At 63.8% G+C, this 57,671-nt stretch carries 50 protein-coding genes, 3 tRNA genes and 1 pseudogene (1 of these 54 running past the window's edge); 33 read left to right on the forward strand and 21 right to left on the reverse strand.

The annotated features are described in order from the left end of the window. The 9 genes from dnaA to F6B93_RS00045 all read left to right on the forward strand — a co-directional run bounded on the left by dnaA (nucleotide 1) and on the right by F6B93_RS00045 (nucleotide 11,240). A complete protein-coding gene (dnaA, locus tag F6B93_RS00005) occupies nucleotides 1–1,527 on the forward strand; it encodes a chromosomal replication initiator protein DnaA (protein WP_211697073.1) in 1,527 nt (508 codons plus the stop codon). 495 nt (nucleotides 1,528–2,022) lie between these two features. Continuing rightward, entirely contained in the window at nucleotides 2,023–3,234 is a 1,212-nt protein-coding gene (gene dnaN, locus F6B93_RS00010; RefSeq protein ID WP_211697074.1) for a DNA polymerase III subunit beta, read from the forward strand. A 27-nt stretch (nucleotides 3,235–3,261) separates the two neighbouring features. Next, nucleotides 3,262–4,419, forward strand: coding sequence for a DNA replication/repair protein RecF (gene recF / locus F6B93_RS00015; protein ID WP_211697075.1), 1,158 nt, complete (start codon nucleotides 3,262–3,264; stop codon nucleotides 4,417–4,419). After that, complete coding sequence (locus tag F6B93_RS00020; protein WP_211697076.1) at nucleotides 4,416–4,979, forward strand: DUF721 family protein; 564 nt, start codon at nucleotides 4,416–4,418, stop codon at nucleotides 4,977–4,979. Before recF ends, F6B93_RS00020 begins: the two co-directional genes overlap by 4 nt. A gap of 244 nt (nucleotides 4,980–5,223) precedes the next feature. Further along, nucleotides 5,224–7,251, forward strand: coding sequence for a DNA topoisomerase (ATP-hydrolyzing) subunit B (gene gyrB, locus F6B93_RS00025; protein WP_211697077.1), 2,028 nt, complete (start codon nucleotides 5,224–5,226; stop codon nucleotides 7,249–7,251). Nucleotides 7,252–7,303: 52 nt separating this feature from the next. Further along, nucleotides 7,304–9,823, forward strand: coding sequence for a DNA gyrase subunit A (gene gyrA, locus F6B93_RS00030; protein ID WP_211697078.1), 2,520 nt, complete (start codon nucleotides 7,304–7,306; stop codon nucleotides 9,821–9,823). Between the two features lie 200 nt (nucleotides 9,824–10,023). Then, on the forward strand, nucleotides 10,024–10,896 hold the full coding sequence (locus F6B93_RS00035; protein WP_211697079.1) for a DUF3566 domain-containing protein: 873 nt from the start codon (nucleotides 10,024–10,026) through the stop codon (nucleotides 10,894–10,896). Between the two features lie 58 nt (nucleotides 10,897–10,954). Then, a tRNA-Ile gene (locus F6B93_RS00040) sits at nucleotides 10,955–11,028 on the forward strand. Between the two features lie 139 nt (nucleotides 11,029–11,167). Beyond that, a tRNA-Ala gene (locus F6B93_RS00045) sits at nucleotides 11,168–11,240 on the forward strand. Between the two features lie 112 nt (nucleotides 11,241–11,352). On the opposite strand, the gene cwsA is transcribed toward F6B93_RS00045, so the two are convergent. Then, entirely contained in the window at nucleotides 11,353–11,784 is a 432-nt protein-coding gene (gene cwsA / locus F6B93_RS00050) for a cell wall synthesis protein CwsA (RefSeq protein ID WP_211697080.1), read from the reverse strand. Nucleotides 11,785–11,937: 153 nt separating this feature from the next. On the opposite strand from cwsA, the gene F6B93_RS00055 reads away from it, so the two are divergent. Continuing rightward, nucleotides 11,938–12,486 (forward strand): peptidylprolyl isomerase, encoded by a 549-nt coding sequence (locus F6B93_RS00055; RefSeq protein WP_211697081.1) that lies wholly within the window; start codon nucleotides 11,938–11,940, stop codon nucleotides 12,484–12,486. A 35-nt stretch (nucleotides 12,487–12,521) separates the two neighbouring features. Here the strand turns inward: F6B93_RS00055 and F6B93_RS00060 are convergent, their stop codons facing one another. Continuing rightward, a complete protein-coding gene (locus F6B93_RS00060; protein ID WP_211697082.1) occupies nucleotides 12,522–12,947 on the reverse strand; it encodes a PH domain-containing protein in 426 nt (141 codons plus the stop codon). A gap of 154 nt (nucleotides 12,948–13,101) precedes the next feature. Further along, nucleotides 13,102–13,383, reverse strand: a complete 282-nt coding sequence (gene crgA, locus F6B93_RS00065; RefSeq protein ID WP_211697083.1) for a cell division protein CrgA — start codon at nucleotides 13,381–13,383, stop codon at nucleotides 13,102–13,104. A 176-nt stretch (nucleotides 13,384–13,559) separates the two neighbouring features. Between crgA and F6B93_RS00070 the strand changes: the two genes are divergently transcribed. Both F6B93_RS00070 and F6B93_RS00075 read left to right on the forward strand, forming a co-directional pair. Continuing rightward, nucleotides 13,560–14,303 (forward strand): DUF881 domain-containing protein, encoded by a 744-nt coding sequence (locus F6B93_RS00070; protein ID WP_211697084.1) that lies wholly within the window; start codon nucleotides 13,560–13,562, stop codon nucleotides 14,301–14,303. 49 nt (nucleotides 14,304–14,352) lie between these two features. Next, the gene (locus F6B93_RS00075) at nucleotides 14,353–15,051 is read left to right on the forward strand and encodes an aminodeoxychorismate/anthranilate synthase component II (RefSeq protein ID WP_211697085.1); all 699 of its coding nucleotides are present in this window, start codon (nucleotides 14,353–14,355) and stop codon (nucleotides 15,049–15,051) included. Here F6B93_RS00075 and pknB read toward each other — a convergent pair. The 7 genes from pknB to F6B93_RS00110 form a co-directional block, all read right to left on the reverse strand. Further along, nucleotides 15,029–16,909, reverse strand: coding sequence for a Stk1 family PASTA domain-containing Ser/Thr kinase (pknB, locus tag F6B93_RS00080; protein WP_211697086.1), 1,881 nt, complete (start codon nucleotides 16,907–16,909; stop codon nucleotides 15,029–15,031). The two genes, F6B93_RS00075 and pknB, sit on opposite strands and share 23 nt — an antisense overlap. Next, complete coding sequence (locus F6B93_RS00085; RefSeq protein WP_246540926.1) at nucleotides 16,906–18,156, reverse strand: serine/threonine-protein kinase; 1,251 nt, start codon at nucleotides 18,154–18,156, stop codon at nucleotides 16,906–16,908. The genes pknB and F6B93_RS00085 overlap by 4 nt, the downstream gene beginning before the upstream one ends. Nucleotides 18,157–18,289: 133 nt before the next feature. Beyond that, entirely contained in the window at nucleotides 18,290–19,765 is a 1,476-nt protein-coding gene (pbpA, locus tag F6B93_RS00090) for a D,D-transpeptidase PbpA (RefSeq protein ID WP_211697087.1), read from the reverse strand. Continuing rightward, nucleotides 19,762–21,171, reverse strand: a complete 1,410-nt coding sequence (locus F6B93_RS00095; RefSeq protein ID WP_211697088.1) for an FtsW/RodA/SpoVE family cell cycle protein — start codon at nucleotides 21,169–21,171, stop codon at nucleotides 19,762–19,764. The genes pbpA and F6B93_RS00095 overlap by 4 nt, the downstream gene beginning before the upstream one ends. After that, on the reverse strand, nucleotides 21,168–22,772 hold the full coding sequence (locus F6B93_RS00100; RefSeq protein WP_211697089.1) for a PP2C family protein-serine/threonine phosphatase: 1,605 nt from the start codon (nucleotides 22,770–22,772) through the stop codon (nucleotides 21,168–21,170). Before F6B93_RS00100 ends, F6B93_RS00095 begins: the two co-directional genes overlap by 4 nt. 145 nt (nucleotides 22,773–22,917) lie before the next feature. Continuing rightward, the gene (locus tag F6B93_RS00105) at nucleotides 22,918–23,385 is read right to left on the reverse strand and encodes an FHA domain-containing protein FhaB/FipA (protein ID WP_211697090.1); all 468 of its coding nucleotides are present in this window, start codon (nucleotides 23,383–23,385) and stop codon (nucleotides 22,918–22,920) included. Between the two features lie 123 nt (nucleotides 23,386–23,508). Then, nucleotides 23,509–25,206, reverse strand: coding sequence for an FhaA domain-containing protein (locus F6B93_RS00110; protein ID WP_211697091.1), 1,698 nt, complete (start codon nucleotides 25,204–25,206; stop codon nucleotides 23,509–23,511). 284 nt (nucleotides 25,207–25,490) lie between these two features. Between F6B93_RS00110 and F6B93_RS00115 the strand changes: the two genes are divergently transcribed. The 9 genes from F6B93_RS00115 to F6B93_RS00145 all read left to right on the forward strand — a co-directional run bounded on the left by F6B93_RS00115 (nucleotide 25,491) and on the right by F6B93_RS00145 (nucleotide 36,303). After that, a tRNA-Leu gene (locus tag F6B93_RS00115) sits at nucleotides 25,491–25,573 on the forward strand. 525 nt (nucleotides 25,574–26,098) lie between these two features. Continuing rightward, complete coding sequence (locus tag F6B93_RS22575) at nucleotides 26,099–26,383, forward strand: hypothetical protein (RefSeq protein WP_246541182.1); 285 nt, start codon at nucleotides 26,099–26,101, stop codon at nucleotides 26,381–26,383. A gap of 92 nt (nucleotides 26,384–26,475) precedes the next feature. Continuing rightward, on the forward strand, nucleotides 26,476–27,933 hold the full coding sequence (locus tag F6B93_RS00125; RefSeq protein ID WP_211699181.1) for a type I restriction-modification system subunit M: 1,458 nt from the start codon (nucleotides 26,476–26,478) through the stop codon (nucleotides 27,931–27,933). After that, nucleotides 27,930–29,090, forward strand: coding sequence for a restriction endonuclease subunit S (locus F6B93_RS00130; protein ID WP_211697092.1), 1,161 nt, complete (start codon nucleotides 27,930–27,932; stop codon nucleotides 29,088–29,090). Before F6B93_RS00125 ends, F6B93_RS00130 begins: the two co-directional genes overlap by 4 nt. Before the next feature lie 9 nt (nucleotides 29,091–29,099). Then, entirely contained in the window at nucleotides 29,100–32,513 is a 3,414-nt protein-coding gene (locus tag F6B93_RS00135; protein ID WP_211697093.1) for a DEAD/DEAH box helicase family protein, read from the forward strand. Between the two features lie 198 nt (nucleotides 32,514–32,711). Next, nucleotides 32,712–32,981: a DUF3644 domain-containing protein gene (locus F6B93_RS23640; protein ID WP_425518485.1), complete on the forward strand. Its 270-nt coding sequence runs from the start codon at nucleotides 32,712–32,714 to the stop codon at nucleotides 32,979–32,981. A gap of 9 nt (nucleotides 32,982–32,990) precedes the next feature. Next, the gene (locus F6B93_RS00140; RefSeq protein ID WP_211697094.1) at nucleotides 32,991–33,272 is read left to right on the forward strand and encodes a hypothetical protein; all 282 of its coding nucleotides are present in this window, start codon (nucleotides 32,991–32,993) and stop codon (nucleotides 33,270–33,272) included. A gap of 486 nt (nucleotides 33,273–33,758) precedes the next feature. Next, the gene (locus tag F6B93_RS23325; RefSeq protein WP_281426117.1) at nucleotides 33,759–33,887 is read left to right on the forward strand and encodes a hypothetical protein; all 129 of its coding nucleotides are present in this window, start codon (nucleotides 33,759–33,761) and stop codon (nucleotides 33,885–33,887) included. A gap of 922 nt (nucleotides 33,888–34,809) precedes the next feature. Then, nucleotides 34,810–36,303, forward strand: a complete 1,494-nt coding sequence (locus tag F6B93_RS00145) for a WS/DGAT/MGAT family O-acyltransferase (RefSeq protein WP_211697095.1) — start codon at nucleotides 34,810–34,812, stop codon at nucleotides 36,301–36,303. A gap of 40 nt (nucleotides 36,304–36,343) precedes the next feature. Here F6B93_RS00145 and F6B93_RS00150 read toward each other — a convergent pair whose 3' ends face one another. Together F6B93_RS00150 and F6B93_RS00155 are read right to left on the reverse strand one after the other, a co-directional pair. Next, nucleotides 36,344–36,691: a GNAT family N-acetyltransferase gene (locus tag F6B93_RS00150; protein WP_211697096.1), complete on the reverse strand. Its 348-nt coding sequence runs from the start codon at nucleotides 36,689–36,691 to the stop codon at nucleotides 36,344–36,346. Nucleotides 36,692–36,831: 140 nt separating this feature from the next. Next, nucleotides 36,832–37,257: a WhiB family transcriptional regulator gene (locus tag F6B93_RS00155; protein WP_211697097.1), complete on the reverse strand. Its 426-nt coding sequence runs from the start codon at nucleotides 37,255–37,257 to the stop codon at nucleotides 36,832–36,834. 142 nt (nucleotides 37,258–37,399) lie between these two features. Between F6B93_RS00155 and F6B93_RS00160 the strand changes: the two genes are divergently transcribed. From F6B93_RS00160 to F6B93_RS00185, 6 genes are all read left to right on the forward strand, one after another. Then, nucleotides 37,400–38,197 carry a helix-turn-helix domain-containing protein gene (locus F6B93_RS00160; protein ID WP_211697098.1) on the forward strand — a complete coding sequence of 266 codons (798 nt, stop codon included), beginning with the start codon at nucleotides 37,400–37,402 and terminating at the stop codon, nucleotides 38,195–38,197. Beyond that, on the forward strand, nucleotides 38,194–39,030 hold the full coding sequence (locus tag F6B93_RS00165; protein WP_211697099.1) for a C40 family peptidase: 837 nt from the start codon (nucleotides 38,194–38,196) through the stop codon (nucleotides 39,028–39,030). Before F6B93_RS00160 ends, F6B93_RS00165 begins: the two co-directional genes overlap by 4 nt. A gap of 47 nt (nucleotides 39,031–39,077) precedes the next feature. Then, nucleotides 39,078–39,446: a DUF4226 domain-containing protein gene (locus F6B93_RS00170; RefSeq protein WP_211697100.1), complete on the forward strand. Its 369-nt coding sequence runs from the start codon at nucleotides 39,078–39,080 to the stop codon at nucleotides 39,444–39,446. A gap of 122 nt (nucleotides 39,447–39,568) precedes the next feature. Further along, nucleotides 39,569–40,861 carry a DUF4226 domain-containing protein gene (locus tag F6B93_RS00175; protein ID WP_246540928.1) on the forward strand — a complete coding sequence of 431 codons (1,293 nt, stop codon included), beginning with the start codon at nucleotides 39,569–39,571 and terminating at the stop codon, nucleotides 40,859–40,861. A gap of 41 nt (nucleotides 40,862–40,902) precedes the next feature. Then, entirely contained in the window at nucleotides 40,903–41,220 is a 318-nt protein-coding gene (locus F6B93_RS00180) for an ESX-1 secretion-associated protein (RefSeq protein ID WP_211697102.1), read from the forward strand. After that, complete coding sequence (locus F6B93_RS00185; RefSeq protein ID WP_211697103.1) at nucleotides 41,217–41,522, forward strand: DUF2694 family protein; 306 nt, start codon at nucleotides 41,217–41,219, stop codon at nucleotides 41,520–41,522. Before F6B93_RS00180 ends, F6B93_RS00185 begins: the two co-directional genes overlap by 4 nt. A 4-nt stretch (nucleotides 41,523–41,526) precedes the next feature. Here the strand turns inward: F6B93_RS00185 and F6B93_RS00190 are convergent, their stop codons facing one another. After that, nucleotides 41,527–41,670, reverse strand: coding sequence for a hypothetical protein (locus F6B93_RS00190; RefSeq protein ID WP_211697104.1), 144 nt, complete (start codon nucleotides 41,668–41,670; stop codon nucleotides 41,527–41,529). A 79-nt stretch (nucleotides 41,671–41,749) separates the two neighbouring features. Between F6B93_RS00190 and F6B93_RS00195 the strand changes: the two genes are divergently transcribed. The 4 genes from F6B93_RS00195 (at nucleotide 41,750) to F6B93_RS00210 (ending at nucleotide 46,595) form a co-directional block, all read left to right on the forward strand. After that, the gene (locus F6B93_RS00195; RefSeq protein WP_211697105.1) at nucleotides 41,750–42,919 is read left to right on the forward strand and encodes a DUF5631 domain-containing protein; all 1,170 of its coding nucleotides are present in this window, start codon (nucleotides 41,750–41,752) and stop codon (nucleotides 42,917–42,919) included. A 79-nt stretch (nucleotides 42,920–42,998) separates the two neighbouring features. Then, entirely contained in the window at nucleotides 42,999–43,355 is a 357-nt protein-coding gene (locus F6B93_RS00200; protein ID WP_425518575.1) for a DUF2710 family protein, read from the forward strand. An 880-nt stretch (nucleotides 43,356–44,235) separates the two neighbouring features. Beyond that, nucleotides 44,236–45,345, forward strand: a complete 1,110-nt coding sequence (locus tag F6B93_RS00205; RefSeq protein WP_425518576.1) for a PPE family protein — start codon at nucleotides 44,236–44,238, stop codon at nucleotides 45,343–45,345. Between the two features lie 80 nt (nucleotides 45,346–45,425). Then, on the forward strand, nucleotides 45,426–46,595 hold the full coding sequence (locus F6B93_RS00210) for a PPE family protein (protein WP_211697107.1): 1,170 nt from the start codon (nucleotides 45,426–45,428) through the stop codon (nucleotides 46,593–46,595). Nucleotides 46,596–46,628: 33 nt separating this feature from the next. On the opposite strand, the gene F6B93_RS00215 is transcribed toward F6B93_RS00210, so the two are convergent. Beyond that, on the reverse strand, nucleotides 46,629–47,402 hold the full coding sequence (locus F6B93_RS00215) for a TIGR03084 family metal-binding protein (RefSeq protein WP_211697108.1): 774 nt from the start codon (nucleotides 47,400–47,402) through the stop codon (nucleotides 46,629–46,631). Between the two features lie 44 nt (nucleotides 47,403–47,446). Continuing rightward, entirely contained in the window at nucleotides 47,447–48,772 is a 1,326-nt protein-coding gene (locus F6B93_RS00220) for an MFS transporter (protein ID WP_211697109.1), read from the reverse strand. Nucleotides 48,773–48,876: 104 nt separating this feature from the next. On the opposite strand from F6B93_RS00220, the gene F6B93_RS00225 reads away from it, so the two are divergent. Beyond that, entirely contained in the window at nucleotides 48,877–49,482 is a 606-nt protein-coding gene (locus tag F6B93_RS00225; RefSeq protein ID WP_211697110.1) for a YqgE/AlgH family protein, read from the forward strand. A gap of 80 nt (nucleotides 49,483–49,562) precedes the next feature. Here F6B93_RS00225 and F6B93_RS00230 read toward each other — a convergent pair. Continuing rightward, nucleotides 49,563–49,907: pseudogene (locus tag F6B93_RS00230) on the reverse strand (hypothetical protein); the annotation flags it as partial. 39 nt (nucleotides 49,908–49,946) lie between these two features. Beyond that, entirely contained in the window at nucleotides 49,947–50,981 is a 1,035-nt protein-coding gene (locus tag F6B93_RS00235; protein ID WP_211697111.1) for an LpqN/LpqT family lipoprotein, read from the reverse strand. 199 nt (nucleotides 50,982–51,180) lie between these two features. Here F6B93_RS00235 and leuS point away from each other — a divergent pair, with 199 nt between their 5' ends. Further along, nucleotides 51,181–54,096, forward strand: coding sequence for a leucine--tRNA ligase (gene leuS, locus F6B93_RS00240; protein WP_211697112.1), 2,916 nt, complete (start codon nucleotides 51,181–51,183; stop codon nucleotides 54,094–54,096). A gap of 104 nt (nucleotides 54,097–54,200) precedes the next feature. Here the strand turns inward: leuS and F6B93_RS00245 are convergent, their stop codons facing one another. The 4 genes from F6B93_RS00245 to F6B93_RS00260 all read right to left on the reverse strand — a co-directional run. Beyond that, on the reverse strand, nucleotides 54,201–54,704 hold the full coding sequence (locus F6B93_RS00245) for a MarR family winged helix-turn-helix transcriptional regulator (protein ID WP_211697113.1): 504 nt from the start codon (nucleotides 54,702–54,704) through the stop codon (nucleotides 54,201–54,203). Between the two features lie 62 nt (nucleotides 54,705–54,766). Further along, nucleotides 54,767–55,510 (reverse strand): amino acid ABC transporter ATP-binding protein, encoded by a 744-nt coding sequence (locus F6B93_RS00250; RefSeq protein ID WP_211697114.1) that lies wholly within the window; start codon nucleotides 55,508–55,510, stop codon nucleotides 54,767–54,769. Next, nucleotides 55,507–57,309, reverse strand: a complete 1,803-nt coding sequence (locus tag F6B93_RS00255) for an ABC transporter substrate-binding protein/permease (protein ID WP_211697115.1) — start codon at nucleotides 57,307–57,309, stop codon at nucleotides 55,507–55,509. Before F6B93_RS00255 ends, F6B93_RS00250 begins: the two co-directional genes overlap by 4 nt. A 36-nt stretch (nucleotides 57,310–57,345) precedes the next feature. Beyond that, nucleotides 57,346–57,671, reverse strand: partial view of a GntR family transcriptional regulator gene (locus tag F6B93_RS00260; RefSeq protein WP_211697116.1) — the 3' portion only. Its footprint extends 403 nt past the window's final position; 326 of the gene's 729 nt are visible here — the last part of the coding sequence; its start codon lies beyond the right edge, outside the window — the gene reads right to left on this strand; it ends in the stop codon at nucleotides 57,346–57,348.

Genomic DNA, 57,671 nt, shown 5'->3' on the forward strand with positions numbered 1-57,671 from the left:
TTGATCGATGACCCCGGTTCAGGTTTCACCACAGTGTGGCAGGCGGTCGTTTCCGAACTGAACGGCGAGCCGAACGGTGACGGCACGCCCGCCAACGGCACGACGCTCACCGCTCCGCTGACTCCCCAGCAACGGGCGTGGTTGAATCTCGTTCAACCGCTGACCATCGTCGAAGGTTTTGCCCTGCTGTCGGTGCCGAGCAGCTTCGTCCAGAACGAGATCGAGCGCCACCTGCGTACGCCGATTACCGACGCGCTCAGCCGTCGGCTCGGTCAGCAGATACAACTCGGTGTTCGCATCGCTCCCCCTAGCACTGAACATGTCGATGAGCCCGCGCACTCACCTTCTGACGATCCGAGCGCGTACCCATCCCTAGACGACTCAAGCGGCCCCGACGATGCCGACGAAACTGGCGATGCCTTCGGTCCTGCCCAGCAGACCTGGCCGAATTACTTCACTGAACGCCCACACAGTGCCGACTCAGCAAGTACTGGCGGAACCAGCCTCAACCGGCGTTACACCTTCGACACGTTCGTCATCGGCGCCTCCAACCGGTTCGCACATGCCGCGACGCTGGCGATCTCCGAAGCGCCCGCCCGCGCATACAACCCGCTCTTCATCTGGGGCGAATCCGGTCTTGGCAAAACTCACCTCTTGCACGCGGCCGGCAACTACGCCCAACGGCTGTTTCCCGGCATGCGCGTCAAGTACGTCTCCACCGAAGAATTCACCAACGACTTCATCAACTCGCTGCGCGACGATCGTAAAGTCGCCTTCAAGCGCAGCTACCGCGACGTCGATGTGCTTCTGGTCGATGACATCCAGTTCATTGAAGGCAAAGAGGGCATCCAGGAAGAGTTCTTTCACACCTTCAACACCTTGCACAACGCCAACAAACAGATCGTGATCTCATCCGATCGTCCACCCAAACAGCTCGCCACCCTTGAAGACCGTCTCCGCACCCGCTTCGAGTGGGGGCTGATCACCGACGTCCAACCCCCCGAGTTGGAGACCCGCATCGCGATCCTTCGCAAGAAGGCACAGATGGAACGTCTTGCGGTACCCGACGATGTCCTCGAACTCATCGCGGGCAGCATCGAGCGCAACATCCGAGAACTTGAAGGTGCCCTCATCCGGGTGACCGCTTTTGCGTCGCTAAACAAGACACCGATCGACAAAGCACTGGCCGAGATCGTGCTTCGCGATCTGATCGCCGACGCGAACACCATGCAAATCAGCGCGGCGACCATCATGGCGGCGACCGCTGAATACTTCGATACCACGGTCGAAGAACTCCGTGGACCGGGCAAGACCCGAGCACTCGCCCAGTCGCGACAAATCGCCATGTATCTCTGCCGCGAACTGACCGATCTGTCACTGCCCAAGATCGGCCAGGCGTTCGGGCGCGACCACACCACAGTCATGTACGCCCAGCGCAAGATCTTGTCCGAGATGGCCGAACGTCGTGAGGTCTTCGATCACGTCAAAGAGCTCACGACTCGCATCCGGCAGCGCTCCAAGCGCTGATAAGCGCCCTCCTCGGAAACTTTTTCGGAAAAAACTTCCTACCCGCGCGTCACACCCGTCACAGTGCTCGTTGTGCGCATCGCTGTGTAGAAACACCGCACACAACCCCGCAACAACCGCTAGTTCCCCACAGTGCCACGTCCGATCCCCAGTCCCTCGCCACCCACCAGATGGTTGTCAACGCAGCCATCCACAACCCAAAACCACGTTCAACAGCACCAAAGCTTGGTTATCCCCAATCTCCACATCCCTTAATACTGTTATTGAGATCTTTCCGATACTTCTTCGTTAAAACACAGCGTTGGGGATGGTCCCGCTTCCCGGGGTCTCACCCCCCGTGGCCCTGCCCGTCGTCGCCGTCGTGGACTAGCTTCCAAGTTGGCGCCAGAAGCTCTACGGTTGTTGTTCGACCACAGTGGTGGCCGTCACGGGGAGTGTCCGTGCTAGCGGGGTGCTCGTCACTGGTTTGAAACTCACGTTAGGTGAAGGGACGCAATGGACGCGGCTACGACACGAGCTGGTCTTACCGATTTGAAGTTCCGTTTGGTCCGGGAGTCTTTCGCCGATGCAGTGTCCTGGGTAGCCAAGAACCTCCCCACGCGGCCAACGGCGCCGGTGCTGTCCGGGGTCTTGTTGACCGGTTCGGACACGGGGCTGACGATCTCGGGATTCGACTACGAAGTCTCCGCAGAAGCACAGGTCGCTGCTGAAATCGCTTCTCCCGGAAGTGTTTTAGTGTCCGGAAGGCTGCTATCGGATATCACCCGAGCCTTGCCGAACAAGCCCGTCGACTTTTCAGTCGATGGCAGTCGGGTCGAATTGACCTGCGGAAATGCCAGATTCTCGCTTCCGACGATGGCCGTCGAGGATTACCCGACGTTGCCGACGCTCCCCGAAGAGACCGGAGTACTCTCCTCGGAGTTGTTCGCCGAGGCGATCGGTCAGGTCGCCATCGCGGCCGGCCGTGACGACACATTGCCCATGTTGACCGGCATCCGCGTCGAGATATCCGGTGACACAGTCGTTTTAGCTGCGACGGACAGATTTCGTTTGGCGGTTCGCGAGTTGACGTGGTCCGCGTCATCCCCCGATGTCGAGGCTGCGGTACTAGTACCGGCCAAGACTTTGGCCGAGGCGGCAAAAGCGGGCACTGATGGGTCCGATGTGCGGTTGTCGTTAGGCGCTGGTACGGGAGTTGGCAAAGATGGACTCCTTGGCATCAGCGGAAACGACAAATGCAGTACCACTCGCCTTCTGGATGCGGAGTTCCCCAAGTTTCGCCAGTTGTTGCCCACGGAGCACACGGCAGTGGCCACGATCGATGTAGCAGAGTTGACCGAAGCGATAAAACTGGTTGCGTTAGTGGCAGATCGAGGCGCGCAGGTGCGCATGGAATTTGCCGATGGGATGCTGCGGCTTTCAGCTGGAGCCGACGATGTCGGACGAGCAGAGGAAGATCTTGCCGTCGACTTCGTCGGCGAACCGTTGACGATTGCGTTCAACCCGACCTACTTGACCGACGGCCTGGGTTCGCTGCATTCCGAGCGGGTCTCGTTCGGTTTCACCACGCCGGGCAAGCCGGCATTGCTACGGCCCGCATCGTCCGATGACGAGGGGGCTCCTGGCGCGGTAGATCCTAAGGGCCCGTTCCCGGCGGTTCACACCGACTATGTGTACCTGTTGATGCCGGTTCGATTGCCCGGCTGATCGCATCCCTCGTAGGGGCTGGGGCAGGTGTACGTCCGGCAATTGGGGTTGCGTGACTTTCGGTCGTGGTCCAATGCGGATCTGGAGTTGTTTCCAGGACGAACGGTATTTGTCGGTCCAAATGGGTTTGGCAAGACGAATATAGTTGAGGCACTGTGGTATTCGACTACATTGAGTTCGCACCGGGTCGGTTCCGATCTGCCGTTGATTCGTTCGGGTGCCGATCGGGCTGTCGTTTCGACGATCGTGGTGAGTGAGGGCAGGGAATGCGCGGTTGATCTGGAGATTGCTGCGGGGCGAGCCAACAAGGCGCGGCTGAACCGGTCACCGGTCCGTAGCCCGCGCGAGGTGGTTGGAGTGTTGCGCGCGGTGTTGTTTGCGCCCGAGGACCTTGCGCTGGTCCGTGGCGACCCGGCAGATCGGCGCCGTTATCTCGATGAGCTGGCGACCGTGCGTAGGCCTGCGATGGCCGCGGTGCGCGCGGACTACGACAAAGTGCTGCGGCAACGCACGGCGCTGTTGAAATCGATGTCCGGTGGGCGGTATCGCACCGATCATGCTGGGCTGGACACCCTTGATGTCTGGGATAGCCGTTTGGCCGAACACGGCGCTGAATTGATGGCAGCGCGTATCAATCTGGTGAACCAGTTGGCACCGGAAGTGCAGAAGGCCTACCAGCTGTTGGCGCCGGAATCACGGTTGGCGTCGATCAACTACCGGACCAGTATGGATCGCACGGGTTCCGGCGAAAGCGTCGTCGCTGATCACCAGAATCTGGAGGCGGGCTTGCTGGCGGCACTCGCGGCACGCCGGGAATCCGAACTGGAGCGCGGTGTGTGTCTGGTCGGTCCACACCGTGATGACCTGGAGTTGCGACTCGGTGAGCAGCTGGCCAAAGGGTTTGTCAGCCATGGAGAATCGTGGTCGTTGGCGGTGGCGCTGCGATTGGCAGCCTACGAACTACTCCGCGCGGACGGGGGCGAGCCGGTGTTGTTGCTCGACGACGTCTTTGCGGAATTGGATGCAACGCGCCGGCGCGCGCTGGCGGCGGTGGCCGAATCCGCCGAGCAGGTCTTGGTGACTGCAGCTGTTTCGGATGACATCCCCGTCGACTGGGATGCTCGACGAGTCCATATCGATCTGCGTGAGAGCGACTCGGGACCCATGTCGGTGGTGCGACCGTGACGGACTCACAGGGGCGGTCTGGTCACGAAGGCGGCGAGCAAGCCAACGACGCACCCGCGATGGATCTGGTCCGGCGCACCCTCGAAGAGGCGCGGGCCGCGGCGCGGGCGCGTGGACACGACGCCGGACGCGGTCGCTCTGGGCCCGCCACGCCGCGCCGCGTAGCGGGGCGACGGCGCAGCTGGTCCGCGCCGGGGCCTGATGTTCGTGATCCCGAACTGTTGGGGAGCGCAGCACGAGACCTGGCGAAGAGACGCGGCTGGTCGGCACACGTCGCCGAGGGGACGGTACTGGGGCAATGGGGCTCAGTAGTGGGCCAGCACATCGCCGAGCATGCAACGCCCACCGCGCTGAATGAGGGGGTGCTCAGCGTCACCGCAGAATCGACGGCGTGGGCAACACAACTGCGGCTGCTGCAAGCACAACTTTTAGCGAAAATCGCCGCTGCTGTCGGTGACGGGGTGGTCCGATCTTTACGGATCACGGGTCCCGCGGCTCCGTCGTGGCGCAAAGGCCCACGGCACATCGCCGGTCGAGGACCCCGGGACACCTATGGATAAGGCACCGAACTGGCGGTATCCGGCTCCAGGGGGAGCGAGCCTGAGAGCCGCCAGGACGGAACGGACCTGCATCAGCAACGTCGGGACGTGGTGGGAATAAAGATATCGACCACACGGCGCAATCAGATAGGTAGAAACGCGGCCGGAGAATCGGTGCGGGGGGCCGATCACGGTAGAGTGGTGGGATGCGACCGCTGCGGTGACTGGACCGCTCGCATACAACCCCGAGGAGAGCATCCGGACTGTGGCTGCCCAGAAGAAGAAGACGCAGGATGAGTACGACGCCGCATCCATCACGATTTTGGAGGGGCTAGAAGCCGTCCGCAAACGTCCAGGTATGTATATCGGCTCCACCGGGGAGCGCGGTTTACACCACCTTGTCTGGGAGGTGGTCGACAACGCGGTCGACGAAGCGATGGCCGGATACGCGACCACGGTCAGCGTGACTTTGCTCGAAGACGGAGGCGTCGAGGTCGCCGACGACGGCCGTGGCATCCCGGTCGCCAAGCATGCCTCCGGGGTACCGACCGTCGATGTCGTGATGACTCAATTGCACGCCGGCGGAAAATTCGATTCCGACGCGTACGCGATCTCGGGTGGCCTCCACGGTGTCGGCGTTTCGGTTGTCAACGCGCTGTCCACCCGGCTCGAGGTTGAGATCAAGCGCGACGGCCACGAGTGGACGCAATGCTACAAGCAGTCGGAGCCGGTGGGTCTGCAGAAAGGCGGCACGACTCGCAAAACTGGCTCGACAGTGCGGTTTTGGGCAGATCCAGCGGTCTTCGAGACCACGGAGTACGACTTCGAAACGGTGGCGCGCCGGCTGCAGGAGATGGCTTTCCTCAACAAGGGGCTGACCATCAACCTCAACGACGAGCGTGTGACGGAGGATGAAGTCGTCGACGAAGTCGTCAGCGACGTTGCCGAAGCGCCAAAGTCGGCGAGCGAGCGAGCAGCAGAATCTGTTGCACCCCATAAAGTGAAGCGCCGCACGTTTCATTACCCGGGTGGCCTCGTCGATTACGTCAAGCACATCAACCGCACCAAGAACCCGATCCATGGCAGCGTCGTCGATTTCTCTGGCAAGGGTCACGGTCATGAGGTCGAGATCGCGATGCAATGGAACGCCGGCTATTCGGAGTCGGTGCACACCTTCGCCAACACCATCAACACCCACGAAGGCGGCACCCATGAGGAAGGCTTCCGCAGCGCGTTGACGTCGGTGGTCAACAAGTACGCCAAGGACCGCAAACTCCTGAAAGACAAGGACCCCAACCTCACTGGCGACGACATCCGGGAAGGCCTGGCCGCGGTCATTTCGGCGAAAGTCAGCGAACCGCAATTCGAAGGTCAGACTAAAACCAAGTTGGGTAACACCGAGGTGAAGTCCTTCGTGCAGAAAGTCTGCAACGAACAGCTCACACATTGGTTTGAAGCCAATCCTGCGGATGCGAAAGTCATTGTCAACAAAGCAGTCTCATCGGCGCAGGCACGAATTGCGGCACGCAAAGCGCGAGAGTTGGTGCGGCGCAAAAGTGCTACCGACCTCGGTGGTCTTCCGGGCAAGCTGGCCGACTGTCGCTCTACCGATCCGCGGAAGTCAGAACTGTATGTTGTCGAGGGCGATTCGGCCGGCGGCTCGGCCAAGAGCGGGCGCGATTCGATGTTCCAAGCGATCCTCCCGTTGCGCGGAAAGATCATCAACGTGGAAAAGGCCCGTATCGACCGGGTGCTCAAGAACACCGAGGTGCAGGCGATCATCACTGCCTTGGGTACCGGGATTCACGACGAGTTCGACATCACCAGACTGCGTTACCACAAAATCGTGCTGATGGCTGATGCTGATGTTGACGGCCAGCACATTTCCACACTGTTGTTGACGTTGCTCTTCCGGTTCATGCGACCGCTGATCGAGAACGGGCACGTGTTCCTGGCCCAGCCGCCGCTGTACAAGCTCAAGTGGCAGCGCAGCGATCCGGAGTTCGCCTATTCCGACCGCGAGCGCGACGGCCTACTCGAGGCGGGGCTCAAAGCGGGCAAGAAGATCAACAAGGACGACGGCATCCAGCGCTACAAAGGGCTCGGCGAAATGGACGCCAAGGAGCTGTGGGAAACCACGATGGACCCCACAGTGCGTGTGCTGCGCCAGGTAACTCTCGACGACGCCGCTTCCGCCGACGAACTGTTCTCGATCCTGATGGGCGAGGACGTCGACGCGCGCCGAAGCTTTATCACCCGCAACGCCAAAGACGTCCGCTTCTTGGACGTCTGATCCAGCACACGTGAACCCAACGCTGTCCACACTCAGTGCAAACGAGGAATAGATGACAGACACGACGCTGCCGCCTGGTGACGATTCCGCAGAGCGGGTCGAACCGGTCGACATTCAGCAGGAGATGCAGCGCAGCTACATCGACTACGCGATGAGCGTGATCGTCGGTCGCGCGTTGCCGGAAGTGCGCGATGGCCTCAAGCCGGTGCATCGTCGGGTTCTTTACGCCATGTTCGATTCCGGGTTCCGTCCTGACCGCAGTCATGCCAAGTCAGCTCGATCCGTGGCCGAAACCATGGGTAACTATCACCCGCACGGTGACGCGTCGATCTACGACACCCTGGTCCGGATGGCGCAGCCGTGGTCGTTGCGGTACCCGCTGGTCGATGGCCAAGGTAACTTTGGCTCCCCGGGCAACGACCCACCGGCCGCGATGCGCTACACGGAGGCGCGGCTCACGCCACTGGCGATGGAAATGCTACGCGAAATTGACGAGGAGACAGTCGATTTCGCGCCCAACTACGATGGTCGGGTACAAGAGCCGGCGGTGCTGCCCAGCCGGTTTCCCAATCTGCTGGCCAACGGCTCCGGCGGTATCGCGGTGGGTATGGCCACCAATATCCCGCCACACAATCTTCGCGAGCTCGCCGACGCGGTGTTCTGGGCGCTGGACAACTACGACGCCGACGAAGAGGCAACGCTGGCCGCGGTCACCAAGTGCGTCAAAGGACCCGACTTCCCCACCGCCGGGTTGATTGTCGGCTCCCAGGGCATCGGCGATGCGTACAAGACCGGCCGCGGCTCCATCCGGATGCGCGGTGTGGTTGCAGTAGAGGAAGATTCGCGCGGCCGGACCTCACTGGTCATCACCGAGTTGCCGTATCAGGTCAACCACGACAACTTCATCACCTCGATCGCCGAGCAGGTCCGCGACGGAAAGCTCACCGGGATCTCCAACATTGAAGACCAGAGCAGTGACCGGGTCGGCTTGCGGATCGTCATCGAGGTCAAGCGCGATGCGGTAGCAAAGGTGGTGCTCAACAACCTCTATAAGCACACCCAGCTGCAAACCAGCTTCGGTGCCAACATGCTGTCGATCGTCGACGGGGTGCCTCGCACGCTGCGGCTCGACCAGCTCATCCGCTACTACGTCGACCACCAACTCGACGTCATCGTTCGGCGCACCACCTACCGGCTGCGAAAAGCCAACGAACGGGCCCACATTCTGCGCGGCCTGGTCAAAGCGCTCGACGCGCTGGACGAAGTCATCGCGCTGATCCGGGCGTCGGAGACGGTCGACATCGCCCGCGCCGGGTTGATCGAGCTGCTCGACATCGACGAGATCCAAGCCCAGGCCATCCTCGACATGCAACTGCGGCGCCTGGCCGCACTGGAACGCCAACGCATTGTTGACGACTTGGCCAAGATCGAAGCCGAAATCGCGGACCTCGAAGACATTCTGGCCAAACCCGAGCGTCAGCGCGGCATCGTGCGCGACGAACTCGGCGAGATCGTCGAAAAGCACGGCGACGACCGTCGTACCCGGATCATCGCGGCCGACGGTGACGTCAACGACGAGGACTTGATTGCTCGAGAGGACGTTGTCGTCACCATCACCGAGACCGGCTACGCCAAGCGCACCAAAACCGATCTGTACCGCAGCCAAAAGCGTGGCGGGAAAGGCGTACAGGGCGCCGGGCTCAAGCAAGACGACATCGTCCGGCACTTTTTCGTGTGTTCGACCCACGACTGGATCCTGTTCTTCACCACCCAGGGCCGGGTGTACCGCGCCAAGGCGTACGAGTTGCCGGAGGCCTCCCGGACAGCGCGCGGTCAGCATGTCGCCAACCTGCTGGCCTTCCAGCCCGAGGAGCGCATCGCCCAGGTCATCCAGATCCGCAGCTATGAGGACGCCCCATATCTGGTGCTGGCCACCCAGAACGGTTTGGTCAAGAAGTCGAAGTTGACCGACTTCGACTCGAATCGCTCGGGTGGGATCGTGGCGATCAACCTGCGCAACTCCGACGAACTAGTCGGTGCCGTGCTGTGCTCATCCGATGACGACCTGCTGCTGGTGTCCGCCAACGGCCAGTCCATCAGGTTCTCGGCGACCGACGAAGCGCTGCGGCCCATGGGGCGGGCTACCTCGGGCGTGCAAGGAATGCGGTTCAATGCCGACGATCGGCTGCTGTCGCTGAACGTCGTGCGTGAAGGCACCTATTTGCTGATTGCCACCTCCGGTGGGTATGCGAAACGGACCGGAATCGAGGAGTACCCGGTCCAGGGCCGCGGCGGCAAGGGCGTGCTCACGGTGATGTACGACCGCCGGCGCGGCAGGTTGGTCGGGGCATTGATTGTCGACGTCGACAGCGAGCTGTACGCGATTACTTCCGGGGGCGGTGTCATCCGGACCGCGGCACGCCAGGTCCGCAAGGCGGGACGGCAGACGAAGGGCGTGCGGCTGATGAACCTGGGCGAGGGTGACACCCTGTTGGCCATCGCCCGCAACGCCGAGGAAAATGTCGACGACGCGGTCGCGGAAGTCGACGGCGCGAACGGGTCGAGCAAATAGCTGGCCCACGATAGGGGCACGGGGCGGTTCGCGTGAGCTGGGCAACTAGACTTAGCCCGACGACGATGCGGGTCGCCTAGCGACCCGAGGAGGAGTCGGGCAATTGAAGTGAGCCCGACGACGATGCGGGTCGCGTAGCGACCCGAGGAGGAGTCGGGCCGTCTGAACTAGCTGCCTGGAAACATAGGTAAGGAGCCGCGGTGACTTCACCACACGAACCGGGCGCCCCCAACACCGGCGACAACCCGAATGGGGATGGTTCGGTCGAGCGCGCTGGCGTGCACCGGGCACCGACCGGACCGGGTCGCCTCCCAGACGGTGGAGACTCGCCGCCGTGGCAGCGCGGCGCCGCCCGGGCCTCGCAGGCATCGTCGCGCCCAGCGCCCGAACCCAACGAGGGTCGGACATCGGTGCCCCCGCCCGACGCCGATGCCCGGCTTAACCGCTTCATTTCTGGTAGGACGGCGCCCCCGGCCAGCTCACCGCCACCCGGGAAGTCTCCAGCGCAGGAGCCCGAGGGCCCGGGCGCCGAGGCCTATCCGAGCGAATTGCCCGATCTTTCCGGCCCGGCCCCCAGAGCCACACAACGCAACCCCGCGCCGGAACGTCCGGCGGCCGGGGCCGCAGCGACGACCGGCTCCGGCTCAGGCCGTTCGACCAGCTCCGAAACCCGCGAAACCCATGTTCAGGTGGCGTCGCGACGGCCGCGCGGACCGGTCCGGGCCAGCATGCAGATCCGTCGGATCGATCCGTGGAGCACGTTAAAGGTGTCACTGTTGCTGTCGGTGGCCCTGTTCTTCGTCTGGATGATCGCGGTCGCGTTCCTGTACCTGGTGCTCGGCGGCATGGGTGTGTGGACCAAGCTCAACAGCAACGTGGGCGACTTGTTGAACAACACCAGCGGAAGCAGCGGTGAACTTGTCTCCAGCGGCACCATTTTTGGCGGCGCCATCCTCATCGGCTTGGTCAATATCGTCTTGCTGACCGCGTTGGCGACGATTGGGGCGTTCGTCTACAACTTGACCACCGACCTCATTGGCGGCATTGAGGTGACGCTGGCGGACCGCGACTAGCCTTTTGGGACTTGGGCGGCGGTTGCGGTAATCTCGTCGCTCGGCCGTACCGACGTACGGGCCTATAGCTCAGGCGGTTAGAGCGCTTCGCTGATAACGAAGAGGTCGGAGGTTCGAGTCCTCCTAGGCCCACAACCATGTGTCCGTCATCGCGTTGGGTGAGATGTGCGTTGCCGCTGGCAGCGATCGTTGTGATGGCACTGGTGGTGAGGTCGCGACGTGGCGTCGAGGTCTGGCACGTGGCGGCAGACGAAGCGCCTGGTGACGGCGAGGGGCCTTAGCTCAGTTGGTAGAGCACTGCCTTTGCAAGGCAGGTGTCAGGGGTTCGATTCCCCTAGGCTCCACAAGTTGGACAGTGGGATCGGGTAGAGCCTCGTCGAAATTGCCCAACACGGTCGTGGTTCGGGCGCCAAGCACAACCCTCACGGCAATGTGGGCGCAGTGTTCTAGCGACGCCTATGGACGCGGTTGGACGTCGACGCTCGGGGGACGCGGCGAGGGCTCGGGACGCATCGAGCGCCGGACAACGCTAAATGCGACCGCACCGCCGGCGAGGACCGTGACGGCCGCCCCCGCGATGATCCACGCCCGGCGCTTGTTGCTGTCACAGAGGGACGGCCGCGTGTCCTCAATGACTTGCGGCAGGTTGGCGACCGCTTCCTGGGCGGCGGCTAACTCGCCGGCGATCGTTTCCTGGGCCGCCGCGATTTCGCGGGCTAGCCTGCCTTCCCGGTAGCGCCGCCGCAGCGCCGATGCGGTCGAATGCGCTGAGCCGAATCCGAGCCCGAGAACGCCGCGGGTCACATCCACCGGTCCCACGGCAGAGTAGGTCAGGCCCCGAGTCAGTCGCTCCCGTGAGGTCAGCTTGGTTTCCACCTTTTCGCTCATGGGCCACCTTTCTTTGTCGCCGACACCTCTGGCGCCCAGAGGCTCTCCGGTACCTTCCACAGACTGCCACCAACTGCCCGTCAGCACGCCCATTGCTGACACGAAGCGCCGTGTAACGGTCGACGGCACCGGTTGCGGACAGGCGCGCGGCTAATGGCAGACTGTGCTGTCGTGACCAACAGCCCCATTCAGACCGCCATTGCCACGTTGCACACCAACCGCGGGAATATCAAGATCGCACTGTTCGGAAACCATGCACCCAAGACCGTTGCCAACTTCGTTGGTCTTGCGCAAGGCACCAAAGACTATTCGACGCAAAACGCGTCGGGGGGCCCGTCCGGCCCGTTCTACGACGGCGCCGTCTTTCACCGCGTGATTAAGGGCTTCATGATCCAGGGTGGCGACCCAACGGGGACCGGTCGCGGTGGCCCCGGCTACAAGTTTGCTGACGAGTTCCACCCCGAGCTGCAATTCGACAAGCCGTACCTGTTGGCGATGGCCAACGCGGGGCCGGGCACCAACGGCTCACAGTTCTTCATCACCGTCGGCAAGACCCCACACCTGAATCGGCGGCACACCATCTTCGGGGAAGTGACCGACCCCGATTCGCAGAGTGTCGTCGACACGATCGCGACGACGGCCACCGATGCCAGCGACCGACCCACCGAACCGGTCGTCATCGAGTCGATCACTATTTCGTAGCGGTTTTCTGGGCGCCTGCTTTCTGGGCGCGGGCGCTAGTTTGTGGGTCCGCCGGCGTAGCCGGCGGCGGTGAGGGCATCGAGCACCTCGAGTGGGTCGGTGCCGAGGTCCCAACGGGACAAGATCGTCAGTCCACCGTTGACGGTTTCGATCTCTAGTAAGCGGACTTTGCGGCCAAAGCGGCGGAACTCGGTGATCCGGATGATCTTGATGCTGTCGCGCTGCAATAGCTGCGTCCGGAACCAGCCTCGGATCGCTAAGCCGTCGGGCGTAATTGCCAGCTTTGGCCGGGCGCGCCAGGAGGCGCTCGCAAACAAGATGAGACCCAGCGCGGCAATGCCGGTCATGACACGCCCGGGCTGGTCTGTGACCAAGGTCACAGAGGCAATAGCCATCACAATGCCCCCGGCCCCACAACCAGCGATTCCCGCCGAACGCGGGGCCCATTCCGTTTGCTGCACGCGCTATCTAGACCCTCTCACCATTGTGGATTCAGTTATCCACAGACGCTATCAACAGTGGGGATGAATCACATGCGTGTGATTGCGGGCCGCAGGGTTGCTGGCCGAGTAAAGAACCAGGCACGGGATGAATTCATTACGTCCGCGTCAACAATCAGTGCCAGCGCATCGTGAGCAACAAACCGGTGATCATGAAAGCGAACGCGATCGCGTAGTTCCACGGGCCGAGCTCCGCCATCCAATTCAGCGCCGCGGGGGCTTGGCTGCCGACGGCGGCCAACTGAAACACCATCAACCAGACGAGGCCGATCAGCATCAGGCCAATGAACAACGAGACGAACCACACACTCGACGGTCCGACCTTGACTTTCACCGGGGTGCGGCTGACAGCGCTGACCGTGAAGTCGTTCTTCTTGCGGACCTTGGACTTGGGCATCACTTACCTCGGGATATCTCATAACTACTGCGATACGACGACGAGTGGGACAGGGTGCCACGGTAGTGATCGCAGCAGCAAGGCGTAGTTTGCTTGTGGGTTTGCTTGTGGCTTATCTAGGGGCTTGGCTACGAGACTAACCCACCTGCTGCCGTGACCAGGAAAACGGAGACACGATGACCAACACCCGACGCTCCCCGTGGCGTTTCGGTGTGCCGCTGGTGTGCCTGTTGGCGGGGCTGCTGCTGGCCGCCACGCACGGAGTCTCCGGCGGGGCCGAGATCCGCCGCAGTGATGCCCCGCGTCTCGTCGACCTGGTCCGTCAGACCCAATCGTCGGTGTCCCGTCTGGACGCCGAACATGAAGCCCTGACGAACCGGATCGACTCGGTACACGGACGGTCCGCCGATACTGCGTTGGCGGCCATGCTGCGGCGATCCGCCGAGCTCGCTGGCGAGGCAGACATGAACCCGGTTGCCGGGCCGGGCTTGGTGGTACGACTGCGCGACGCGCAACGTGACGCCGACGGGCGCTTCCCGCGCGACGCTACCCCCGACGACCTCGTCGTGCACCAGCAAGACATCGAGGCCGTCCTCAACGCGCTGTGGACTGCCGGCGCCGAGGCGATCCAGATACAAGACCAACGCATCATCGCAACCTCGGTGGCTCGCTGCGTGGGTAATACCTTGTTGCTCAACGGCCGCACCTATAGCCCGCCCTACACCATCACCGCCATCGGCGATCCAAGCGCTATGCAGGACGCCCTGGATGCAGCTCCGCTGGTGACCTTGTACAAGCAGTACGTGGTCCGATTCGGGCTCGGTTACGAGGAAGAAGTCAAGTCCAACGTGGAGATCGTCGGCCATACCGAACCGGTTCGGCTGCATTTTGCGGAACCGTTGGGGCCAGTCGGTTACTGAACGGTTGCCACGCGCGATCGGATGCGGGATCGGACGGTAGCCTGGCACGATGCGGATTCTGGTTGTCGACAACTACGACAGCTTCGTGTTCAACCTGGTGCAATACCTCGGTCAGCTGGGCGTTGCAGCGACGGTCTGGCGCAACGACGACCCACGGCTCTCCGATGAGGCCGCGATTGCCGCTGATTTCGACGGCGTCCTGCTCAGTCCTGGACCCGGCACCCCGGAACGGGCCGGCGCGTCGGTCAAGCTGGTCCGCGCATGCGCCGCGGTGGGCACCCCACTGCTCGGAGTCTGCCTGGGACACCAAGCGATTGGCACGGCGTTCGGCGCGACTGTCGACCGCGCGCCCGAATTGCGGCACGGTAAGACCAGCAGTGTGTTCCACACCAATGTGGGTGTGTTGCAAGGGCTTCCGGATCCGTTTACCGCGACCAGGTATCACTCACTGACGATCCTGCCGGAGTCGTTGCCGCCGGTGCTTGAGGTGACGGCGCACACCCGCAACGGGGTAATCATGGCCGTGCGGCACACGACGCTACCTATCCAAGGGGTGCAGTTTCACCCGGAGTCGATCCTGACCGAAGGCGGGCACCGGATGCTGGCGAACTGGCTTGCCTATTGCGGATGGACACGAGACGACACGCTCGTGCGCCGGCTCGAAAACGAGGTACTCACCGCTGTCCGGCCGCATGTTCCGAATGCAACCGAAGATACAGCCGAGGTTACTGGCCGAACTTCAGCGTGATGATGCCGTTGCGGTTGACGCCAGCACCGGCGGGCGGGTTCTGATACACGACCCGGTTGTGCTGGGAACCACCTGCGTCGACATCGGCCCCTTTGTCCAGTTTGCCCGTCCAGCCCAGCGCACGTAGCCGTGGCTCGGCGTCTGTCCAGAACATGCCGGACAGGTCGGGCATGACGAACTGGTTGCCCTTGGAGACACGCAGTTCGATGATCATGTCCTCGGGCACCGTGGTCCCCGCTGGCGGATCGGTGCCGATCACGTCGCCGGCCGGGCGGGGGCTGTCGACCGACGCCTGGCTGAATCTGCTAAATCCGTAAATGTTGAGATTCTTCAGCGCTTCATCGACGGTTTGGCCTGCCACATCGGGAATCTGCTTCGTCGCGGGTCCGGAACCGACGATGATGGTGATCACATTGGTGATTGCCGACGTCTGATTGGCCGGGGGGTTGGTCCCGATGACTTTGCCCATGAGGTCCGGGGTTGACGGCGATCTAGTCCGCCTGAACTTCCCGAATCCGGCTGCGGTCAGCTTCTTGACCGCTTCGGCATAGCTCAGCGAGGAAACGTCGGGCAATTCGCGTTGCTCGGGTCCGGTGGACACGTTGATGGTGATCTCATCCCCGGCACCCACTGACGAGTTGGCGGCGGGGTCGGTTCCGATGACATGGTCGGGCGGGATCGTCGAGTCCGGCTTTTGTAGCGTGCGGGTTTTGAAGCCGCGATTTTGTAGGGCAGCGATGGCATCGGCGGATACTTGACCGCGAACGTCAGGGACCCTCAGGTCGCGAGTGTTACCGCCGAAGGTGCTAATGGCGATGGTCACCACGATCGTCAGCACAGCCAGAATGGCCACCGCAGCGACCCACCGGCCCACCGAGGCGGGTGTCTGGTCGGTGTCGACATCTGCCACCGTCGTGCGCGGTAGCGGGTCGGTGTGTGGTCCGCCATGGCTGGCGGTGGCCGACGACAGCAGCGAAGTGCGCTCGGCCTCGGTGAGAACCTTGGGTGCCTCGGGCACCTCGCCGTTGTGTACCCGTACCAGGTCAGCACGCATCTCCGCCGCCGTCTGATACCGGTTCTCCGGGTTCTTGGCCAGCGCCTTGAGAACGACGGCGTCGAGGTCAGCGGAGATGCCTTCGTGTCGTGCGGACGGGGGAAGGGGATCTTCCCGGACGTGCTGATAGGCGACCGAGACTGGCGTGTCGCCCGTAAACGGCGGCTCACCAGTGAGGACTTCGTAGAGAACACAGCCCAATGAATAGACGTCGGATCGGGCGTCGACGGAATCGCCGCGCGCCTGTTCCGGCGAGAGGTATTGGGCCGTCCCGATCACCGCCGCGGTCTGGGTGACGCTGTGGCTGCTGTCGGCGATCGCGCGGGCGATGCCGAAGTCCATCACTTTGACCGCATTGGTGGTGCTGATCATGATGTTTGCCGGCTTGACGTCGCGATGGATGATGCCGTTTTGGTGACTGAAGTTCAGCGCTTGGCAGGCATCGGCAATGACCTCGATGGCGCGCTGAGGCGGCATCGGACCGTCGGTGTGCACGATGTCGCGAAGCGTGACACCGTCGACGTATTCCATGACGATGTAGGGCAACGGTCCAGCCGGCGTTTCGGCTTCGCCGGTGTCGTACACGGCGACGATCGCCGGGTGATTGAGGGCCGCGGCGTTTTGCGCCTCACGTCGGAAGCGCAGATAGAAGCTGGGGTCGCGGGCAAGATCGGCTCGCAGCACCTTGACCGCAACATCTCGATGCAACCGGAGGTCGCGGGCGAGGTGAACTTCCGACATACCTCCGAAACCGAGGATGTCGCCGAGTTCGTAGCGTTCGGACAGGTGCTGAGGGGTGGTCATTGCGGTATCTCGTCTGTTTCCCCGCGATCCGTCCAAGTGAGCATCGGGCCCCCTTGTCGAGCCCCCGCGCCGCTGGGGGTGTTAGTGGCCGGTGGGGTCCCGGTGTTCGTCATGGTAGGTGTTGTTGGGGTCTGCTGTTGCTCATTCTCCGTGCGGGAGTTTATGACGATGAGCACGGCGATGATAATTGCCAGCGCCCCAAGCACTCCGGCGGCCCACAGCAATGCGCGCTGGCCGGACGAGAACGTGCGGCGAACCGGTGGTGGCCGATTGCCGCCGGTGGTCGGGCGTGAACGCCGTGGGGGCGGGGTCCGAGTGGTGGAGTTGGCCGCGACCCTGGCCTGCGTGCCCGACGGAATCGCGGCCGGCGTGGCCCGCCCCGGCGGTGGCGTTTGGCTAGGCCGCGGTGGCCGGCGGCCGGCTCGTACCGCGGCGACCGCATCGGAGAACGGTCCCCCACTGCGATACCGCATACCGGGGTTCTTCACCAGTGTTATCTCGATGAGTTCGCGGACATTGGGGGGCAGTTCGGGCGGCAGCGGTGGCGGGGGTTCCTTGATGTGCTTCATCGCCACCGTCAGGGCGCCATCACCGATGAACGGTCGCTTTCCCGAAACTGCCTCGTAGCCGACGACTCCCAACGAGTAGACATCGCTGGCCGGGGTCGCATCGTGACCCAGGGCCTGCTCGGGCGCGATGTACTGCGCGGTGCCCATCACCATGCCGGTCTGGGTCACGGGCGCGGCGTCCACGGCCTTGGCGATGCCGAAGTCGGTGATTTTCACCTGTCCGGTGGGGGTGATCAAGATGTTTCCCGGCTTGACATCGCGGTGAACCAGGCCCGCGGCGTGCGCGACTTGCAGCGCGCGTCCGGTCTGCTCCAGCATGTCCAGCGCGTGCCGCAGCGATAGCCGGCCAGTGCGTTTGAGCACCGAATTCAAGGGTTCGCCGTTAACCAGCTCCATCACCAGGTAGGCGGTACGGCCCTCGCCGTTCATCTGGCTTTCCCCGTAGTCGTGCACGCCGGCGATGCCCGGGTGGTTGAGCATCGCGGTGGTGCGCGCCTCGGCCCGGAACCGTTCGATGAATTCCGGGTCCGACGAGAACTCGCTCTTGAGGACCTTGACCGCAACGCGTCGGCCGAGCCGGCTATCGACGGCCTCCCAGACCTGGCCCATCCCGCCAGTGGCGATCAAGCGCTGCAGGCGATACCTGCCAGACAGCGTCACACCAACGCGCGGGCTCATGCCTTGCCTCCCGCGCGCTCCGGTCCTCGCGCGTTCCGCGCTGCGATCCTCACGCGCGCTCGCCTGCGGGGGCTCATGCCGTGCCTCCCGCGCGCTCCGGTCCTCGCGCGTTCCGCGCTCGCCTGAGGGGGGCTCACGGTCCCCCCTGTAGCGCGACTTCGATCACAGCCCGCCCAATCGGCGCGGCGAGCGCACCACCGGTCGCAGACAGGCGGTCGCCACCGCCTTCGACCAGCACCGCGACAGCGACCTTTGGCGCCTGCGCAGGGGCGAAGGCGATATACCACGCGTGGGGCGGGGTGTGACGTGGGTCGGTGCCGTGCTCTGCGGTACCAGTCTTAGATGCGATCTGCACGCCGGGGATGGCCCCTTTCTGCTGTGTGACTTTCTCGGCGCCGACCATCAGCTCTGTAAGCTTAGCCGCGAGTTCAGCCGACACCGCGCGGTGCGGCTGGCCCGGTGCCGCGGTGCTGATGTTGGCCAGGTCTGGCCCGGTGAGGCTGTCGATCAGGTACGGCTGCATCGTGATACCACCATTCGCGATGGTCGCCGCTATCTCCGCGTTCTCGAGCGGTGTCACGGCGACATCCTTTTGCCCGATGCTGGTCATCCCCAGCGCCGCTGGGTCGGGGATTGGCCCAATAGTCGACTCGGCGACCTGCAGCGGGATGGGGTTGGGCTGGCTGTCAAGACCGAACGATCGCGCCGCGCTACGCAGGGCATCGGCACCGGTGTTGATGCCCAGCTGGACGAAGGCGGTATTGCAGGATTTGGCGAAAGCCTCTTTGAGCGACACGGTCGCTTGGTCGCCGCACGCCTCGCCGCCGTAATTCTCCAACGTGGCGGTGCTATCGGGCAGGGTGATCTGTGGCGCCGCGGTCAGTTGTTCAGTGTCGGTGGCCCCGGACTGCAACGCGGCCGCGGTGGTGATCACCTTGAACGTGGAACCGGGTGGGTACGTCTCGGCGATCGCACGGTTTGTCAGCGGAGCGCCCGGGCTGTCACGGAGTTGCCGCCACGTCTGCCCCTGCACCTCCGGGTCGTGGGATGCCAGCAGGTTGGGGTCATAGGACGGTGACGACACCAGCGCCAGAATCTTTCCTGTGGACGGTTCCAAGGCCACGACCGCCCCTTTGCACGGCCCGCCGCAGCCTTGCTGCATCGCGTCCCAGCCGGCCTGCTGGATGCGTGGGTTGATCGTGGTCTCGACATTGCCGCCGCGCGGGTCGCGGCCGGTAAAAAAGTCGGCCAGCCGCCGGCCGAACAGCCGCTGATCTGATCCATTCAGCACCGGGTCCTCAGCGCGTTCGAGTCCCGTACTGGAGTAGCGCAGGGAGTAGAAGCCGGTGACCGGTGCGTACACCTCGGGGTTGGGATAGACCCGCAGAAAACGGAATCGGCTGTCGGTGGCCACCGAGTAGGCCAGTAGTTGTCCTCCCGCGGTGATCTGGCCGCGTTGGCGGGAATACTCATCGAGCAGGACCCGCTGGTTGCGCGGGTCGGTTCGCAACCCGTCGGCGGTGAAGACCTGGGTCATCGTGGCGTTGAGCAAGAGCAGCACGATCAACGCCATCACGGTCACCGAGATCCGGCGCAGCGAGGCGTTCATACGCGCTCGATCACCTCAGTGCCGGCCGCCGCGATCGGCGACTTGTCTCGGGGACGGGTGCGCAACGGTCGGCGGGCACTGTGGGAGATACGGGCCAGGATGGCCAGCAGCATGTAGTTGGCCAGCAGTGATGATCCACCGTAGGACATCCACGGCGTGGTCAATCCGGTGAGTGGGATTAGCCTGGTCACCCCGCCGACAACGATGAACAGCTGAAGAGCCAACGTGGAGGCCAGTCCAGCGGCCAACAGCTTGCCGAAACTGTCGCGGGTGGCGATCGCCGTACGCAGCCCCCGGACGATGACGATCGTGTACAGCATCAAGATGCTGGAGAGTCCGACCAGCCCAAGCTCCTCGCCGAACGCGGCGATGATGAAGTCTGTCGATGCCTCGGGGACCGTGTCCGGTTGACCGTTGCCGAGCCCGGTACCGAAGATCCCCCCAGTGGCAAAGCTGAACAGGGACTGCACAATTTGGTAACCGGCGCCGTCGGGATCGGCAAACGGGTGTAGCCACGTCTGGACGCGGACTCGAACGTGGTCGAACATGAAGTACGCGGCCACGCTTCCCAGGGCAAACAGAATCAAGCCGATGATGACCCAGCTGAACCGCTGCGTGGCGAGATAAACCACCACCAGAAACGACGCGTACAGCAGCAGCGAAGTACCAAGGTCCTTCTCGAAGACCATCACTCCTACGGAAGCAACCCACGCCAGCAGCAGTGGCGCAAGGTCTCGCGGTCGGGGCAGGGTCATGCCCATCAAGTGCTTGCCGACGCTGGTGAACAGGCTGCGTTTGGCGACGAGCACCGCCGAAAAGAAGATCAACAGCAGGATTTTGGAGAATTCGGCGGGCTGAATCGAGAAGCCGGGCAGTCGAATCCAGATCTTGGCACCGTTCTGCTCGGATAATGATGCCGGCAGCAGCGCGGGGATCGCCAACACCACGAGACCGACGAGCCCGCAGGTATAGCCATAGCGGGCCAGCTGCCTGTGGTCTCGGAGGAACGTCACGACGAGCGCGAATGAGGCCACCGCGACCAGAGTCCACAGCATCTGCTGGTTAGCGCTGGGATGGGTGTGCCGGCCGATCTCGTTGTCGACGAGGTCGAGCCGGTGAATCATGACCAGCCCAAGACCGTTGAGCAGCGCCACCACGGGCAGCAATAGCGGGTCGGTGTAAGGCGCGAAGCGCCGGATGGCCAAATGCGCGAATCCGAACAACGTGAGAAAAGCCAACCCCTGACTCGTCAGTTCCCAGTGCAAGCCCCGCTCTCTGTTGGCCTCCACGATGAGCAGCGCCGCCACAGTGATACCGCCGGCGAACACCAATAGCAGCAGTTCGGCATTACGCCGAGTCGGCAACGGAGGCGTCACAGCCACCGCTGGCTGTAGCTGCGTTGTCATGCGGCCGCCCGGCAGTCGATGCCCGGCCGAGGTGGGGGTGGCGGAAGCGCGGTCACCGTTGCCGCGGGGGTGTCAGTCGGTTGCGCGGAAGTGTTGGCTGGCGAAGTCGCTGATGGCGAGGCGGGCGCTGCCGGAGAGGTGGCGGTGGGGGTGCCGGTGGGGGTGCCGGTGGGAGAGGTGCCGGCGGGAGGGGTGGCGACGGGTGATGTGGTGGTGGGTGTTGTGGCGGTGGGTGTTGTGGCGGCCGGTTTCGAGGTGGTCGGGTTCGGTTGGGGTGACTGGCTGGCGGTGGCGGGAGATGGTTGCGGCGGAGAGGTAGCTCGTGGAGATGGGCAGGGAGGCAGCAAGGACGTGGCTGCCAATTCGCGCAACTGCCCAATGGCATCGTCGAGGGTGCCCGCCGGAAGCCCCGCCTGAACCGCCGCGCGTTCGGGAGGGCGCAGATCCTCCACCTTCATCAACTGGCAGTCGAGACGATCCCCGGACTGGCGGTAACTGATCTGCGATAGCTCATCGCCGGCAGATAGGCAGCCCATCAGGTAGGGCTCGCTCAGCGCCATGCCCAACAGCGACCCCTGAATCCCCCTCATGATGGACACCGTGCCGTTGTACGCGGCGACATAGTAGTTATTGCGGATGACCGCGCGCCCAATGATCAGGCTCGCTATCGCCAGGACTACCACCAGCCCTACGCCGACAGCCATCCGCCGTCGCGACCACCGAGGTCGATTGAACGACTCAACTTGTGGTGGAACGCGTTTGACAACTTCCTTGCGCGGGTTGATCGCAGACGCACGTCCGGCCGCGGTATTGGGCAGGGTCACTTGGTCGTCGTCACCGTCGCCGGATACCGCACCCGCCAGAATCGGTTGGGTCTGGCCGTAGTCGTAGTCGACGACGTCGGCGACGACGACAGTGACGTTGTCGGGGCCGCCGCCTCGCAGTGCCAATTCGATGAGGCGGTAGGCGCTCTCGGCCACGTCGGGGATCTGCAGTGCTTCGTGGATGGTTTCGTCGCTCACGGGGTCAGAGAGCCCGTCGGAGCAGAGCAGGTAGCGATCACCGGCGCGCGCTTCTCGCATGGTCAGCGTGGGTTCGACCTCGTGACCGGTCAATGCCCGCATGATCAACGAGCGCTGCGGATGGCTGTGCGCCTCTTCCGCGGTGATCCGACCTTCATCGACCAGGGTTTGGACAAACGTGTCGTCTTTGGTGATCTGGGCTAGCTCGCCGTCACGTAGCAGGTAGCCGCGTGAGTCACCGATGTGCGCCAGCCCGAGTCGGTTTCCCGCGAACAGGATTGCGGTGAGCGTGGTGCCCATGCCCTCGAGTTCCGGCTCCACCTCGACCTGCGCGGCGATGGCCGAGTTGCCGGACCGTACCGCGGTATCGAGCTTGCCCAGCAGATCGCCTCCGGGCTCGTCATCGTCGAGATGGGCCAATGCGGCGATCACCAGCTGAGATGCGACCTCGCCGGCGGCATGGCCGCCCATGCCGTCGGCAAGTGCCAGCAGGCGGGCGCCGGCGTAGACCGAGTCTTCGTTGTTCGCGCGTACCAGGCCGCGATCGCTGCGGGCGGCATATCGCAGGACCAGGGTCACGAGCGCCACTCTCCCCCGCAAGCGGGCAGTACGTCCATGACCCGGGCTCGGATACCTGGCGAGCCGGCATGCTCGTCATCGGCGGTAAAGATTATTGCGCGCCGCTCCTCCTGATCGCGGCGCTCTGCATCGTCGCCGGTGCGGGTCACGGGCGCAGCTCGATTGCCGTCTTGCCGATCCGAACCGGCATTCCGATAGGAACTCGTACCGCAGTCGTCACCTTCGCCCTGTCAAGGTAAGTGCCGTTGGTCGATCCTAAGTCTTCGACGTACCATTCGGAGCCGCGCTGCGACAGCCGTGCATGCCGTGTCGAGGCGTAGTCGTCGGTCAGCACCAGGGTCGAGTCATCGGCGCGCCCGATCAGCACCGGTTGGGAGGTCAACGTGATCCGCGCCCCTTTCAGTGCTCCGTCGGTCACCACCAGATAGCGCGCAACGTGCCTGCGCTGGCGTGACGGCAGCAGGCTGCCGGGCAATGCCAGGCTGCGGCGCACCATGACCGCGCCGGTGGGCGCATAGATGTCGGTCTTCAGGATCCGCAGAACAGACCAGATGAACACCCACAGCAGCATCAAAAATCCGGCACGCGTCAGTTGCAGTACCAACCCCTGCATCTGGCGTCCTTTCCGTCCTGCGCTTGCTGTCCTCCGTCGGTGTTGCCGAGCCGATCAGCAAAGAAACGATACTTTGACGGTGGTCGGCGTCGGATCAAGCTCGGCAGCTTTGACCCCGTGTGTTCAGTGAATGCGAACGATGATCTCCGAATGCCCCAAGCGGATGACGTCGCCATCGGCCAACTGCCACTCCTGCACGGGTGCGTTGTTGACGGTGGTGCCGTTGGTGGAGTTCAGGTCCGCCAGCAGCGCGGCCTGTCCATCCCAGCGAATTTCCAAGTGACGGCGTGACACGCCCGTGTCGGGCAATCGGAACTGCGCGTCCTGGCCCCGACCGACGATGTTCGAACCCTCACGGAGCTGGTACGTTCGGCCGCTGCCGTCATCGAGCTGCAGGGTGACCGCAGCTGCGGCGGACCCGTAGCCGCCGTAGCTGCCGTAGCCGCCGCCCGAAGGCTGGCCGTACTCAGGTCCGCTGGGTTGGCCGTAGTCGGGTCCGCTGGGTTGGCCGTAGTCGGGTCCGCTGGGTTGGCCGTAGTCGGGTCCGCTGGGTTGGCCGTAGTCGGGTCCGCTGGGCTGGCCGTATTCAGGTGCGCTGGGCTGGCCGTAGTCGTACTCGCGGCCGGCGGGCTCGGCATAGCCGCCGGCAGGTGGTGGGTATCCGGTGCTCGGCGCTGCGTCGGCGTAGCGGGTGTAGTCCCCCTGGCCGTAATCTTGCCGGCCGTATCCCGGCGCGTCCTGCTGGTAGCCCTGGTCGTACCCGCCTTGTTCGGGGTAAGCCGGTCGCTGCTCGGGGGGACCTTGGGGTGGGTAGCCGCCGCCCTCATCCTGGCGAGTCGGACCACGAAATTGCTGACCCAGCTGTCCCGGCTCTCCGTAGCCGCCGTAGCCGGGCTGCCCGCCGCCAGGCGGCGGTCCGTAGCCGCCCTGCTGGTAGCCCTGCTCGTAGCCAGGAGCGCCATACCCCGGGGGAGGTCCAGCCGGAGCTGGCGGACGCTGCTCATACGACGGCGGAGGCTCATACGACGGCGGAGGATAGCCACCCTGGCCCGGGTCGGCATAGCCGCCCTGACCTGGATCTTGGTACCCCCGTGCGTCGGGATAGCCGCCTTGGCCTGGGTCTTGGTACCCGCGCGCGTCGGGGTACCCGGCCTGATCCGGGTGACGCGGCGGCGGGTAGCCGGGCGGGGGTGGGTAGCCGCCGGCCTCGGGCCGGTAGCCCCCACGGGGGTCGGGTCCGCTCTGGGGATCCGACCCAGCACGCGGATCCTGTTGCGGGGGCGCGTAGCGCTCCTCGTAATAGTCGTCGGGCCGCCCCTGCCCCTGACCGCCCTGGTAGCTCGAATTGTCACTCATCGGTGGTACTCCTGGTTCTGCGTCAAACGCATCTTCTGATTGTGGCTGGGCGGAATTGCTGACCGTCGGGTGGGGCTCGATGTCGGGGTTAACAGCCCCGCGGGCGCGGAACTGGCCAATGTGCAGGTTCGACGAAGGTTCGAACCGGACGACCACATCACCATACGTTTGCCACCCCTGTTCTTGGATATGGTCCGCCAAGTGCTGAGCAAAAGCGCTCGACGTGAACTCCGGGTCGGTGCCCAACTTCTCAGAGTCGCTCACACTGAGCGTAATGATGTATTCGTTGGGTGCCAAAAGGCGATCACCCTGCAGCGCCTTGACACCGTCGGCGGCTTCGCGACGCAGCGCGGCTTCGATTTCTTGCGGGACGATGGATCCGCCGAACACCCGGGCAAACGCGTCCCCGACGGTCGACTCCAGTTTGCGCTCAATGCGCCGGACGAGCCCCTTCTGGCTACTCATCTTGCTGCGCTCGCCTCACAGTTCTTCTACGTTTCTGCTAGGTCGTCTCTTCTAGGTCGTCGACGCAAGGCAAACGACTCGCCCGCGTGTGTTGGTCAACCAAGCATGGTATCGGGATACGGCGGCGGTACGGCACCGTGAGAATCGTGAGAATTGCATTGAGACTGTTCAGAGATCTTTACGAAGCAGAGTCCGCAAGCCCAGGACCCTGATTCGCCCGCCGGCGCCCGACGCGGAGGTTGGGACACATGGCTACTACAGTGATATGGTCCTCCGGTTGTTTCGGGCGAGTGGCGGAATGGCAGACGCGCTGGCTTCAGGTGCCAGTGTCCTTCGGGACGTGGGGGTTCAAGTCCCCCTTCGCCCACCGCGAGTGGTTCACCAACTGCGAGCACCTCTATGTTTGGTGGGGTTGTTGTGCCCTAGACGTCTGGTTGGCGGGTTTGGGGACTTCGGTCGTTACGTCCCCGCTCTGGGGCCCGCGGGGGATTCCGGCGCATCGACGAATCCTGGCGTCGGCGGACGCGGTCTACCTACACTCCACCGGTGTGAGCTAGAAGGCGGCGCAGCAGGACACCATAGCCTCGCGGCAGCTGCTCAAGCTCGCCCTCGACGGCGATATCAGCGATTGCAGGCGCTGCGATGGGATGAACATCTCGGGCGCCACTGCCTCCGCGCCGGGCCATGGCAGCTTGAGTTCACCGGTGGCACTGGTCGGGCAGAGCCTCTGAGAGAAGTACATGGAGAGCCAGATCCCGTTTATCGCCGGCAGTGGTGAGTTGATCGATGAGAGCATCAGGCGTGCGGGTCGTGAGGAGGCGGAGTTGTTCATCAGCAACGTGGTCTACTGCGGGCGTCCTATGAGCACGAGAACGTCAATTGCTCCCCGTTTCTGCACCGCGAACTCGAAACTGTCCGGCCCCGGTTGGTGATCACGCTGGGGCGTGACGCCGACCGCGTATTGGAGTTCTTCTATCCGCGGGCGGGGGTGTCGCCGAAGCCGTTCGAACCTCAGCGCGGTCGCCTCCCGCAGGGTGTCTCGTACATCCTCAATGCCACGCACCCCTCGTGTATAAAACGCCAGTATGAGCAGTTGCGCGAAGATGAATACGTGGCGGAGCTGGCCGCGGCCATTCGGTGGGGCTTCGGTCGTGTGCCCTCGAATGGAAGCGAGTAGCGGCCACAGTCGGCTGCATCCTCCGCACTTGTCGGCCCAGCCGGATATAAGGTTCCGTTCAGTTCAAGACCATGAGTCGAGGGGGCGTACCCGTGATCACCGGTGAGTTGAAGAGCGAGGTCGACCGGGTCTGGGACGCGTTCTGGTCCGGTGGCATCGCCAACCCTCTGGAGGTCATCGAGCAGATCACCTACTTGCTGTTCATCCGTCGCCTGGATGATCTGGAGACACTCGCTGAGAGGAAAGCACGGACGACTGGCAAGGCCGAGGGCATGCGGTTCAGCACCGATCAGCAGGATCTGCGGTGGTCGCGGTTCAAGAATGAGGAGCCGGCGGTCATGTTCGCGACGGTCGGGGAGAAGGTGTTCCCGTTCTTGCGGGCTCTGGGGGGTGACGGCTCGACCTACGCCGAGCACATGAAGGGTGCCCGGTTCACCATCCCGACCGCGCAGCTGTTGTCGCGGGTGGTTGATCTGCTGGATGAGATCCCAATGGCTGACCGCGATACCAACGGCGATCTTTACGAGTATATGTTGTCCAAGATCGCCAGCGCGGGCCAGAACGGTCAGTTCCGAACGCCGCGCCACATCATCAAACTGATAATCGAGATGACCGCGCCGCAGCCAGTCGATGAGATCTGCGACCCTGCCGCTGGCACCGCGGGCTTCTTGGTGGCAGCCTCCGAGTACATCCGCGAACGATACCCATCAGCGCTGTCTGATGCCGCGCAGCGGAAGCATTTCCATACCAGCATGTTCCACGGGTACGACTTCGATAACACCATGCTGAGGATTGCGAGCATGAACATGCTGATGCACGGAATCGAGGCCCCGGACATCCGCTATCGCGACTCGCTGTCGGAAGGCGCAAGCGAGGATACCGAGAAGTACACTTTGATCTTGGCCAACCCGCCTTTTGCCGGGTCGTTGGACTACGAGTCGACATCCAAGGATCTGCAGCGGGTCGTCAAGACCAAGAAGACCGAGCTGCTGTTCGTGGCCTTGTTCTTGAAGTTGTTAAAGCCTGGTGGGCGCGCGGCGGTGATCGTTCCCGATGGAGTGCTGTTCGGGTCGTCAAAGGCGCACAAGGATCTTCGCCGAATGTTGGTTGAAGGCCAGAAGCTCGACGGGGTTGTGAAACTGCCGTCCGGTGTGTTCAAGCCTTATGCGGGCGTGTCTACGGCGATCCTGCTTCTTACCAAGACAAACTCCGGTGGAACGGACAACGTTTGGTTCTACGACGTGACCGCAGACGGGTTCTCGCTGGACGACAAACGAAATCCCGTCGAGGCCAATGACCTTCCAGAAGTGTTGGAACGATGGGGAGAAAGAACCGGCTCAGAACTTGATCGCGCGCGCACCGAGCAGTCGTTCTGCGTATCGAAGGAAGACATCGTTGCGCAGGGATATGACCTTTCGTTGAACCGATATAGGGAGATCGTTTACGACGAAGCTGAGCATAGGCGGCCGTCGGAGATCATCGCTGAGATCGAGACGTTGGAGTCGGAAATCACCGCCGAGCTAGCCGAGTTGAAGGCAATGCTGTCGTGAGGACCGTTGAGCTGGGCCAACTCATCGAGCCAGCGGTTGTGCGCAAAGCAGGGAGCGGCGAGTTCCCAGTCTTGTCCATGACGATGCATTCGGGCTTAGTCGATCAATCGGTGAAGTTCAACAAGCGCGTTGCGAGCGCAGACACGACAGACTACAAGGTGATCGAGCGTGGGCAGTTGGTCGTGGGATTTCCCATCGATGAAGGCGTACTTGACTTTCAGAATTCCTACGACGAGGCAATCGTCAGTCCGGCCTATGGGGTGTGGCAGCTTCGGAGTTCGGAGAGTGCAGACAGTTCCTACTTAGCGAGGTTCCTTCGGTCGCCCCGCGCATTGTCGTATTACAAGGCAAAGCTTCGGGGCAGCACGGCACGCCGTAGATCGCTGCCCAAGGGGGTGTTCTTGGAACTCAAGGTTCCACTTCCAACAATAGAAGAGCAACGGCGCGTGGCCGTAATTCTCGATCACGTCGATGCTCTCCGCTTTAGACGCCGCCAGGTGATGACAAGGCTAAATGACCTTAAGCAATCGATCTTCATCAACGCATTCGGTGACCCGGCTCGAAATCCAAGAGGTCTGCCCATGGGTACGGTGGGTGACCTTGTCGCATCCGCGGATTACGGCACAAGTGAAAAGAGTTCCCTTACTGGTGATATTGCCGTTTTGAGGATGAACAACATCACTTATGGCGGGGATGTCGATCTCAGAGATCTGAAGTACATGACGCTACCGAGGGGCAAGTTCGACAGGTACACTGTCCGGTCAGGTGACGTACTGTTCAATCGGACGAACAGTGCCGAGCTAGTCGGAAAGACGGCGGTCTATCGTGATTCAGATCCGATTGCATATGCCGGGTATCTCGTGCGGCTGCGCGTCGATGAGCATCACCAACCGGACTATCTGTCCGGAGTGCTCAACTCAGGTTATGGCAAGGCGACTTTGCGGGGAATGTGTAAGCGCATCGTCGGCATGGCAAATATAAACGCCAGAGAGGTTCAAACCATTCGGGTGCCAATTCCGAGCTCTGCCGATCAAGAGGCATATGCACACCACTTAGCTGCTGTTCGTCGCCAGCTGGCCGATCAAGCGAATGGGCTGTTGAAGCTCGAAGAACTGTTCGCCTCCCTCCAGTCCCGCGCGTTCTCCGGTCAGCTGTGAGGTAGCGCCATGTCCAACTTCGCCTTCCTGCACGCAATCGGTTGGCTGGAGATGCACACCGATTGTGCTCGGGCGGAAAGCTATGCCACCAGCGACCCACGCTCGGCGTGCTTCTATAGCCGCCGGACCGTCGAGCTGCTGGTCGACTATCTGTACGACGTTCTGGCGCTGCCGATTCCGTACAAGAACAATCTGGCCGCCAAGATCAACGATCCGAAGGTCAAGTCGAAGGTCGGTGTCGGGATCGCGACCAAGCTGAACCTGATCCGCAAGCTGGGCAATACTGCTGTCCACGGTGTGCACCCCATCCCGCCGCGGGCCGCTTTGGATACGTTGCGTGAGCTGCACCACGTGATGCTGTGGGCCGCCTTCCGGTATTCGACCAAGCCGCAAGCGGTTCCGATGAAGGCCGCCTTCGATCCGAAGATCGCGGCCCAGGCGGCACCGCTAACCCGGCAGGAGGTCGCTCAACTGGCGGCGAAGTTCGCCGCCCAGGACGAAGCTCACGCCAAGGCCCTGGCCGAGAAGGACGAGCTGGCAGCGCAGAAGGACGCCGAGATCGCGGAACTGCGGGAGGCGGTCAAGAAAGCCCAAGCCGCCAACCAGCAGAACGACGACCGCGACTACAACGAGGCCGACACTCGGGATCGGTTCATCGACGTGATGCTGGCCGAAGCCGGCTGGCCCCTCGCCGAGACTAAGGACCGCGAGTATCCGATCACTGGCATGCCCAGCCCGGACGGCAAGGGCTTCGTCGACTACGTGTTGTGGGGCCAGGACGGCCTGCCGCTGGCTATTGTGGAGGCCAAGCGAACCACCAGGAGCCCGCAGGTCGGTCAGCAGCAGGCCAAACTGTATGCCGACTGCCTCGAGCAGATGACGGGCCGCCGCCCGGTCATCTTCTATACCAATGGGTTTGAGCACTGGATTTGGGATGACGCCGGCGGCTACCCGCCGCGGGAGGTTCGGGGTTTCTACAGTCGCGACGAGCTGGAGCTGTTGGTCCAGCGCCGCGACACCCGCAAACCGCTGACCGATATGCCGATCGACTCGGCCATTGTGGAGCGCCACTATCAGCACCGCGCCATCCGCGCGATCGACGACGCCTTCACCGGCAAGCAACGTGAAGCCCTGCTGGTGATGGCCACCGGGTCGGGCAAGACCCGCACGGTCATCGCGCTGGTGAAGCAGCTGATGGAGGCCAACTGGGTCAAACGGGTCCTGTTCCTGGCTGACCGCACCGCCCTGGTCACCCAGGCCGCGAACGCGTTCAAGGCGCATCTGCCCGATGCCACCACCGTGAACCTGGTGACTGAGAAGATCACCGACGGCCGGGTGTACGTGTGTACCTACCCGACGATGATGAACCTCATCGACGACACCGACTCCGGCACTAGGAGATTCGGGCCCGGCTACTTCGACCTCGTCGTCATCGACGAAGCCCACCGCTCCGTCTACCAAAAGTACCGGGCCATCTTCGACTGGTACGACTCACTGCTCGTCGGGCTAACCGCCACCCCCAAAGACGAAGTCGACCACAACACCTACCGACTGTTCCACCTTGAAGACGGAGTGCCCACCGACGCCTACAGCCTCGACGACGCCGTCAAGGAAGGCTTCCTGGTTCCCGCGGTCGGGATCTCCGTCGGCACCAAGTTCCTCCGGCAAGGCATCCGCTACGCCGACCTGTCCGAAGAGGAGAAAGACGACTGGGACGCCCTCGATTGGGGTGAGGGTGATCCGCCCGATGAGGTGAGTTCCGAGGAGATCAACCGGTTCCTGTTCAACGAGGACACCGTCGACAAGGTGCTCGCCGAACTGCTTAGCAAGGGCCACCGGGTCGCTGAAGGGGACCGGCTGGGCAAGACCATCATCTTCGCCAAGAACAAGGATCACGCCGAGTTCATTGCGCGGCGTTTCGACATCCAATACCCGCAGTACGCAGGCCAGTTCGCCCGGGTCATCACCCACGGATTGAGCTACGCGCAATCGCTGATCGACGACTTTTCCGTCACCGAGAAGGCCCCGCACATCGCGATCTCGGTTGACATGCTCGACACCGGTATCGATGTCCCTGACGTCGTCAACCTCGTTTTCTTCAAACTGGTGCGCTCCAAGACGAAGTTCTGGCAGATGATCGGCCGCGGCACCCGCCTGCGCCCTGACCTGTTCGGTCCCGGCCTGGACAAGGCGAACTTCTACGTCTTCGACTTCTGCGGCAACCTCGAATACTTCAGCCAAGACCTCCCCGGCTCCGAAGGCTCCTTGCAGAAATCGCTGAACCAGCGGCTGTTCGAAACCCGGCTCGGGCTGATCACCGCCATCGACTCCGCCTGGCCGGCGAAGAACCCCGAGCCATCCGAGGGGCAGGGCACCGAAACCGAACGCGGACTCCGGGTCGACATCGCGTGGTCACTGCACCAAACCGTCGCCGGGATGAACCTCGAGAATTTCCTCGTCCGCCCGCACCGCAAGTTGGTTGAGCAGTATGCGGAATGGCCGGTCTGGAGTGCGCTGACCCCGGAGGCCGCCGGTGATGTGGGCGAGCAGTTGGCCGGGCTGCCCTCGGCGTTCAAAGACGAGGACGAGGACGCCAAACGCTTCGACATGCTAATCCTGCGCCGCCAGCTCGCCCAGCTGGAGGGCGATGACGTCGCCGCGGAACGCCTGCGGAAGCAGGTCCAGAACATTGCCACCCTACTGTTGAGCCAGACGGCGATCCCTTCCGTTGCTGCACAACAGGTCCTGCTTGACGAAGTTGGTAGCGACGAGTGGTGGGTCGATGTCACGCTACCCATGCTCGAATCGGTCCGGCGCAAGCTGCGCGGCCTGCTGCGATTCCTGGAGAAAGCCAAGAAGGTGGTTGTCTACGCCGACTTCGCCGACGAACTCAGCGGAGCCACCCTCGTCGACCTGCCCGGCATTACCCCTGGGACGAACTGGGAGCGGTTCCATGCCAAGGCAAGGGCCTGCCTCAAGCAGCAACAGGATCATGTGGCCCTTCAGCGGTTACGCCGAAACAAGCCGCTGACGTCGGACGACCTCGATGCGTTGGAGCGCATGCTCATTGACAACGGAGTTGGGGAACAAGCCGATATTGACTTTGTTCGAGAGCAGTCGCGCGGGCTGGGGCTGTTCGTGCGCTCGCTGGTCGGTTTGGACCGCGAAGCTGCCGCCGAAGCGTTCGGGACCTACCTCGACGGGACTCGGTTCAACGCTGACCAGATCCGGTTCGTCAACCTCATCGTTACCGAACTCACCGCCAACGGGGTAGTGGAACCGGCGCGACTGTACGAGTCGCCCTACATCGACCACGCACCGACCGGGCCGGACGATGTGTTCTGCGAGAGCGACGTAGACAGCATCATTTCGATACTTAACACTGTGCGAGACAACGCGGCTCCGGAGGGCGGGGCCGCGTGAAGCGCACCGCGGCTGCGGCGATATCGTTCCGACGAAGCCGCGTTCAGGGCTCGCCGAGTATCGCCTGACGGCGGGGCACGGCCCAGCTCCCGAATCGCACCGCCGTCACTTGGAACCGCGGTCTGGCCCCCGAGTGTTGCGCCGAGTTGGCCTGAAACCGTGCGATCATTCAGCGACACGGGGAAGGGATGACGCGCGATGGCGCGACCTCAGCGGTGGGAACTGCTCCTACGAGCGTCGCAGCAGGAGGCACTGCTGGCGGTCAGCCTGTTCAACGATCCTGGCCGGGAACGGGCGCTTGAGGGCTTCGTCGTCCACATGCACATCGCTTGGATGTACGCGTTTCACTCGGAGTGGCTGCGGGCGGGAAGAACTATCATGTGCCGCTCAGCGAGCAGACGGGCAGCCGGTTCTAGTGCTCGTTCGCGTTGCGTTCGCGTCGGAACGGATCTGTTCCCGGCAGTCTGAGGTCAGATCATGTCGCTGTCGGGCTATGCCGTCCGGGAGGACGGGCGGATGATCAGGGCCGCGCGTACGACCACTGCCTCCGAGGCATCGGCCCGCAGCGAGCGGCTGCACAAGCTGCTGGCGGCCCGTGGCGCGCACCCGGCTGTTGTTCGCCACAGTCGGTCTGAGCTCCTACGGAAGGATTGCTACGAGGCCGTGTTCGAAGCGGTCAAGGGCCTCGGTAGCCAGACCGGCATCCATCTGGGAACTGCATTATTGAGATCGCTTCTTTCGCTTGGCTCGACGGGATAGGCAGCGTCGAACCTTTGCCAAGTGGCGCTTGCGGCGCATAGCAGCAAAAGTCCAGTCTGATCCGCGGCTGCGTGGCCCTAGCGGAAAACGGACGCGAGCTGCTCGTACACCTCGGGCAGGGGTTGTACGCCACCGGCGGCCCGCGTTGTCCACAACAAACGCCTCGACGTCAACACACTCGATGTCACCAACTTGCATGAGTAGCGCCTCAGGCGTAGGTGGTTCCAGGTAACCGCGGATTGGAATTAGACCGCGCTGGACCGAGTCATCGGGCGGTACGACACGGATGTGAGGCTCGGTGAAGGTCCATTGCGACTTGAATACCGTCGGATGGACGCCGGAATACCGTGGGGGAGGATCATCCGCGGAGTCGGCTTCTTGCTCGTTGGTATCGGTGTAGGCGGGCTGAAACGGCTCTTGCCAGGTGCAAGCGATCCTGTAGTTGATTCGCGCGACATAGATTGGTGCGTGGCTGGCGTTGCGTGCGTGCCAACGGACTACGATTTCTTCGCGCCCGCCAAGATCTTCCTCCTCGATCGTGGGCCAGAGACCGAGTTGATCAATTTGGCTTCGTTCGCGATCCATGCGGTCGCGAAGGAAGATCCGGAACGCTAACAACAGCGATCCAGCGCCAAGCCATGCGGGAACGCTCCCCCAATCAACCTCCGGCATCAGGCGAGATTACTGGCAGATCGCCACGCGGGTCGACCCGCCAAAGGCTGCCGACTCGCGACGAAAACCCAACGAGTGCGTGCCAACAGGGTTCTGCGAGAGTGCCTATGCGACGGAGGTTCAGGGCCTCGCTCGGTGAGCGGCGTCCCTGTTAGGGTGTCTGCGTCAACCAGCCAGGCGTCCTGTTCACCGTGGCCTCACCTTGTCCACAATGCGTCCGCAGAGCTTCAATGGCTGCCTTACTTTGCCTACCACACAATGGCGTTGGCTTGTGATTTTCGTTGTTTCACGGCGCTTGCCCGGTGCGAACGCCAGAGCCGACTCGTTCGCATCGAGTGGCTCAAAGGTTCGAATCCCCTTAGCTACGCGAGTCTAGAACTGACGGACACCACTGGTAGTCGGGGTCTTCGAGCACTCGTACTCCCGCAGGGTCTCGGTGAGCCGGCGTTTGATAGGCACCCACGCGTGTTCAGGGGCGGTGGCGACATCGTGAGCCCAGCGGCACCCGTCTTGTTCGTACCTTTCGACTTGATCGGCGGTCACCAGGACTGCTCTGGCTCGCCTAGCTGGCGGTAGGACGTGGTTGCGGGATGGATGTCGACCGCAACCCTCTGACGGGCCGGCCAGGGTGTGACGTCACGCCCGATACGCTAGTTGCCTCGCCAAGGTGGTGCTGGATTAGCGCTGCGGCGACTAGAAGGCCAGCCCCATGTGCAGATGCCGAAAAGCAATCCGTGCCGCCGACAGTACCCGCTTGGGTTACGGTCTCTTTGGAAAGGCTGCTCGTCATCGCCGGCTGGCTTGCACGACGCGACGGCTGCTGGCCCTACCACGCTTGACGACGTCGTCACCGAAGGAGTAGCCAGTGAGCAAGACCGCCAGGCGGCTCGGCCCGCAAGACATGTTCTTCCTCTACTCGGAATCGTCCAGCACGATGATGCACGTGGGTGCGCTGATGCCGTTCACTCCACCCCAGGGTGCGCCACCGGATTTCCTGCGCCAACTCGTCGATGACAGCAAGGCCAACGAGGTGGTGGACCCGTGGAATCTCAAGCTCAGCCACCCGGGCATGCTCTATGACCCGACACAGTCCTGGGTGTTCGACGACAACTTCGATCTGGATTACCACGTGCGCCGCTCGGCGTTGGCCAGTCCCGGCGACGAACGCGAACTCGGAGTTCTGGTTTCCCGGCTGCATAGTCACGCATTGGACCTCAGCCGCCCACCGTGGGAGATGCATTTCATCGAGGGCCTCGAAGGTGGCCGTTTCGCTATCTACATCAAGATGCACCACTCGCTGATCGACGGCTTCACCGCCCAGAAAATGCTGGCCCGCAGCCTGTCGACCGACCCGGACGACACCACACACCCATTGTTCTTCAACGTTCCCGCGCCAGGTCGAAAGCCCGACGAGGCCGAAGAATCCGCCGGCGGCGGCGGCCTGATGGGTGGTGCCAGTAGCGTGCTCAGTGGCCTAGGCGACGTTGTGAAAGGCTTGGGCGGCGTGGTCAGCGGGGTGGGCAGCGTCATCGGTTCGGTGGCCGGCGCGGGACGGTCTACGGTTGACCTCACCAAGGCGCTGGTGAACACCCAGTTGCGCAGCGACAACGAGTACCGCAACCTGATTGGCTCGGTACAGGCCCCGCACTCCGTCCTCAACACCCGCATCAGCCGCAATCGCCGATTCGCCACCCAGCAATATTCCCTCGAACGGCTCAAAAGTATTGGCGCCCAATATGATGCGACGATCAATGACGTGGTGTTGGCAATCGTCGGGGGCGGTTTGCGGCGATTCTTGGACGAGCTGGGTGAGCTACCCGACAAGTCGCTGATCGTAGTGTTGCCGGTCAACGTACGGCCCAAGGACGATGAGGGCGGCGGCAACGCGGTCGCGACGACGCTGGCGACCCTGGGCACTGACATCGCCGATCCGGTGGAGCGGCTGCAGGTCATCACCGCGTCAACCAGCCTGGCAAAGGCCCAGCTCAGGACTATGGATAAAGAGGCGATCCTGGCTTACAGCGGCGCGCTGATGGCGCCCTACGGAGTGCAGGTGGCCAGCGCGCTCACCGGGGTGAAGCCGCCGTGGCCGTACACCTTCAACCTGTGTGTCAGCAACGTGCCCGGGCCCAAGGATGTGCTGTACCTGCGGGGTAGCCGGATGGAAGCGTCCTATCCAGTGTCCCTTGTGGCGCACAGCCAGGCCCTCAACGTCACCGTGCAGAGTTACGCCGAGACGCTGAACTTCGGCTTCATCGGCTGTCGTGACACGCTGCCGCACCTGCAGCGGCTCGCCGTCTATACCGGGGAAGCGCTCGATGAGTTGGACGAGCGGAGCGATTCCGCCGCCGTGAACTGACTACCACCACCCGACACCGGTATTGACCGGCCAACCACCCTCACGTACCAGGCTGGGTCTTCGTTTTCGCCCACGCATCCACCTCGGCGGTGACGGGGTCGGTGATGTCGTCGAATTCGGGATGGCGCTTGAGCACCGTGCTGACCATGGAGCACACCGGGACGATGCGCTTGCCGTCGTCGCGGGCACCCTCCAGCGCCTTTTTGACCAGGATGCTGGCCAACCCGCGCCCGCGAAATTCGGGATCGACCACAGTGCGGTAGAAGACCCGTTGATCTCCACGGTCGGCGAATTCAGCGAATCCGGCGGCCTTGCCCGCGACGGCGATGGTGTACTTCTGCTCTTCTGCATGAACCGTGGGTTGCGGTCCGGTCGGGTCACTAGTCATGATGGCGCCCTTTCTTCAGGAGCCTTCGCGGACCTGGCAGCTGGTTGATGCGTGGCTAACACCGCCACCCTACTGCCGCTGGCGTGCCGGGCGGTCCTGTCGCCGGCGTCGACCTACCGAGCCGCAAGCTCGACCAGCGGTCAGGCGGCGTTGCGCGGGCCGGCCCGGCCCACCCGTGAAGTCGGTAGATGCAGCACGACCGCGGTCACCGAGACGACGTCGTGTTCGCTGCGTTCCAGCAGAGCTGCGTTTTCTGGAAGTTGCCGGGAATTGATCTCCCCGGCCGCGATGAGTCCTAAGACCTCGTGGGTGCGCGCGAGCTGCTCGCGCTTGCGGTACTGGCCGCCGGGAAGCTTGACGCCCGCCCATACGCCGTATTCCTCCCGATGTTGGATCGCGTGTTGGGCGCAGCGACGCTGCTGTGCGAGTGGACACCGGCGCAGGCACTGAATCCGTGCCTCCGTCGCCGACCGCTCATAGGCGCGGGCCTTCGCGGCGCCGTCGCCTCCGTCGTCATCCGGGTAGCCGAACCAAAGTTCTGGGTTGGTAGCGCATGGGTGTGCCATGTGTGGGTCTCCTCCTCCGGCTAAACGTAGACGAAAGCGTATACGTTTGAAGCCGAAGGGCGCAAGGGAAAGGCGACAAAAACGCATATAAACTAAGAAGCTGCACGTCGTGTGTAATATCCGGCTATGGCGCGAGGGTGCGATGAGCCGTGAATCGGCTGGCGCGGCCATCCGCGCGTTGCGCGAATCGCGGGACTGGTCACTCGCCGACCTCGCGACCGCGACCGGCGTCAGCATCATGGGTCTGAGCTATTTGGAGCGTGGCGCCAGGAAACCACACAAAAGTACAGTTCAAAAGGTCGAGAACGGGTTGGGGCTGCCGCCGGGTACGTACTCACGACTGCTGGTCGCCGGCGATCCCGACGCCGAGCTGGCCCGGTTGATCGCGGTGCAGCCACCGCCGGCGGCAGCAGCGCGGCGCGCCGATTCGGTGGTAGTGGATCGCCACAGCGACACCGATGTGCTGGAAGGTTACGCCGAAGCGCAGCTTGACGCGATCAAATCGGTTATCGAGCGACTGCCGGCGACGACATCAAACGAATATGAGACGTATATTCTGTCTGTGATCGCGCAGTGCGTGAAGGCGGAGATGCTGGCCGCCAGCTCATGGCGGCTGGCGGTCACCGCCGGTGCTGACTCCACTGGACGCCTCATGGATCATCTGCGCGCGCTCGAGGCGACCCGCGGCGCCCTGCTGAAGCGAATGCCGACCAGCCTCGGGGCACGGTTCGATCGAGCTTGCGCGCGCTCGCCGCTGCCGGAGGCGGTCATCGCCGCGCTCATCGGTGTCGGCGGCGACGAGATGTGGGATATCCGCAATCGGGGTGTCATCCCACCAGGAGCACTCCCCCGAGTTCGCGCTTTCGCTGAGGCGGTGGAGGCCAGCGAGTCAGCCGATCGGGGCTGCTCAGATACGGACGGTGGGACGGAGGACCGGTGAGCCAGAGCGAAATCGAAGTATTGAGTCGTGCCCATCGAATGTTCGCGGGCAGCGGTCGGCACCCCGCGCTGGACACTGACACTTCGCACTACGGAAGTCTGCTGCAGCGCACCGGCGAGCTGAATACGCTGGCAAGCCTGCCTCGATATCAACATGCCGCGCGCCGCGGCCAGACCGCGCTGCGCGCGGCGGCACACACCGATGCCGAGGCCGCGGCAGTCATTGTGTGTGCCCAGCGGGATCGGGCCGAAGCGCACGAGCTGACGAGGAGGGTTCTCGACGCGGCTCGTGCCGATGTCGTTGCCACTCCCCTTGCGCCGCTGGCGTGGCGGGAAGCCATGCGGCGGCGGGCGGCAAGGCTGCGGGCTCAACGCGCACATGTCCTCGCGGCGCGGCGGCGGGCGCGGCGCCGATTGGTGGCGTTACGTGCATTGCATTACCGGATGCCACACCATCGTCGCCATCGTCTGCTTGGCCTGCGGCTACCGGCGGCAGACAGCCGAGCCACAGCGGCCGTGCGCGCGGCGTTGTCGCGACTGGGTCGCCCCTATGTCTGGGGCGCGACCGGGCCCAACCAGTTCGACTGTTCCGGGCTGGTCCAATGGTCCTACGCGCAGGCGGGAGTCCACGTGGATCGCACCACCTATCAGCAGATCCATGACGGGATTCCGGTGCCACTGTCCCAAGTCCGGCCGGGCGATCTCGTCTTTCCGCATCCCGGACATGTGCAGCTGGCGATCGGCAACAATCTGGTCGTCGAGGCACCGTATTCGGGTGCATCAGTGCGGATCAGCCGGCTAGGTAGCAACGTCGCAATTCGTCGCCCCATGTAAGCAATCGAAGCGCCCACCCGGGTTGGGCGAGATGAGAAGGTGGACCCATGTCCGAACAAGCCGGACCGTCGATAGCTGCCATTCAGGCGCGGCAGGCCAAGCTGGCCGGACAACACAACACGATGGCCGACGCCGACAGGGTGCTGGCGGAGGCGCTTGGCAGCGCGCATGCCGCGATGCGCGACAGCGTCCGACGGCTCGACGCGATTGCCGCCCAAATCGATAGTGCGGTGCCGGAGCAGCATGGGCGGGCCGTCGATACACCACTGGGGGCGCGTGAGTTCCAGAAGTTTCTGGTTGCCAAGCAACGGGAGATCGCGGCTATCGTTGCCGAGGCACAGGAGCTCGATCGAGCGAAAAGCGCTGTGCTGGAAGGCCTACGGGTACACTATGCGCGCCCGGGAGGCCAAGAATGAGCTTGAGCCCACCGTGTGATGCGGCAACGGATGTTCGTGAACGTTTATCGAGCCCGCGTCACTTAGGCGCCGGCAATGAGGTGAATTGTGAGCCTCAACACCCCTGGGTACTGTCCCTCGGCATGGCGGAGTCGGGGCAGCATCCGAAGCGCGGCGAGGTGCCTTCGGACGCGACTGCGACGCCAGCGGAGAGCAGCCGAACGGGTTCCGCCGAAGCTATCGCGGATGCGGAACTGGCTCTAGCACACCAGAATTCAGCAAGTGCTCAGCTTGACCTGCTGGTGATTTCGGCGATTCTGAACGCGCATCTCAAAGCTGTCGAGGGTCGGGAGGCGCTCAATCAGCTGCAGCAAGACACCGAGGCCGCGGTACGAACGCGGTCGGATCTGGACACCCCAGCGGGCGCTCGCGACTTCCAGCGGTTCCTGATCGGAAAGCTCCGCGACATTCGTGGAGTCGTGGCCAACGCCAGCCTCGACGATACGTCGAAATCAGCGCTGATGGCTGCCTGGACGTCGCTCTACAACGCGTCGCAGGTGGGATCGGGTACACCACGTGATCCTGAGGCGGCGACAACTACCGTCGATCCTGGACCTGCCGGCAGCGCGGCCGGGCTCGCGGCTTCCCCAGACGCTGCCTGGGATCCAGCCCTCGATGCGCTGCTGCTGGACGATCCTGCCCTGGTGCCTGAGGATTTGGTACCGCAACCACCCGCCGCACCGGTGATGCCGACCCTGCCCTCAATGCCAGCCATTCCCAGCCTTGGTGGCGAAGCCAGACCAGGTGTGGCAACCTCTCCGAGCTCCGCTCCCGGTTGGACCGGGCCGGGGGACCTGCCGTTTTCGGGGCTGCTGAGGGGCGGTGGGTTGGAGCCAATCGGCCTCGACGACGGAGCGTTCGAATCATCAGACCCGGACCCAAGGGATTACGAACCTGCCGACGAACCCGAAGAACATGCCGGCGACGAGCACGAGGACGCGTCATCGGAGCAGCCAGGATCCCCACTGCCCGGGGGACCGACCACAGTTGCGCTGCCCAACGGTGAAACAGTCACCGCCGCAAGCCCCGAGCTCGCCGCTGCGATCAAGGCCGCAGCAGGCGGAGCACCGATCGCGGCGGCATTCCAGCAGCAGGGCATAGCCATACCCGCGCCCGGGACGGCCGTGACCGACCCGATCGATCCTGCCCACGTGATACCGGGCGACATCGGTATATTCACCGACCGTCATGCACTTGCTCTCGGCCGTAGCGAAGCGCTGCTCGACGGCCAGATTCAGCACATCTCCACCGTGACGGGGCCAAGCTTTCTAGGCTGGGAGCACCCGCCGACGCCTCCACCTGCGACTGCGCCGGCCAACACAGCGGCCCCGACACCTACCCGGCCGGCAGGTTCGTCGACCACCTCGCCATTGTGAGGCTGCCGGCGCACCGCCGGCCCAGTTAGAGGAGACAGCAGATGGCAGATCGAATCCACGTGGTGCCAGCACACCTGCGCCAGGCCGCTGTTCATCACGAGCAGACCTCCGACTACCTGCGGACCGTCCCATCGTCACACGCGGCCATCCAGGAGAGTTTGGACTCACTCGGGCCGATATTCGGTGAGCTACGTGACGCCGGGCGGGAACTGCTCGAGTTGAGGCGGCGGTACTACGAGCAACAGGCCGACGACCACTTCGATCTAGCCGACAATCTGAAGACGTCGGCAACCATGTGGGAAGAGCACGAGCAGGAGGCGGCACGTAACCTCGGCAGCATCATTGACGACGGTCGATGACCAACGCCAATCCCGCATTCGACACCGTTCACCCCAGCGGCCATATCCTGGTCCGCTCGTGCCGCGGCGGGTATATGCACAGCGTCGCGCTGGACGAGGCGGCCATGGAAACTGACGCAGAGACGCTGGCACAGGGGATCCGGCTGACCGCGGACGTGTCGTGTCTCAAGGCGCTGCTGGAAGTGCGCGAGGAGATCATCGCCGCGGGGCACACCCCATCCGCGGAGGTTCCGACCCCCCACGACCTTGACGTGGCGATTGAAAAACTGTTGGCGCACCGACTGCGTCGTAGTGACCGCTGAGGGCTTAGAGGGTCCAAGTCTTAGCGATATCGGGGTCGGGCACGATGTCTTTCGGTGGCTCGATCGGATTGGCACCGAACAACTCTCGCGCGCGGGACAGTAAGGCCCGCACTTCGTCGAGTTGCTGCTGTAGCGCAGAATCGGCCATGTCGCCACGCTACCGTGGTCGAGACGACCGTACAATTCATCGTCTGCACGGGCTACGCGAGTGCCGGTAGGCTTGGCGAGTGGCGATCTTCGGCCGAAGGACGGCGCGCCAACGCCTCCGAAGAGCGACGCGGGAATCTCTGGCGATTTCCCCATTCAGCTCTCCCATCGACTGCGCCCCGCGGGTAACGGCGGGGCTTTGGCCCGCCGAGCTATCGACTCCTACCGCCGAAAACAGCTTGCTCGCAACCGATCTCAAGGTTGACCTGGAAAAGATCACGAGTACGGCCAACGACAAGCTCAGGAGCATCAGGCACGCCGGAATGGCCGATTCGGCCCGGCAGGCATCCGAAGCCAGGGTGATCGACGAAGCCCGTGCGCTGGCTGTGCGGCGCGTCGAGGCGACGATCCGCCAGCTCAACCAGATGACATCGGATGTGACCACCGAAGAACCGTGCTCAGATATCAACCCAGATCGTGGCGGGTCGGACACGGACGAGACACGAGTTCAACCCGCCGTCAGCGCATTGCCGCAATCGGAGGAACCAGAATCGTCGGCGGCTGCGTCCTCCGATCCGGACCTCGAACGCTCCCCCGACGCGCCACCTGCTGGACCTGAAACGGAATTCGGCGACAGCCGGTTGCAGCGGCTGCTGACGTTCGTGGCCCGGCAGGAACCACGGTTGAGCTGGGCGGTCGCGGCCAACCCCGATAGCACTCCGGTGTTGGTTACCGATCTGGCCCACGGGTGGATACCCCCGGACATCGCGGTTCCCGAAGGTGTGCGGCTCCTGGAGCCCGAGCGGCGTGCCGGCAAGGTGTCCGCGCTCATCGGTGGCGCCGCGCCTTCGGTGACCTACCGTCCGGGTGATTCCTTGGGCTGGTTTGCGGATCGGGTTGCCCCGACAGCCTCGGTACGACCGCGCTCGTTGCCAATGGTCGAAGATCTTGGACGCGAACTTCAAGAAGCCACCCGCGCGCGCGAGGGCTTGCCACGGGCGGTGCACACGCTGGCGACGGCAGCCGCTGGCGGAACCCGCGTCATCGATGACGAAATCGACTTACTGCGGGTGTATCTCGATACCGCGCGGCACCAGGTCCTCGTGCAATATCCCGCGGTTGATCTGTCGCTGTTGCTTAACTGCATGCTGCTGGCAGCCACCCATGGCAGCGTCACCGGAGATTCGGTATCGGCTAATTATCATTTCGCTTGGTTCCAGAAACTCAATCCGTCGCCGGCCGGAAAGTGAGCTCCAGAATCTCCTGGCAGCGGCACGTTTTGCTGGCTGTGCATGAATTGACGCTGGTCGGAGGCGTGGACATACTGTCATAGTGTCGGGGTCGGGCAGTCGCGCGGAACTGAGCGACAGGGACGAACTGACCGACAGAAACCAACTGACCGACAAAGACCTCGTGGAATCGGTGCTGCGCGATCTGACCGAGGCAGCCGAGAAATGGGAAGAACTCGTCAACGAAGCCGAGGCCGTCACGTTCAGCGTGGACATGGGCGATATTCACGCAGTCGCAAATTCTGATGGTCGGTTACTCAGCTTGACGCTGCACCCGGGCGTGATGACCGGATATGCACCTGGGGAGCTGGCGGACAGATTGAACCTTGCGATTGCCGCGCTGCGCGAAGCGGCGGAGGCCGAGAACGAAGCGCGTTACGGCGGTCGCCTGCGCTGACATTGGCGCCGCGAACGTCGGGTATCCGTGCGCATGAAACAGGACCGTGTCGCGCCGGCAGCGCACCGGCGGCCCTCGTTGGTAACGGGCCGCGGTGTGGCGTGTATGAATGGGTTGGTTTCGAACCAGGTCGGTGTGCACTGTGATCGCCGCGCGCAAGGTAAGAGTGGGCTGACTGATCCCCATGGATTGAACCACAAGAAATGAGGGTCTTTCAGCCGCGTGGGGGCGCTCGGAGCGCAGTGGACCGTCGGCAGGTAGCCCGCGATGGAGCGGTCGCAGCGGTGGCCATTGTCGCGCGCTTTCGACGCATCGGCGCCTACACGGTCATGGGCCGCTGACCCGGGAACCGACGTCCAGACACTCGGCTCGGACGCACTAGAAAGCTACCTTGAGCAGCAAGAACATGGTTCTGAGGTTGCGCTCGGCGGTCTAGCTACTGGCCGACTTCGCAGCATCGCCGGGATCGATCGCCACGCATCTGCGTCGCGGGCGACGTCGACGTCGAGCTCCTTACGGCTTCGGTGATCTGCAGCACCATAGCAGGCCGCGTTGATCGCCACCCAACCTTGGGTTCACCTTGCGGGTTGCTGTGAGTCGATCTCAGCACGCGCGTTGGGGTCCCCCTTATCTTACGGTGACGTTGCTGTCAGATAAGCGCAACGTCCTCCCGTAACTACTCCACCGAAAGTGATTGGTGGAAAGTGGCTTTCCCAGGTCACTGCACTAGTCCCATTAGCGCGGCGTCGACGCCGGTGTCGAGCCACCAGCCCACCACTAGGCGGTATCGATGCCCCACGATGTCCCTGTCGACCAGGAGCCGGTCGTGTCGGAGATCGCTGCGTCGGTACAGGCTGGGCTCAACCTCGCGCCGCGTCTCATGCCGAATTTCGGGGCTTTGCCTCCCGAAATCAATTCGGGTCGCATGTACAGCGGCCCCGGAGCCGGGCCGATGATCGCCGCCGCCTCGGCGTGGGACAGCACCGCTGCAGAATTGTTCGCCGCAGCATCTGGTTACAGTTCGGTGATCTCGGAGCTCACCACCATGCGGTGGTCCGGGCCTTCGTCGGATGCGATGATCGCCGCGGTCGCGCCCTTCATCAGCTGGTTGAGCACCACCGCGGCGCTCGCCGATCAGGCAGGGATACAGGCAAAGGCGGCGGTGGCGGCCTACGAGGCGGCCTTTTCGATGACGGTGCCCCCACCGGTGGTCGCGGCCAACCGGAGTTTGTTGCTACTCCTCGTCTCGACGAACTGGCTGGGGCAAAACACCCCCGCGATCGCCGCAACCGAGTTCGAATACGCCGAGATGTGGGCTCAAGACACCACCGCGATGTTCGGCTACGCCAGCGCATCGGAGCACGCGGCGCTCTTGCCCCCGTTTGCAGCAGCGCCGAACACCGTCAACCCAGCCGGCCTCGCCTTACAGGCGAGCGGCGCTGCCACCGGAGCACACACCGGCGCTGGGTTAGCTGGGCTGGTCGGGCAACCCAGTCCTGCTATGGCGCTTCCGGGAATTTCATTGCTTGGGCAGCAACCCTGGGGCTGGTACTACGGCGTCGTTGACAACGTCGAGGGTCTGGTCTACGACGGGGCCGGCTACACGCTCAACGGTCTTCAGATCGCCGGTCGAACGGTGTGGAGAACTACGGGTTCTGACGCCGCTGCAGCGGGGTCAGCTGCCGGCGCGGCCCAAGCAGAGGTGTTGTCGGAGCTTCCATTGGAGGCCCCCGTACCAGTCGCGGCTGCGGCGACGGCCGCCAAGATCGGGCCCCTGTCGGTGCCGCCCCGTTGGTCTGCGGCGCCCTTCGTATCCCCAAGCGGGACGGCGGGAATGTCGGTTCACGAAGTTCGCGCCACCGAGGCGGGCGGGCTGTCGGGCGTACTGCAAGGCGCGCCGGCCAAAGGCAGGTCCCGCCTGGCCAGCCATGCCGGACGCCGATACGGATTACAACTCAAAGTAATGATGCGCCAGCCCTGTGGCGGGTAGCAAAAGGACACCGTGCGCAACGAAGCGCCAATGACGACCGAATACGAGAGCGGTCGCGACGAGATATGGAGTTAACCACGATGGATTTTGGGGTGCTGCCACCGGAGATCAACTCTGGACGGATGTACTGTGGCCCAGGCTCGGCGCCTATGGTCGCAGCCGCGTCCGGCTGGAACGGGCTTGCGGCAGAGCTCAACACCACCGCCGCCGGCTACGAGCGGGTAGTTACCGAGCTGCATTCCGAGCAATGGACGGGCGGGGCATCGACGTTGATGGTTGACGCGGTCGCACCCTATGTGGCTTGGATGAAAGTCACTGCGGCACAAGCCGAGCTCGCTTCCAGCCAGGCGAGAGCCGCGGTGGCCGCGTACGAGGCTGCAATCGCCGCCACGGTGCCCCCTCCGCTGATCGCCGCGAATCGCGCCGAGCTGGCGTTGTTGAACGCGCAAAACCTGTTCGGCCAATACACCGGCGCCATCGCGGCCCTCGAAGCCCAATATGAGCAAATGTGGGTCCAGGATGCTGTGGCGATGTACACCTATGCGGGTTCGTCCGCCACCGCGGCGGCCGTGACGCCGTTTGCCGCGCCGCCGCCCATCACAAGCCTTTCTCCCGCTGCCGGACAGTCCGTCGCAGCCGCAGTGGCTGCCACCACGTCGGCAGGTACTTCACAGCGCGCCTTGCTAGGGCTGATTTCTCAGTTACCGGCCAAACTGGCGCAACTGGCGTCACCGTCGTCGATGGCGGCGGCTGCTGCGGCCCCGCCCGCATCGGCACGATTGCTGTTCGTGGCCCGCTTGCCGTGGCCGCTAACGTCACTGGCATACAACACCGTTGGTTTGCCGTACTTCGGCATCGGCATGGGCAACAGCATGATCACGTCATCGGAGGCGCTGGGATTGGTCGGCCCCGAGGCCGCTGCGGTTGCCGAAGCGGCGCCGCCGGCCGCGGCTGAGGCAGCCGAAGCGGCGCTGGGTACGGCACCCGTAACCGCGGGCCTGGCCAACGCGACCTCGATCGGCAAGTTGTCGGTGCCGCCGACGTGGACGGAGATCGCCTCCGAGAGTCTGGCCCCGACAGCGGGTTCGGCTTCGGTGCCGCTGGCTAGCGCTATCGTCGATCAACCAGAGTCTGCTGGGGCGGGACATGTGTTGGGTGGCCTTCCGGCAGCCAGTTCAAGTGGGTCGGGTGCGGGTCCCCGGTACGGCATCCGGCCCACGGTGATGGCCAGGCCGCCCTTTGCTGGCTAACACGCCATTGTTCGCCTCGGGAGCCTCGCGCGCTCATCGCCCCGGGCCGGGTGGACCAGCGAATGCTTGAGCGATCTCCAACCAGCGCTGCGCGTCCTCCCCTACCGCCGTGATGTCGAGGGTGCCCAGCGCGCGCCGCTGAGTGACCAACAAGCAAAAGTCTTCAGCGGATCCGGTCACGCGCTGGGCCGCGTCGGACGGCCCCCAAGACCAGCTATCACCGCCAGGCCCGCGCAACTCAACCCGGAAAGGTTCGGGTGGTGGAGCTAGCTCGTTGACGAAGAATGCGTAGTCGCGGGTACGTACCCCGAGATGTGCGATCGACCGCAATCGGGTGGTGACAGGCCGGGTCGTGCCAAGGGCGTCCGCAACATCGAGTCCGTGAGCCCACGTCTCCATCAGCCGCGCGGTCGCCATTGACGCCGCGCTCATGGGTGGCCCGAACCACGGCAATTTGCGGCCCGCGGGCACTGCCTCCAGCTCGTCGTGGAGCCGCCCGCGGATACCCCGCCATTCGGTGAGCAGGTCGCGCGGCGGCCGTGCCGCCTGTTCGTCAGCGGCAGCGTCCACGAAGCCGGCAGCATTGGCCGCCGCGGCAGTCACCATCTCCGCGAAGGCGGCCTCGTCAGTGACCGCAACCAGAGCGACCCGATCGGTCCACAGCAGATGGCCGATCTGATGCGCGATGGTCCAGCCCGGCGCCGGAGTGGGGTCCGCCCATCGGCCGGCTGGAAGCGGCGCCACCAGCGCATCGAGGTCGTCGCTTTCGGCACGCAAGTCGGCCACGATCGGCCCTGAGTCCGCCATTATCGCCTCCTGAGGGGGCCTTCGAGTTAAGGCACATGTGTACCTTAACGAGGGTTCGCAGGCTGGCCACGGCGACCGACGATGCTATGCACAATCAGCCCCATGACATAGAGCACCGACCCGAACAACGCAAACACCGGTGCTCGACCGTCCGCGGGAATCAATGTCGCCGCGATCGTGATCGAGGCGATGTAGGAGACCCAGAACAGCGCGTCCTGTATGGCAAATACGTGTCCGCGCAACGCGTCGTCGACATCGATCTGCATGGCCGAGTCGGCGCAGAGCTTTACCACTTGCCCGGCCACACCGAGGAAAAACCCGCACACCACCATGACCGGTAGCAGCAGTCCGGCGCCGGCGACTTGAATGGCCGCCGCGGCCACCAGCGCACCATTCGCGGTCGCGTAGCGGCCCCAGCGGCGTATTGCGGCCGGTGTCAGCACGTTGGCCAAGAAGGCGCCGAGGCCGGTTGCGGCGAAGAACATGAGTGCAGTACCGAGCCCTCCGAACGCGGGCGCGGTCATGTGCTGCACCAACAACAGGACCAGTAGCGAGTTGATGCCGACCACCATCCGGTGTGCGGCCAGGCCGGCCAGGGCCGCAGCGACCGTCGGGAGCTGGACAACCGTGCGTACGCCATGCAGCCAGCCGGTGGTGACCGCATAGATGGCCGATCCGTGGATCGCGCGCTTGGTGTCGTCTGGTCCGAGTACGCGTGGGCCGAACCGCAGCGCGAGCACCAACGCGATCGATACCGGGACCGTCACGATGAAGATGATTGTGGAGGCGCCCTCGTCGCCGCTGCCCGCGAGCCAACGAGGCAACAACATGAAGTTGGCTCCCAGAAAGGCCGCGATCGCACCCGAGGCGATGGCCACCGAGTTCATCGTGACCACCTGCTCGCGCGGGACCACGTGCGGCAATGCCGCTGACAGGCCCGAGGCGACGAAGCGCGCCAAGCCATTGGCGAGCAGCGCTGCACACAACAGCGGTAGCTCACCAGCCGACAGCGCCAGAATTGTGCCGATGGCGACGATCAAGACCAGCCGGCCGATGTTGGCGCCGACAAGCACCCAACGCCGGTCCCACCGGTCCATCAACGCCCCAGCGAACGGCCCCAGCAGCGAGTAGGGCAAGAACAGCACGGTGAAGGCACCGGCAATGGCCATGGGGCCGGTGGCGTGGTCAGGGTTGAACAGGAGGGCTCCGGCGAGCCCCGCCTGGAAGAGGCCATCACCGAATTGACTTGCGATGCGCAGCTGCAGCAATCGTCGGAAGTCGGGCAAGTTGCGCACCGCCCGCCACACGTCGACGGGGGTGCGCACATGCGTCCGGGTTTGAATCACGAAACCCACTTCCACCATTGGCACCCACGTCGCTGGTCTGGGCGCTACCGCGCTAACAACACTACAAATATTCGTCGACCGTGCTTGTTTGCCCCGAGCGGTACGACAGCGGGTGCAATGATGTTCGGGTGGCCGCACACGAAGATCCCGAGGACCATGTCGCGCCGGCCGCGCAACGGGTGCGGGCGGGTACCTTACTGCTGGCCAATACCGATCTGCTGGAGCCGACCTTTCGCCGCAGCGTGATCTACATTGTCGAGCACAACGATGGCGGCACCCTGGGGGTGGTGCTCAACCGGCCGACGGAGACCGCCGTCTACAACGTGTTGCCGCATTGGGCCAAACTGGCGGCCAAACCGAAGACGATGTTCATCGGAGGCCCGGTGAAGCGCGATGCGGCCCTGTGCTTGGCGACGCTGCGGGTTGGCGCCGAACCCGAGGGTGTGCCCGGCCTGCGGCATGTGGCAGGCAGGGTGGTGATGGTGGATCTGGACGCCGGGCCGGAATCGATCGCAGCGGTGGTGGAAGGGGTGCGGATCTTCGCTGGGTATTCCGGCTGGACCGTAGGACAGCTCGAAGGCGAAATCGAGCGCGACGACTGGATTGTCCTGTCGGCGTTGCCATCTGATGTTCTGGTCGAGCCGCGAGCGGACCTGTGGGGGCAAGTGCTGCGGCGCCAGCCGTTGCCCATGTCGCTGCTTGCCACCCACCCGATCGACCTCAGCCGGAACTAGGAACCACGGCGTCCGCCCGCCCCTTCGGTTCCCGGCCCCCACGCCTCGTCAACGGGGCGATCGCGACCCGCTAACTGGGGGCAAGACAAGACGCAGGCCGCACAGTTGCCACCGCAGTCGGCGGCTTCGAGGGTTGCTGCCTCGCGCCGCAGCAGGTATCGCGCGATCTGCCACGAACCCGCGGCCAGGGTGCCGACCGCGCCGCAGATGCAGACGATGACCAGAACCAGAGCGGTGCGCGGGGGCGCGGCCAGCGCCGCCACTCCCCCGGCTGCCAGCACTATCGCAGCCGCGAGTTGGGTGGGGGCCATAGCGCGCCGCGTCAGCCCAGCGGGGTCGGTGGTGCGTGCCCGGGCAAGCGACCACAGACCGAAGCCGGCGGACGCGACCGCCACGCAGATGCACAACAGGCCCGCGATGAACACCCGGCCACCATACGGGTACGCCAACTAAGCCGTGGCGAATCAGCGCGACGGGACACCCGTGCCGACGCCCAGCGACGGATGACCAGGCGTCGGGTTGGTCAGCGGCAGCTGTGCTGGTGCCGGGCTCTGCACACTCCGCGGTGCGGGACGGCGATGGGGCTGGGGCAGCTGCCCGGGCAGCGCCGCGGGCGCCCGGTGCGGTGTCGCGGCACGCGGTTGCCCGGACGCCGACGGCGCGGCCACTCGGAATCCACTGATGATCGCGTTCGTGGCTGGTGCGTCAGCGATGGCCTGGGACAACGCCGTGGTCACCGACAACGACACCAGGTACTTGTCGGCGCCCGAGCTGGCGATCACATGGCGGCGGGAGGTGTTCAGTGTCATGTCATTCTCGCGGTACGTGCCCTCGATGATTGACGAGGGGAAGCGACCGAAATTGGCCAGCGAGGCGTTTGTCGTCTTCCATGCAAGCAATCTCCGGGCGTCGGCATACCCGTGCTTAATGGCCTCGGCGGAATCGAAGTCACCGACCAGCTTATACACCACCACCTGCGCATTCGATGTGTAGATGCTCTTGCCGCTCACCCGGTCCGCGATCACGGCGAACGCATCGGGCACGTTGGGGTCGGGCACCTGCGTCCAGCGCGGTGGCATCGGGAGACTGATGTCGAGGGCGGTGAATCCCTCCGGCCGCTGCGCTTCGAGGGTGACCTTGTTCTCATGCAGGTAGTCCCGAAGCGTCCCGGTGATTGGGGGCATCATTATGGGCATTGTCGGCGCTAAGGGGGCCCGGGCTGTGGATCTGGGCGCTCCGATCGGAACCGGCGATGCGACCGGTGCTGGCGCTCGGGCAGGGGCAGGAGCCGGTGCGAACCGGCTATTGACCGTCCCGGGAGCTACTGGGACGTATTGCATGGGCGGACCCGCTGTCTGCACCGGGACCGGAGCGGGAATCGGTGGCGCCGGCGGCAGCGGCTCCGCTGTGGCCTTCGCGCCCGCGAACAGTATGACGCCGAGGAAACCAGTGGCCATGCCCGCGGCGAACGCTCGCCACCTGGGTACGATCTGAATCATCTGCGTCGGTCCCTCCGAATGGTTTCGGGCACCGATGCCCGACCTCGAGGCTGAATGTAACCAGGGCCGAAAGGTGGCGAACAGGCTTGAAATAGAGCTGGGATGATCCTCTGATCGGTGTGCAACGCAACTGAGATCAACTCGTGGCCGGCGGCTGGGGCGCCAGACGTTGCAATGCTGCCCTTATACCCTATTGGGCGTGACTGACTCGCCAACCGCCACACCGGGCGGCCCACTCAGCGTCGACGGCGCTGATGCTGGCGCGCCCCGGTACCGCTACACCGCCGAACTTGCGGGAAGGCTGGAACGGACGTGGCAGGACAATTGGGCGCGGCTTGGGACGTTCAACGTGCCTAACCCTGTCGGGACCCTGGCCCCACCGGATGGCTCTGGCAACTCGCTGGAACCTGACTCGAAGCTCTTCGTGCAGGACATGTTCCCCTATCCGTCGGGGGAGGGCCTGCACGTCGGCCACCCGTTGGGCTACATCGCGACCGATGTGTATGCCCGCTATTTCCGGATGACCGGCCGCAATGTGCTGCACGCGTTGGGATTCGACTCCTTCGGATTGCCCGCCGAGCAGTATGCCGTGCAGACCGGCACCCATCCGCGCACCAGGACCGAAGCGAACGTCGCGAACTTTCGTCGGCAGTTGGACCGGCTGGGGTTCGGCCATGACAGCCGCCGGAGCTTCTCGACCACCGACGTCGAGTTCTACAAGTGGACGCAATGGATTTTTCTGCAGATCTACAACGCTTGGTTCGACACCGCGGCCAACAAAGCCCGCCGAATCTCCGAACTAGTCGCCGAATTCGATTGCGGTGCTAGAAGCCTCGACGACGGGCGCGAGTGGGGCCGGCTGTCGGCGGGGGAGCGGTCCGACGTCATCGACGGGTACCGGTTGGTCTACCGGGCCGACTCGATGGTGAACTGGTGTCCAGGGTTGGGCACGGTGCTGGCCAACGAAGAGGTCACCGCAGACGGCCGCAGCGACCGGGGCAACTTTCCGGTTTTCCGGAAGCGGTTGCGACAGTGGATGATGCGAATTACCGCCTATGCCGACCGGCTGCTCACCGACCTCGATGCGTTGGACTGGCCGGAAAAGGTCAAGACGATGCAGCGCAACTGGATCGGGCGATCCGCCGGAGCGCAGGCGTTGTTCTTCGCGACGGGTACCGGTGGTGACATCGTTGACATCGACGTATTCACTACCCGGCCGGACACCCTATTCGGCGCCACGTACTTGGTCATGGCACCCGAACACGATCTGGTCGACGGGCTGGTCGCTGCGGCTTGGCCGGACGGTGTCGACTCATCGTGGACATACGGCAGCGCCACACCGGCGGAGGCCGTCACCGCCTACCGCCACGCGATCGCTTCCAAGTCCGACCTGGAGCGCCAAGAGAGCAGGGAGAAGACCGGCGTCTTTTTGGGCAGCTACGCCATCAATCCGGCGAACGGTGAGCCCGTGCCGATTTTTATCGCCGACTATGTTCTGGCCGGGTACGGCACCGGCGCGGTCATGGCCGTGCCCGGCCATGACCAGCGGGACTGGGACTTCGCTCGAGAGTTCGGGCTGCCGATCGTCGAAGTCATTGCTGGCGGCGATATTTCAGAGGGCGCGTACAGCGGCGACGGTGTGCTGGTCAACTCGGGTTACCTCACCGGCATGAGCGTGCCAGCCGCCAAAGAGGCCATCACCGAACGGTTGGAGGCCGACGGTCGTGGCCGGGCTCGTATCGAATTCAAGCTACGCGACTGGCTTTTCGCGCGGCAGCGCTATTGGGGCGAACCATTCCCGATCGTCTACGACCGCGATGGGCGCCCGCACGCGCTTGATGAAACAGCATTGCCGGTCGAACTGCCCGATGTACCCGACTACTCGCCGGTGCTGTTCGACCCCGACGACGCCGACACCGAGCCGTCGCCCCCACTGGCCAAAGCGACCGAGTGGGTGCACGTCGAGTTGGATCTCGGTGATGGCTTGCAGCCCTACACTCGGGATACCAACGTGATGCCGCAGTGGGCCGGAAGCTCCTGGTACGAACTGCGCTATACCGATCCAGATAATTCAGAACGCCTGTGTGCCAAGGAAAACGAAGCCTATTGGATGGGCCCGCGGCCGGCTGAGCACGGCCCGGACGACCCCGGTGGTGTCGACCTATACGTGGGTGGCGCTGAACACGCCGTGTTGCACCTGCTTTATTCGCGCTTCTGGCACAAGGTCCTCTACGACCTGGGGCATGTCAGCTCGCGCGAGCCGTATCGCAAACTGATCAATCAGGGCTATATTCAGGCGTTCGCCTATACCGATGCGCGTGGTTCTTACGTGCCGGCTGAGGAGGTGGTCGAGCGAAACGGCAGCTTTGTTTATCCGGGGCCCGATGGGGAGATCGAGGTATTCCAGGAGTTCGGCAAAATCGGCAAGAGTCTTAAGAATTCGGTGGCGCCCGACGAGATTTGCGACGCCTACGGCGCCGACACGTTGCGCGTGTACGAAATGTCGATGGGCCCGCTGGAGGCATCACGGCCATGGGCCACCAAGGATGTCGTTGGCGCGTACCGCTTCCTGCAGAGGGTGTGGCGGCTGGTGGTCGACGAGGCCACCGGCGAATCACGGGTGATCGACGACGCAGGTCAGCTGGATCCCGCAACTCTTCGAGCGTTGCATCGGACCATAGCTGGAGTGTCCGAAGACTATGCGGCACTGCGAAATAACACGGCCACCGCCAAGCTGATCGAGTACACCAACCATCTCACCAAGCAGCACCGCGACGCGGTGCCCCGGGCAGCGGTCGAACCGCTGGTGCTGATGCTCGCGCCGCTGGCTCCGCACCTGGCTGAGGAGCTGTGGCTGCGCCTAGGGCACACCACCCCGCTGGCACACGGCCCCTTTCCAGTGGCCGACCCCGGCTATCTCGTCGACGAGACCGTCGAATACCCGGTGCAAGTCAACGGCAAAGTGCGTAGCCGGGTGGTGGTGGCCGCAGATGCGGACGCCGACACCCTGAAAGCGGCCGCGCTGGCCGACGACAAAGTGCAAGCGTTCCTGGGTGGGTCCGCTCCGCGCAAAGTCATCGTGGTGCCGGGCCGACTGGTCAACTTCGTTATCTAGGCGCCGCCTCGTCGACGTCCGAGCTCTTTTCGCCGGTGGCTGGGGCGCTGAGGGCGGTCGGGAAGGCCTAGGCTGCAACCAATTTCGTTAGCAGCCAGCCGGATTCATGCTCGATTTGGTGCGGGGGAGGCGGCCGCAGTGGTGTCTGCCGGTTCGCCCGAAGCGAGCCGCTGCAGCGGTGCCAATGCCGTCATGAGGATGTCCAAGTCCGATCCCGGGAGTTGACTGAGCATCGCGGCCAGTGCGGCGTGCCGGTTCGCTAGCGACTCGCTGTGAACGGCCCGCCCCTGTGGTGTGATGTCGACCAGCACGGCGCGTAGGTCCGACGGATCACGGGAGCGTTTCACGAGCCCGATCTTCTCCAACCGGCGGATCGCCACGGTGGTCGTGGGGGTGCGGACTCGTTCGTGAGCGGCCAGGTCCGTCATTCTGATGGGTCCCTGATCGAGCAGGGTAACCAGAATTGACAGCTGCGCCAGTGTCAACTCGCCAGCCACGACGCCGTTGGGGTCCCCGCGGCGGAGGATCGCAAAGAGTTTGGCCAGCGCGCGGTGCAGCCCCTCCGCCAGCTCCGTCACTTCCGGGGCGGTGAATTCGCTGTGGGCCATAAGTCGGCAGTCTAACCCGACATCAGCGCGACGAACCACGATATCGGACCTGTCTTGTCCCGCTACAGCACTTGAGACAGGAACCGCTGCAATCTCTCGGTCTGTGCAGCATCGAAAATTTGCTCGGGTGAGCCTGATTCCACCACCTTGCCGCGATCCATGAAGATAACAGCATCCGATGCCGAGCGGGCGAAACCCATTTCGTGGGTAACCACCAACATGGTCATTCCGTCGGCGCCGAGATCGGCAATCAGCGCCAGGATGTCTTTGACCATCTCGGGATCGAGCGCCGATGTCGCCTCGTCGAAGAACATCACCTGTGGGGCCATCGCCAGTGCGCGGGCAATCGCCACGCGCTGCTGCTGGCCGCCCGAGAGCGTTGCGGGGCGGTTGTCAGCTTTGTGCTTCAGGCCAACTCGGTCCAGGTGAGCTAAAGCCAGGTCGCGGGCCTCGTCGGTGGGTAGTCGGCGCAACTTGCGTGGTGCTAGCGCGACGTTGTCGAGCACACTGCGGTGGGGGAACAGATTGAAGTGTTGGAATACCATGCCGATGCGCTGACGTAGCCCGTCGGGGTCATCACCCAGCACCGAACGGCCGTCCAACAGGATGTCGCCGCTATCCGGCTCGTAGAGCCGGTTCAGGGTGCGTAACAACGTCGATTTTCCCGAGCCTGATGGGCCGATCACCGCTGCGGTGCTGCCCGCGGGCACTTGGATGTCGACGCCCCGTAGCACCGCGCTCCCGCCGAGGACCTTGTGAATACTCTTGCCCGCCAAGGAAACAGGCTCACGTCCAGTGACCGTCATGTGATTTCCTGGCCGCGTGTCGCTAGGGTGTCCGGACGCTCTTCCGGCTCCGATGTGGCACGGCCGCGGCGAAGTCGTCGGTCGATGTAGTTCACCAAATGTGTTAGTGGGACAGTCAATATCAGGTAGAAGACACCTGCGGCCACCAGCGGCGACAGGCTACCGGTTTGCGCGTTGAGGTCGCGGCCCACCTGAAACAGTTCTCGCTGTTTGGCCACCAGCCCCAGGAAATACACCAGCGCCGAAGCTTTCAGTAGTGCGATGAATTGGTTGACCAATGCCGGCAACACCCGCCGGATCCCCTGCGGGACCACCACCAGCCGCATCGCGGCCGAGTAGCTGAAGCCCAGCGCGCGCGATGCTTCGAGCTGGCCGGGATCCACACTTTGGATACCCGAGCGCAGAATCTCGCCAACGTAGGCAGCGGCCATCAATCCCAACGCGGCAATGCCCAGGGGATAGGGGTTGTTGTTGGTCAGCCCGGCCACCAACGGCCCGACGCCGAGCCCGATGATCAGAATGATCACCACCTCGGGCAGGCCGCGGAAGATATCGGTGTACACCCGGGCTGGCCAGCGCAGCCAGCGCTTGCCGGAGATTCCCGCGATCGCGAGCATCATGCCCAACCCCAGGCCGATGACGCTGGCGCTGACCGACAGGATCAACGTGTTCGGTAGCCCGGTGGTGAACAGCGCCGGGATGGCCCGCCGATACATGTCCCAGTTGAAAAAGGAGTCGCGCAGATGCGCGAGTGTGGACCTGGGTTCGGTCGGTCCCGCCGCCTTGTGGTGATGCTGGGCGGCAATCACGGCGAAGTCCGGCAGGTGTGGAGTCAGCGCGGACCTGGACCCGGGCTTCCAACCCCACGGCAAGCTCCGCGGAACCCAGTCGGTGTACAGCTGTGACCAGGTGCCGTCGGCGATGACGGCGTCCAGCCCCGAGTTAAGGGCATCGACCAGTGGCTGGTTGTCCTTGGCGACGGCATAGCCCACGAAGTCGCCAACGCTGATCGCGTTGGCGACCGCGACGGCTGGGTCGCCTGGCCGCATCACGGTCTGTGCCTGGTGGGCCGGGGCCACCCAGGCGTCGATCTGGCGGGTTTTCAAATTGGCATAGACGGTGTTGAAGTCGGGATACTTCACCGGTTGCAGATGCAGGGTATCGACGACATACGACTCCGCTACCGTGCCGAGCACGACGCCGATGCGTTGCCCGGCCGCGAGATCTCCGAATCCGGTGATGGGGGAGCCGGGCGGCACCACGAGCGTGTGGTAGCCGAAGTCGTAGCCGTTGGTGAACGCGACGGTGCGTCGCCGCGCGGCGGTAGCTTTGAGCGACGATGAGCCCACGTCGAAACGCCGCGATGCCACTTGGGCCAGCAGCCCCGAGAAGTCAGTGCCGACGAAGCGCACCTTGAGGCCCAACTTGTCGGCGATGGCGCGCAGCAGTTCGTTATCGAAGCCGGTGAATCGCCCGGTGGAGTTGATGCAGGTGTTGGGCGGGCCATCGGACAGGGTGCCGACCGTCAGGACGCCTGGTGTGCCCAACCCCAATGCGTCGACGTTGACCGCGCTCAATGGCTCGACAGTCGCCGTCGTCTCGGTGTCTTCTTCCCCGCCGATGGCGGCTGCCGCGGACTCCGAGAGGTCCTCGGGCAGGGCGGTCGCGCTCTCCACACCGGCCGGCGCGCACTGATTGCGGTCCGCAGCCGCGGGCGGCGCCAGCGACAGCGCGGACGCCAATCCGCACACGACCAGGATCGTCGCGACAATCCCGGACAGCTTTAAGCGGCGCCTCATTCCCGCCACCGTATCGATCAACCGGCGGCGTGGCCGTTAAGGAACCGGCGACGACTGCGTGTCAAGTGGCGATGGGACCTCAGCCTGCTGCGCTCCTGGGGAACCGGTCTCGGCTGCGACGAACACCCTGCGCCGGACCAGCTCGGCGACCATGTTCTGGGCCATCAGCTGGGCACGGCCCAAACAGGCAGCTTGAGCGGCTTGCGGGTCACGTCGATGGATCGCCGCGTGCTCGTCTTCGTAGAACGGCAGCATGTCGTTGCGGGCGCACTGATAGGTCGAACTGAACACCCGCGGGATCAGATTCCGCGAGGCGATGATGGTGGCGTGCAGCCGAGGCCCCGCGTACTCATCGTTGATCG

Origin of the sequence: Mycobacterium spongiae (genome assembly GCF_018278905.1) — a bacterium.
Classification (GTDB): domain Bacteria; phylum Actinomycetota; class Actinomycetes; order Mycobacteriales; family Mycobacteriaceae; genus Mycobacterium; species Mycobacterium spongiae.

What these genes read in the sequence shown, in the direction of transcription:
- dnaN (WP_211697074.1), top strand. Translation starts at nt 2,023, where the DNA reads ATGGACGCGGCTACGACACGAGCTGGTCTTACCGATTTGAAGTTCCGT.
- gyrA (WP_211697078.1), top strand. Translation starts at nt 7,304, where the DNA reads ATGACAGACACGACGCTGCCGCCTGGTGACGATTCCGCAGAGCGGGTC.
- cwsA (WP_211697080.1), bottom strand. Translation starts at nt 11,784, where the DNA reads ATGAGCGAAAAGGTGGAAACCAAGCTGACCTCACGGGAGCGACTGACT.
- F6B93_RS00055 (WP_211697081.1), top strand. Translation starts at nt 11,938, where the DNA reads ATGGCAGACTGTGCTGTCGTGACCAACAGCCCCATTCAGACCGCCATT.
- crgA (WP_211697083.1), bottom strand. Translation starts at nt 13,383, where the DNA reads ATGCCCAAGTCCAAGGTCCGCAAGAAGAACGACTTCACGGTCAGCGCT.
- F6B93_RS00070 (WP_211697084.1), top strand. Translation starts at nt 13,560, where the DNA reads ATGACCAACACCCGACGCTCCCCGTGGCGTTTCGGTGTGCCGCTGGTG.
- F6B93_RS00075 (WP_211697085.1), top strand. Translation starts at nt 14,353, where the DNA reads ATGCGGATTCTGGTTGTCGACAACTACGACAGCTTCGTGTTCAACCTG.
- pknB (WP_211697086.1), bottom strand. Translation starts at nt 16,909, where the DNA reads ATGACCACCCCTCAGCACCTGTCCGAACGCTACGAACTCGGCGACATC.
- F6B93_RS00085 (WP_246540926.1), bottom strand. Translation starts at nt 18,156, where the DNA reads ATGAGCCCGCGCGTTGGTGTGACGCTGTCTGGCAGGTATCGCCTGCAG.
- pbpA (WP_211697087.1), bottom strand. Translation starts at nt 19,765, where the DNA reads ATGAACGCCTCGCTGCGCCGGATCTCGGTGACCGTGATGGCGTTGATC.
- F6B93_RS00095 (WP_211697088.1), bottom strand. Translation starts at nt 21,171, where the DNA reads ATGACAACGCAGCTACAGCCAGCGGTGGCTGTGACGCCTCCGTTGCCG.
- F6B93_RS00105 (WP_211697090.1), bottom strand. Translation starts at nt 23,385, where the DNA reads ATGCAGGGGTTGGTACTGCAACTGACGCGTGCCGGATTTTTGATGCTG.
- F6B93_RS00110 (WP_211697091.1), bottom strand. Translation starts at nt 25,206, where the DNA reads ATGAGTAGCCAGAAGGGGCTCGTCCGGCGCATTGAGCGCAAACTGGAG.
- F6B93_RS00135 (WP_211697093.1), top strand. Translation starts at nt 29,100, where the DNA reads ATGTCCAACTTCGCCTTCCTGCACGCAATCGGTTGGCTGGAGATGCAC.
- F6B93_RS23640 (WP_425518485.1), top strand. Translation starts at nt 32,712, where the DNA reads ATGGCGCGACCTCAGCGGTGGGAACTGCTCCTACGAGCGTCGCAGCAG.
- F6B93_RS00140 (WP_211697094.1), top strand. Translation starts at nt 32,991, where the DNA reads ATGTCGCTGTCGGGCTATGCCGTCCGGGAGGACGGGCGGATGATCAGG.
- F6B93_RS00150 (WP_211697096.1), bottom strand. Translation starts at nt 36,691, where the DNA reads ATGACTAGTGACCCGACCGGACCGCAACCCACGGTTCATGCAGAAGAG.
- F6B93_RS00155 (WP_211697097.1), bottom strand. Translation starts at nt 37,257, where the DNA reads ATGGCACACCCATGCGCTACCAACCCAGAACTTTGGTTCGGCTACCCG.
- F6B93_RS00160 (WP_211697098.1), top strand. Translation starts at nt 37,400, where the DNA reads ATGAGCCGTGAATCGGCTGGCGCGGCCATCCGCGCGTTGCGCGAATCG.
- F6B93_RS00170 (WP_211697100.1), top strand. Translation starts at nt 39,078, where the DNA reads ATGTCCGAACAAGCCGGACCGTCGATAGCTGCCATTCAGGCGCGGCAG.
- F6B93_RS00175 (WP_246540928.1), top strand. Translation starts at nt 39,569, where the DNA reads ATGGCGGAGTCGGGGCAGCATCCGAAGCGCGGCGAGGTGCCTTCGGAC.
- F6B93_RS00180 (WP_211697102.1), top strand. Translation starts at nt 40,903, where the DNA reads ATGGCAGATCGAATCCACGTGGTGCCAGCACACCTGCGCCAGGCCGCT.
- F6B93_RS00185 (WP_211697103.1), top strand. Translation starts at nt 41,217, where the DNA reads ATGACCAACGCCAATCCCGCATTCGACACCGTTCACCCCAGCGGCCAT.
- F6B93_RS00190 (WP_211697104.1), bottom strand. Translation starts at nt 41,670, where the DNA reads ATGGCCGATTCTGCGCTACAGCAGCAACTCGACGAAGTGCGGGCCTTA.
- F6B93_RS00205 (WP_425518576.1), top strand. Translation starts at nt 44,236, where the DNA reads ATGCCGAATTTCGGGGCTTTGCCTCCCGAAATCAATTCGGGTCGCATG.
- F6B93_RS00210 (WP_211697107.1), top strand. Translation starts at nt 45,426, where the DNA reads ATGGATTTTGGGGTGCTGCCACCGGAGATCAACTCTGGACGGATGTAC.
- F6B93_RS00215 (WP_211697108.1), bottom strand. Translation starts at nt 47,402, where the DNA reads ATGGCGGACTCAGGGCCGATCGTGGCCGACTTGCGTGCCGAAAGCGAC.
- F6B93_RS00235 (WP_211697111.1), bottom strand. Translation starts at nt 50,981, where the DNA reads ATGATTCAGATCGTACCCAGGTGGCGAGCGTTCGCCGCGGGCATGGCC.
- F6B93_RS00245 (WP_211697113.1), bottom strand. Translation starts at nt 54,704, where the DNA reads ATGGCCCACAGCGAATTCACCGCCCCGGAAGTGACGGAGCTGGCGGAG.
- F6B93_RS00250 (WP_211697114.1), bottom strand. Translation starts at nt 55,510, where the DNA reads ATGACGGTCACTGGACGTGAGCCTGTTTCCTTGGCGGGCAAGAGTATT.
- F6B93_RS00255 (WP_211697115.1), bottom strand. Translation starts at nt 57,309, where the DNA reads ATGAGGCGCCGCTTAAAGCTGTCCGGGATTGTCGCGACGATCCTGGTC.